This window comes from Streptomyces sp. NPDC001508, from assembly GCF_040298665.1.
Classification (GTDB): domain Bacteria; phylum Actinomycetota; class Actinomycetes; order Streptomycetales; family Streptomycetaceae; genus Streptomyces.
The window spans coordinates 55844-109781 of the sequence record NZ_JBEPAP010000027.1; the positions used below are offsets into that span (position 1 = coordinate 55844).

The 53938-nt window shown below is 71.4% G+C and carries 48 protein-coding genes, 2 pseudogenes and 1 riboswitch (1 of these 51 only partly in view); of the genes and pseudogenes, 35 read left to right on the top strand and 15 right to left on the bottom strand.

Annotated features, from left to right (window positions below; translation table 11 throughout):
• Together ABT245_RS23795 and ABT245_RS23800 are read right to left on the bottom strand one after the other, a co-directional pair.
• On the bottom strand, positions 1-426 hold the 5' portion of the coding sequence (locus ABT245_RS23795) for an alpha/beta hydrolase (protein ID WP_351736698.1). It extends 702 nt beyond the left edge of the window; only the first 426 of its 1128 coding nucleotides appear in the window; it begins with the start codon at positions 424-426; its stop codon lies off the left edge, out of view.
• A gap of 470 nt (positions 427-896) precedes the next feature.
• Positions 897-1637 (bottom strand): class II aldolase/adducin family protein, encoded by a 741-nt coding sequence (locus ABT245_RS23800; protein WP_502982174.1) that lies wholly within the window; start codon positions 1635-1637, stop codon positions 897-899.
• 160 nt (positions 1638-1797) lie between these two features.
• Here ABT245_RS23800 and ABT245_RS23805 point away from each other — a divergent pair, with 160 nt between their 5' ends.
• The 9 genes from ABT245_RS23805 (at position 1798) to cobI (ending at position 14814) form a co-directional block, all read left to right on the top strand.
• Positions 1798-3054, top strand: coding sequence for an inorganic phosphate transporter (locus ABT245_RS23805; protein ID WP_351736700.1), 1257 nt, complete (start codon positions 1798-1800; stop codon positions 3052-3054).
• Positions 3055-3107: 53 nt separating this feature from the next.
• The gene (locus ABT245_RS23810; RefSeq protein ID WP_351736702.1) at positions 3108-3329 is read left to right on the top strand and encodes a hypothetical protein; all 222 of its coding nucleotides are present in this window, start codon (positions 3108-3110) and stop codon (positions 3327-3329) included.
• A 265-nt stretch (positions 3330-3594) separates the two neighbouring features.
• Positions 3595-3734, top strand: a riboswitch (cobalamin riboswitch).
• A gap of 101 nt (positions 3735-3835) precedes the next feature.
• Entirely contained in the window at positions 3836-4777 is a 942-nt protein-coding gene (locus tag ABT245_RS23815; RefSeq protein WP_351736704.1) for a cobalamin biosynthesis protein, read from the top strand.
• The gene (locus ABT245_RS23820) at positions 4774-6285 is read left to right on the top strand and encodes a cobyric acid synthase (RefSeq protein WP_351736706.1); all 1512 of its coding nucleotides are present in this window, start codon (positions 4774-4776) and stop codon (positions 6283-6285) included. The genes ABT245_RS23815 and ABT245_RS23820 overlap by 4 nt, the downstream gene beginning before the upstream one ends.
• Positions 6282-9932, top strand: a complete 3651-nt coding sequence (cobN, locus tag ABT245_RS23825) for a cobaltochelatase subunit CobN (RefSeq protein ID WP_351736708.1) — start codon at positions 6282-6284, stop codon at positions 9930-9932. The genes ABT245_RS23820 and cobN overlap by 4 nt, the downstream gene beginning before the upstream one ends.
• A gap of 169 nt (positions 9933-10101) precedes the next feature.
• A complete protein-coding gene (locus tag ABT245_RS23830; protein ID WP_351736710.1) occupies positions 10102-12102 on the top strand; it encodes a putative cobaltochelatase in 2001 nt (666 codons plus the stop codon).
• On the top strand, positions 12102-12716 hold the full coding sequence (gene cobO / locus ABT245_RS23835; RefSeq protein WP_351736712.1) for a cob(I)yrinic acid a,c-diamide adenosyltransferase: 615 nt from the start codon (positions 12102-12104) through the stop codon (positions 12714-12716). Before ABT245_RS23830 ends, cobO begins: the two co-directional genes overlap by 1 nt.
• Positions 12710-14086: a cobyrinic acid a,c-diamide synthase CobB gene (locus ABT245_RS23840; protein ID WP_351736714.1), complete on the top strand. Its 1377-nt coding sequence runs from the start codon at positions 12710-12712 to the stop codon at positions 14084-14086. The genes cobO and ABT245_RS23840 overlap by 7 nt, the downstream gene beginning before the upstream one ends.
• Positions 14083-14814 (top strand): precorrin-2 C(20)-methyltransferase, encoded by a 732-nt coding sequence (gene cobI / locus ABT245_RS23845; RefSeq protein WP_351736716.1) that lies wholly within the window; start codon positions 14083-14085, stop codon positions 14812-14814. Before ABT245_RS23840 ends, cobI begins: the two co-directional genes overlap by 4 nt.
• Positions 14815-14831: 17 nt before the next feature.
• Here cobI and ABT245_RS23850 read toward each other — a convergent pair whose 3' ends face one another.
• Positions 14832-15959, bottom strand: coding sequence for a ZIP family metal transporter (locus tag ABT245_RS23850; protein WP_351736718.1), 1128 nt, complete (start codon positions 15957-15959; stop codon positions 14832-14834).
• A 95-nt stretch (positions 15960-16054) separates the two neighbouring features.
• Between ABT245_RS23850 and cobM the strand changes: the two genes are divergently transcribed.
• Genes cobM through cobC form a run of 6 tightly spaced genes read left to right on the top strand, consistent with a single transcriptional unit; the run spans position 16055 to position 22390 of the window.
• Positions 16055-16873 carry a precorrin-4 C(11)-methyltransferase gene (cobM, locus tag ABT245_RS23855; protein ID WP_351736720.1) on the top strand — a complete coding sequence of 273 codons (819 nt, stop codon included), beginning with the start codon at positions 16055-16057 and terminating at the stop codon, positions 16871-16873.
• Between the two features lie 5 nt (positions 16874-16878).
• A complete protein-coding gene (gene cbiE / locus ABT245_RS23860) occupies positions 16879-18111 on the top strand; it encodes a precorrin-6y C5,15-methyltransferase (decarboxylating) subunit CbiE (RefSeq protein WP_351736792.1) in 1233 nt (410 codons plus the stop codon).
• On the top strand, positions 18108-19802 hold the full coding sequence (gene cobJ, locus ABT245_RS23865; RefSeq protein WP_351736722.1) for a precorrin-3B C(17)-methyltransferase: 1695 nt from the start codon (positions 18108-18110) through the stop codon (positions 19800-19802). The genes cbiE and cobJ overlap by 4 nt, the downstream gene beginning before the upstream one ends.
• Positions 19799-20389 (top strand): precorrin-8X methylmutase, encoded by a 591-nt coding sequence (locus ABT245_RS23870; protein ID WP_351736724.1) that lies wholly within the window; start codon positions 19799-19801, stop codon positions 20387-20389. The genes cobJ and ABT245_RS23870 overlap by 4 nt, the downstream gene beginning before the upstream one ends.
• On the top strand, positions 20386-21321 hold the full coding sequence (locus ABT245_RS23875) for a sirohydrochlorin chelatase (protein WP_351736726.1): 936 nt from the start codon (positions 20386-20388) through the stop codon (positions 21319-21321). Before ABT245_RS23870 ends, ABT245_RS23875 begins: the two co-directional genes overlap by 4 nt.
• Positions 21311-22390 (top strand): Rv2231c family histidinol phosphate aminotransferase CobC, encoded by a 1080-nt coding sequence (gene cobC / locus ABT245_RS23880; protein WP_351736728.1) that lies wholly within the window; start codon positions 21311-21313, stop codon positions 22388-22390. The genes ABT245_RS23875 and cobC overlap by 11 nt, the downstream gene beginning before the upstream one ends.
• Positions 22391-22615: 225 nt before the next feature.
• On the opposite strand, the gene ABT245_RS23885 is transcribed toward cobC, so the two are convergent.
• The 3 genes and pseudogenes from ABT245_RS23885 to ABT245_RS23895 all read right to left on the bottom strand — a co-directional run.
• Complete coding sequence (locus ABT245_RS23885; protein WP_351736730.1) at positions 22616-23569, bottom strand: SCO1860 family LAETG-anchored protein; 954 nt, start codon at positions 23567-23569, stop codon at positions 22616-22618.
• A 222-nt stretch (positions 23570-23791) separates the two neighbouring features.
• Positions 23792-24883 (bottom strand): amidohydrolase family protein, encoded by a 1092-nt coding sequence (locus tag ABT245_RS23890; protein WP_351736732.1) that lies wholly within the window; start codon positions 24881-24883, stop codon positions 23792-23794.
• Between the two features lie 10 nt (positions 24884-24893).
• Positions 24894-25377, bottom strand: a pseudogene (locus ABT245_RS23895) (ATP-binding cassette domain-containing protein); the annotation flags it as partial.
• Positions 25378-25486: 109 nt separating this feature from the next.
• Between ABT245_RS23895 and ABT245_RS23900 the strand changes: the two are divergent.
• From ABT245_RS23900 to thpD, 5 genes are all read left to right on the top strand, one after another.
• Positions 25487-26587 (top strand): pyridoxal-phosphate-dependent aminotransferase family protein, encoded by a 1101-nt coding sequence (locus tag ABT245_RS23900; protein WP_351736734.1) that lies wholly within the window; start codon positions 25487-25489, stop codon positions 26585-26587.
• Positions 26588-26879: 292 nt separating this feature from the next.
• Entirely contained in the window at positions 26880-27398 is a 519-nt protein-coding gene (gene ectA / locus ABT245_RS23905; protein ID WP_351736736.1) for a diaminobutyrate acetyltransferase, read from the top strand.
• 12 nt (positions 27399-27410) lie between these two features.
• Complete coding sequence (ectB, locus tag ABT245_RS23910; RefSeq protein ID WP_351736738.1) at positions 27411-28682, top strand: diaminobutyrate--2-oxoglutarate transaminase; 1272 nt, start codon at positions 27411-27413, stop codon at positions 28680-28682.
• A 128-nt stretch (positions 28683-28810) separates the two neighbouring features.
• Positions 28811-29215 (top strand): ectoine synthase, encoded by a 405-nt coding sequence (locus ABT245_RS23915; RefSeq protein WP_351736740.1) that lies wholly within the window; start codon positions 28811-28813, stop codon positions 29213-29215.
• Positions 29216-29219: 4 nt separating this feature from the next.
• The gene (gene thpD, locus ABT245_RS23920) at positions 29220-30104 is read left to right on the top strand and encodes an ectoine hydroxylase (protein ID WP_351736742.1); all 885 of its coding nucleotides are present in this window, start codon (positions 29220-29222) and stop codon (positions 30102-30104) included.
• A gap of 132 nt (positions 30105-30236) precedes the next feature.
• Here thpD and ABT245_RS23925 read toward each other — a convergent pair whose 3' ends face one another.
• From ABT245_RS23925 to ABT245_RS23940, 4 genes are all read right to left on the bottom strand, one after another.
• Entirely contained in the window at positions 30237-30662 is a 426-nt protein-coding gene (locus ABT245_RS23925) for an NUDIX domain-containing protein (RefSeq protein WP_351736744.1), read from the bottom strand.
• A gap of 154 nt (positions 30663-30816) precedes the next feature.
• On the bottom strand, positions 30817-31482 hold the full coding sequence (locus ABT245_RS23930; RefSeq protein ID WP_351736746.1) for a dTMP kinase: 666 nt from the start codon (positions 31480-31482) through the stop codon (positions 30817-30819).
• Positions 31479-32498 (bottom strand): radical SAM protein, encoded by a 1020-nt coding sequence (locus ABT245_RS23935; RefSeq protein WP_351736748.1) that lies wholly within the window; start codon positions 32496-32498, stop codon positions 31479-31481. Before ABT245_RS23935 ends, ABT245_RS23930 begins: the two co-directional genes overlap by 4 nt.
• A gap of 779 nt (positions 32499-33277) precedes the next feature.
• Positions 33278-33700, bottom strand: coding sequence for an ATP-binding protein (locus tag ABT245_RS23940; RefSeq protein ID WP_351736794.1), 423 nt, complete (start codon positions 33698-33700; stop codon positions 33278-33280).
• A 354-nt stretch (positions 33701-34054) separates the two neighbouring features.
• Between ABT245_RS23940 and ABT245_RS23945 the strand changes: the two genes are divergently transcribed.
• The gene (locus ABT245_RS23945) at positions 34055-35443 is read left to right on the top strand and encodes an NsdA family TPR-like regulatory protein (RefSeq protein ID WP_351736750.1); all 1389 of its coding nucleotides are present in this window, start codon (positions 34055-34057) and stop codon (positions 35441-35443) included.
• A gap of 31 nt (positions 35444-35474) precedes the next feature.
• Positions 35475-35948 carry an SAM-dependent methyltransferase gene (locus ABT245_RS23950; protein ID WP_351736752.1) on the top strand — a complete coding sequence of 158 codons (474 nt, stop codon included), beginning with the start codon at positions 35475-35477 and terminating at the stop codon, positions 35946-35948.
• A gap of 307 nt (positions 35949-36255) precedes the next feature.
• On the opposite strand, the gene ABT245_RS23955 is transcribed toward ABT245_RS23950, so the two are convergent.
• Both ABT245_RS23955 and ABT245_RS23960 read right to left on the bottom strand, forming a co-directional pair.
• On the bottom strand, positions 36256-37308 hold the full coding sequence (locus ABT245_RS23955) for an aminotransferase class V-fold PLP-dependent enzyme (RefSeq protein WP_351736754.1): 1053 nt from the start codon (positions 37306-37308) through the stop codon (positions 36256-36258).
• Positions 37309-37405: 97 nt separating this feature from the next.
• Complete coding sequence (locus tag ABT245_RS23960) at positions 37406-38104, bottom strand: DsbA family oxidoreductase (protein ID WP_351736756.1); 699 nt, start codon at positions 38102-38104, stop codon at positions 37406-37408.
• A gap of 74 nt (positions 38105-38178) precedes the next feature.
• Here ABT245_RS23960 and ABT245_RS23965 point away from each other — a divergent pair, with 74 nt between their 5' ends.
• From ABT245_RS23965 to ABT245_RS23980, 4 genes are all read left to right on the top strand, one after another.
• A complete protein-coding gene (locus tag ABT245_RS23965) occupies positions 38179-39726 on the top strand; it encodes a recombinase family protein (RefSeq protein WP_351736758.1) in 1548 nt (515 codons plus the stop codon).
• A 408-nt stretch (positions 39727-40134) separates the two neighbouring features.
• Positions 40135-40428, top strand: a complete 294-nt coding sequence (locus ABT245_RS23970) for a hypothetical protein (protein WP_351736760.1) — start codon at positions 40135-40137, stop codon at positions 40426-40428.
• Between the two features lie 103 nt (positions 40429-40531).
• Entirely contained in the window at positions 40532-40882 is a 351-nt protein-coding gene (locus tag ABT245_RS23975) for an HNH endonuclease (RefSeq protein WP_351736762.1), read from the top strand.
• Between the two features lie 153 nt (positions 40883-41035).
• On the top strand, positions 41036-41251 hold the full coding sequence (locus ABT245_RS23980; RefSeq protein ID WP_351736764.1) for a hypothetical protein: 216 nt from the start codon (positions 41036-41038) through the stop codon (positions 41249-41251).
• 72 nt (positions 41252-41323) lie between these two features.
• Here the strand turns inward: ABT245_RS23980 and ABT245_RS23985 are convergent, their stop codons facing one another.
• Entirely contained in the window at positions 41324-42541 is a 1218-nt protein-coding gene (locus ABT245_RS23985; protein ID WP_351736766.1) for a helix-turn-helix transcriptional regulator, read from the bottom strand.
• Positions 42542-43384: 843 nt separating this feature from the next.
• Here ABT245_RS23985 and ABT245_RS23990 point away from each other — a divergent pair.
• Both ABT245_RS23990 and ABT245_RS23995 read left to right on the top strand, forming a co-directional pair.
• Complete coding sequence (locus ABT245_RS23990; protein WP_351736768.1) at positions 43385-43516, top strand: hypothetical protein; 132 nt, start codon at positions 43385-43387, stop codon at positions 43514-43516.
• Entirely contained in the window at positions 43513-44694 is a 1182-nt protein-coding gene (locus ABT245_RS23995) for a methyltransferase domain-containing protein (protein ID WP_351736770.1), read from the top strand. The genes ABT245_RS23990 and ABT245_RS23995 overlap by 4 nt, the downstream gene beginning before the upstream one ends.
• A gap of 411 nt (positions 44695-45105) precedes the next feature.
• Here the strand turns inward: ABT245_RS23995 and ABT245_RS24000 are convergent, their stop codons facing one another.
• On the bottom strand, positions 45106-45714 hold the full coding sequence (locus ABT245_RS24000; RefSeq protein WP_351736772.1) for a DUF1349 domain-containing protein: 609 nt from the start codon (positions 45712-45714) through the stop codon (positions 45106-45108).
• Positions 45715-45984: 270 nt separating this feature from the next.
• On the opposite strand from ABT245_RS24000, the pseudogene ABT245_RS46160 reads away from it, so the two are divergent.
• A pseudogene (locus tag ABT245_RS46160) lies at positions 45985-46167 on the top strand (IS481 family transposase); the annotation flags it as partial.
• Here the strand turns inward: ABT245_RS46160 and ABT245_RS24010 are convergent.
• Positions 46164-47693 (bottom strand): aldehyde dehydrogenase (NADP(+)), encoded by a 1530-nt coding sequence (locus ABT245_RS24010; protein ID WP_351736796.1) that lies wholly within the window; start codon positions 47691-47693, stop codon positions 46164-46166. The pseudogene ABT245_RS46160 and the gene ABT245_RS24010 sit on opposite strands and share 4 nt — an antisense overlap.
• Before the next feature lie 120 nt (positions 47694-47813).
• Here ABT245_RS24010 and ABT245_RS24015 point away from each other — a divergent pair, with 120 nt between their 5' ends.
• The 6 genes from ABT245_RS24015 (at position 47814) to ABT245_RS24040 (ending at position 53788) form a co-directional block, all read left to right on the top strand.
• Positions 47814-48587 (top strand): IclR family transcriptional regulator, encoded by a 774-nt coding sequence (locus ABT245_RS24015; protein WP_351736774.1) that lies wholly within the window; start codon positions 47814-47816, stop codon positions 48585-48587.
• Positions 48588-48675: 88 nt separating this feature from the next.
• Positions 48676-49707 carry a hypothetical protein gene (locus tag ABT245_RS24020; protein ID WP_351736776.1) on the top strand — a complete coding sequence of 344 codons (1032 nt, stop codon included), beginning with the start codon at positions 48676-48678 and terminating at the stop codon, positions 49705-49707.
• A complete protein-coding gene (locus ABT245_RS24025) occupies positions 49704-50984 on the top strand; it encodes a sensor histidine kinase (RefSeq protein WP_351736778.1) in 1281 nt (426 codons plus the stop codon). The genes ABT245_RS24020 and ABT245_RS24025 overlap by 4 nt, the downstream gene beginning before the upstream one ends.
• Complete coding sequence (locus ABT245_RS24030) at positions 50981-51712, top strand: response regulator transcription factor (protein WP_502982175.1); 732 nt, start codon at positions 50981-50983, stop codon at positions 51710-51712. Before ABT245_RS24025 ends, ABT245_RS24030 begins: the two co-directional genes overlap by 4 nt.
• A gap of 54 nt (positions 51713-51766) precedes the next feature.
• Positions 51767-53224: a peptidoglycan D,D-transpeptidase FtsI family protein gene (locus ABT245_RS24035; RefSeq protein WP_351736782.1), complete on the top strand. Its 1458-nt coding sequence runs from the start codon at positions 51767-51769 to the stop codon at positions 53222-53224.
• A 156-nt stretch (positions 53225-53380) separates the two neighbouring features.
• Positions 53381-53788 (top strand): hypothetical protein, encoded by a 408-nt coding sequence (locus ABT245_RS24040; protein ID WP_351736784.1) that lies wholly within the window; start codon positions 53381-53383, stop codon positions 53786-53788.
• The last annotated feature ends 150 nt before the right edge of the window (positions 53789-53938 follow it).

A 53938-nucleotide genomic window follows, 5' to 3' on the forward strand; every position in this document is an offset into this window, starting at 1 on the left:
GAGTTCGCCGGGTACGTCGATGTCGGCGTGGTCGAGGTCGAGGGCGGAGGCCGGGTTGCCGATGTGCACGTTCGGGGTCAGCCAGACCTTGTCGCCGACCCCGAGGGTGCCGTGGGTGACGCCTTGCAGACGGCGTACGACCGTGTCGGCGGTGCTCCGGACGGATTCCAGGACCGGGCCGACGACGGCGTGTGAGCCGTCGCCCGCGAGGCCGTAGGTGCCGGGGCGCAGGGAGGCCAGGTCGCGGGTGAGGGTGATCTGGCCCGCGGCCGTGCCGTGCACGGTGAGCCGGGGTTCGGTGGGCAGGGGCCGGCCGGCGGGCGCCTTGAGCGCGGCGTCGCTCGCCAGGCGTCCGGCGGCCACGCCGGCCGCGCCGGCTGCCAGGGCCGCGGTGAGGGCGGCGGCCGTCGCTGTGACAGTGCGCACGGAATCCAGTGTGCTGGGGGAGGGGGATGGGGGGCCAGTGGAAACGGGGGGTTCTTCGGCCGGGTTGCGCAGTTCCCCGCGCCCCCGGGGGAGGCGGTGCGCGTTGCGTTGCCAGTGCGGGATGTCTGTGGTTTGTTGCCCAGTTCCCCGCGCCCCCGGGGGAGGCGGTGCGCGTTGCGTTGCCAGTGCAGGTTGCCTGTGGTTTGTTGCCCAGTTCCCCGCGCCCCCGGGGGAGGCGGTGCGCGTTGCGTTGCCAGTGCGGGTTGCCTGTGGTTTGTTGCCCAGTTCCCCGCGCCCCCGGGGGAGGCGGTGCGCGTTGCGTTGCCAGTGCGGGTTGCCTGTGGTTTGTTGCGCAGTTCCCCGCGCCCCCGGGGAGGGGGTGCGCGTTGTGGTCTCGGTGCGGGGTGTCTGTGGTTTGTTGCGCCGTTCCCCGCGCCCCTGGGGCGGTTGGCGCGCGGTTTCTCGTGGTCCTAGCTTGCGGCGTTCTGTGTTTCTGGGGGCTGGCCGTAGGTGTGGAGGTGCGTTGCTGCTTCTGTCAGTTGGGTGGGGGTCAGGAGGGTGGGGGTGTGGCCCGGTACCGAGGATGCCGTCAGCCACAGGCGGCACATCCACTCCAGTTGGGCGGTGCGGTCGTAGGCCTGGTCGAGGGTGGTGCCGTAGGTGAGGGTGCCGTGGTTGCGCAGCAGGCAGCCGGAGCGGCCGGCGAGGGCGCGGAGCATGTTCCGGGCCAGTTCCTCGGTGCCGTACGTGGCATACGGCGCGACGCGGACGGGGCCGCCGAGCGCCGCCGTCATGTAGTGGATCGCGGGCAGTTCGGAGACCAGCGTCGAGACGGCCGTGGCGTGCACGGCGTGGGTGTGGACGACGGCTCGCGCGTCCGTGGCGCGGTAGACGGCGAGGTGCATGGGCAGTTCGCTGGTGGGCACCAGCGTGCCGAGCACCTGCCGGCCGTCGAGGCGCACGCCGGTCACGTCGTGCGGCGTGAGCCGGTCGTACGGCACACCCGAGGGCGTGACCAGCACGGTGTCGCCGACGCGCACCGAGACATTCCCCGAGGTGCCGACGACCAGCCCGTCGGACACGGTGCGGCGAGCCGCGCCGACCAGAGCCTCCCAGGCGTGTGCCACCTGTGCCGTCATGCCCTGAGGAACGCCCTGCGGAATGCTCCGATCGGTGCCCTGATCCATGACCTCGTCCATGCCCTCGTCCATGCCCTGATCCTGCCGGGTGACCCAGGTCTCCTCAACGGGTCACGGCGGCCACCGCGGGAGCGCCGTCGGCGACACCATGAATCCCTCCTCAGTTCACCTTCCGTTCATCCAGGTTGCCTACGTTCAACCGGCCAATGACTTCGAACGATTGCCTGGGTAAATGGAAAGCTTCTCGCTGATCCTCGCGATTGTGGTGATCACCGCACTCGCGTTCGATTTCACGAACGGTTTCCACGACACCGCCAACGCGATGGCCACGACCATCTCGACCGGTGCGCTCAAGCCCAAGGTCGCGGTGGCCATGTCGGCCGCACTCAACCTGGTGGGCGCCTTCCTCTCCGTGGAGGTCGCCAACACGATCTCCAAAGGTCTCGTCGACGAGACCGGCATCCGTCCCGAGGTCATCTTCGCCGCCCTGGTGGGCGCGATCCTCTGGAACCTGCTGACCTGGCTGGTGGGCCTGCCCTCCAGTTCCTCGCACGCCCTGATGGGCGGCCTGATCGGCGCCACCGTGGCCTCCGCCGGCGCGGGCGCCGTGCACGGCGACGCGCTCGTCACCAAGGTCCTCATCCCGGCGCTCGCCGCGCCGGTCGTCGCGGGCGTGGCGGCGCTGCTCGCCACCCGCCTGTCGTACCGGCTCGGCGCGAAGGCGGACGGCAGGGCCGCCGAGAAGGGCTACCGGGCCGGCCAGATCGCCTCCGCGGGCCTGGTCTCCCTGGCCCACGGCACGAACGACGCCCAGAAGACGATGGGCATCATCACCCTGGCACTGATCGCCGGCGGCGCCCTCGCCCCCGGCTCCAACCCTCCCACCTGGGTCATACTCTCCGCCGGCCTCGCCATCGCCCTCGGCACCTACCTCGGCGGCTGGCGCATCATCCGCACGATGGGCAAGGGCCTGACCGACCTTCGGCCGCAGCAGGGCTTCGCCGCCCAGACCAGTGCGGCGACCGCCATCCTGGCCTCCTCGCACCTCGGCTTCTCCCTCTCCACCACGCATGTCGTCTCCGGTTCCGTGATGGGCGCGGGTCTGGGCCGCAAGGGCGGCGTGGTCCGCTGGTCCACGGCGACCCGGATGGTCGTCGCCTGGGCGCTGACGCTGCCGGCCGCCGCGCTGGTCGGCGCGCTCGCGGAGACCGTCACGGATCTCGGCGACTGGGGCACCGGGTGTGTGGCCGTCTTCCTGGTCGCAGCCGCCGCCGCGATCTGGAAGGTGTCCCGGCGCGAGGTCGTCGACCACAGCAACGTCAATGACACCGGCGAGCCGGCCGGTGTGGTGACCGCCGCGATCGCCGCCGTGGCACCTCCGGCGGTGGGTACCCCGGCCGAGAATCTGACGGCCACGATCCCGTCTCCGCCGGTGTCCGCGGGCCCGGCCGTCGCCGACCAGGCCGTACCGCCGGCCGCCGCCGTCTGACCGTACGGCCCCCTCCCCCACCCCCTCCCTCCGGTACCCAAGGAAGCATCTGCATGAAGATCGACTGGGCGGCCCTCGGCTCCGTCTTCGGCGTCAGTCTCGCGGTCACCGTGGCGCTGGTGGCCGTCTTCACCCTCGGCGTGGCCGGCCTGTCGCGCCGCGAACGGGCCGCCGCCCGGGGCGGATCCGCCGGCCTCGCGCTGACCGCCGCGTACACCTGCTTCGCGGCGTGCGCCGCCGCGGTGGCCTACGGGATCCACCTGATCACCGCCTAGGAGCATCCTGCAAATCTTGAAATCGCGCCCGGCTTGCTCCGCTTTGGGTCGATTGACATTTACCGGCAATCAGGGGTAAGCCGGGCGGTCAAAGCAAGATCTTCAGCAGTCTCCTAGGCATGGGGCCGCCGCCCGCCGAGGTCGACGAAGGCTTCCGTCCGGACCGGTCCGGGCGGGAGCCTTCCGTGTGCCGCACCGTGCGTGCCACGGTGCCGGTATGAGCCTCGGCACACTCTCCCCTCGCAGGTCAACGGCAAGTTGACGGCCCTTCCAGGGCCGTGGTGGACTGCCGGAGCCATGTACGGCGGCACGAGAGGAAGCCGGTGCGAATCCGGCGCGGTCCCGCCACTGTCACCGGGAAAGAACTTCCCGGGAGCCAGGAACTCTCACCGCCGGTCTCGTCGAACCAGGGCGTGGACACCCTGAGTGAGGACATATCGCCATGCTCGGCTGCGCATTGAGGTACAGCACCAGGTCGCTTCCCGACCCCACGGCCGGCTGAGCCGGTGCGTGCCGAGCGCGTCTTCGCGTACGGCGCCGCCCTCGGCCTCCTCGGTGACCTGCTCGTCGGCGATCCGCGCCGCGGGCATCCGGTCGCCGTGTTCGGGCGTGCGGCCGGCGCGGCGGAGCGGGCGCTGTGGCGGGACCACCGCGGGTGGGGAGCCGTGCACACCGCCGTGTGCGTCGGCGGCGCCGCGGCCCTCGCGGCCGTGGCCCAGCGGACCGTACGCCCCTCCCCCGCCGCCTCCGTAGCGCTCACCGGGGCCGCCACCTGGGCGGTGGTGGGCGCCACTTCGCTCGCCCGGGAGGCCCGGGCGATCGGGCGGGCCCTCGGCACGGGGGACGTCGCGGCGGCCCGGGCACGGCTGCCGCATCTGTGCGGGCGGGACCCGCAGGCCCTGGACGCCGACGGGATCGCCCGTGCGGTCGTGGAGTCCGTGGCCGAGAACACCTCCGACGCGGTCGTCGGGGCCCTGGTGTGGGGGGCGTTGGCCGGGGTGCCCGGGCTCGTCGGGTTCCGGGCCGTGAACACCCTCGACGCGATGGTCGGGCACCGCTCGCCGCGCCACCGCCGGTTCGGCTGGGCCGCGGCGCGGCTCGACGACGTCGCCGGCTGGCCGGGGGCCCGGCTCACCGCCGTGCTCGCCGCCGTCTGCGGGCCCGATGCGCGGGGCGCCGTACGGGCGTGGCGGGCCGACGCCCGCCGGCATCCGAGCCCCAACGCCGGTCCCGTGGAAGCGTCTTTCGCGGGGGCGCTGGGGGTGCGGCTCGGCGGGACCCTCTCGTACGGGGGGCGCGTCGAGCACCGGGCCGTGCTCAACGGCGGCGGCCGTGCCGTCGCCGTCGCGGACATCGAACGTGCCGTACGGCTCTCCCGCCGGGTCGGCCTGCTCGCCCTCGGCGTGGTGGCCGCCGCGCGCCTCACCGCGAAGGGACACGGGTCATGACCGGTGGGGGTCTCCTCGTCGCCGGCACCACCTCCGACGCCGGCAAGAGCGTGGTCACCGCGGGAATCTGCCGGTGGCTGGTGCGGCAGGGGGTCAAGGTCGCGCCGTTCAAGGCGCAGAACATGTCGCTGAACTCGTTCGTCACCCGGGAGGGCGCCGAGATCGGGCGGGCCCAGGCCATGCAGGCCCAGGCGTGCCGGATCGAGCCGACCGCGCTGATGAACCCGGTGCTGCTCAAGCCCGGCGGGGAACAGAGCAGTCAGGTCGTGCTGCTGGGCAGGGCCGTGGGCGAACTGAGCGCGCGCGGCTACCACGGCGGGCGGCAGCAGCGGCTGCTGGGCACCGTCCTCGACTGTCTCGCCACGCTGCGCTCCACGTACGACGCCGTGATCTGCGAGGGCGCGGGCAGCCCGGCGGAGATCAACCTGCGGCGCACCGACATCGTGAACATGGGCATCGCGCGGGGCGCGCGGCTGCCCGTGCTGGTGGTCGGTGACATCGACCGCGGGGGCGTCTTCGCGTCGTTCTTCGGGACCGTGGCGCTGCTGTCACGCGAGGACCAGGAGCTGGTCGCCGGGTTCCTCGTCAACAAGTTCCGCGGGGACGTGGGCCTGTTGGAGCCGGGCCTGGACATGCTGCACGCCCTGACGGGGCGGCGCGCCTACGGCGTCCTGCCGTTCCGGCACGGACTCGGCATCGACGAGGAGGACGGGCTTGCGGTCTCGTTGCGCGGCGCGGTACGGGAGTCGGCCGCCACCGAACCCGTGGGCGAGGATGTGCTGCGGATCGCCGTGTGCGCCGTGCCGCTCATGTCCAACTTCACCGACGTGGACGCGCTGGCCGCCGAACCGGGCGTGGTGGTGCGGTTCGTGGACCGTCCCGAGGAGATGGCCGACGCCGACCTCGTGGTCGTCCCGGGGACCCGGGGCACCGTCCGGGCCCTGGAGTGGCTGCGGGAGCGCGGCCTGGCCCGGGCGCTGCGCCGCCGGGCCGGCGAGGGCCGCCCGGTCCTCGGCATCTGCGGCGGCTTCCAGATCCTCGGCGAGCACATCGAGGACGAGGTCGAGTCGCGGGCCGGACAGGTGCCGGGGCTCGGCCTGCTGCCGGTGCGGGTGCGGTTCGCCCGCGAGAAGACCCTCGCCCGGCCCACCGGCGCGGCCCTCGGCGAGCATGTCGAGGGCTATGAGATCCACCACGGCGTCGCCGACGTCACGGGCGGCGAGCCCTTCCTGGACGGCTGCCGGGTCGGCCGGACCTGGGGCACGCACTGGCACGGCGCGCTGGAGTCGGACGGTTTCCGGCGGGCGTTCCTGCGCGAGGTGGCGGCCGCCGCGGGCCGCCGCTTCGTACCGGCCGCCGACACCTGCTTCGCCGCGCTGCGCGAGCAGCGGCTCGACCGGCTCGGCGATCTGATCGAACAGCACGCGGACACGGACACGCTGTGGCGGCTCATCGAGTCGGGCGCGCCACGAGGACTGCCCTTCATTCCACCGGGAGCGCCCGCATGAGCACAGTGTTGTTGTTGTCGACGGCCGACACCGATCTGCTGGCGGCGCGTGCCGCCGACGCGTCCTATCTGATCGGCAACCCGACCCGGATCGATGTCGCCGAGGAGCTTTTGGCGCTGCTGCGGCGCGCCGACCTCGTCGTCGTCCGGCTGCTGGGCGGCAAGCGGGCCTGGGAGGACGGGCTGGCCGCGGTGCGGGCGTCCGGCGTGCCGGCCGTGCTGCTCGGCGGCGAGGCCGTCCCGGACGCCGAGTTGATGGCCGAGTCGTCCGTGCCCGCGGGTGTCGTGGCGCAGGCGCTGCGCTATCTGGTGGAGGGCGGGCCCGCCAATCTCGGCGAACTCGCCCGGTTCCTGTCCGACACGGTGCTGCTGACCGGCGAGGGCTTCGAGGAACCGCGGAAGATGCCGGAGTACGGCGTCCACGGCGAGCGCGCCCTGGTCGCGGACCGCCCGACCGTCGGTGTGCTCTTCTACCGGGCCCACGAACTGAGCGGCAACACCGCGTTCGTGGACACCCTGTGCGACGCGATCGAGGCGCGCGGCGCCAACGCCCTTCCCGTGTACTGCGGTTCGCTGCGCGGCGCGGACGCCGGGCTGTACCGGGTCCTCGGCCGGGCCGACGCGCTGGTGGCGACCGTGCTGGCCGCGGGCGGCACCCACGCCTCGCAGGCGTCGGCCGGCGGCGACGAGGAGAGCTGGGACGTCGGGGCGCTCGCCGACCTCGACGTCCCCGTGCTGCAAGGGCTGTGCCTCACCTCGTCGCGGGAGGCGTGGGCGGCGTCGGACGCGGCGCTCTCCCCCATGGACGCGGCGATGCAGGTCGCCATCCCGGAGTTCGACGGACGGCTGATCACCGTGCCGTTCTCGTTCAAGGAGCGGGGACCCGACGATGTGCCGGTGTACGTCGCCGACCCGGAGCGGGCCGGGCGGGTCGCCGGAATCGCCGTGCGGCACGCCCGGTTGCGGCACCGGCCGAACGCCGAGAAGAAGATCGGGTTGGTGTTCACGGCGTACCCGACCAAGCACTCCCGGGTCGGCAACGCGGTCGGCCTCGACACGCCCGCTTCGGCGGTCCGGGTGCTGGACGCGCTGCGCGAGGCGGGCTACTCGCTCACCGAATACCCCGCGGGCGGCGATGAGTTGATCCACCGGCTGATCGCGGCCGGCGGGCACGACGTCGAGTGGCTGACGGAGGAGCAACTGGCCGCCGCGCCCGCCCGGGTGCCGCTCGCCGACTACCGGGCGTGGTTCGACACACTCGACCCCGAGCTGCGCGACGCCATGCTGGAGGCGTGGGGCGAGCCGCCGGGCGGCCTGTACGTCGACGGCGAGGACATCGTGCTGGCCTGCCTCCGGTTCGGGAACGTCGTCGTGATGATCCAGCCGCCGCGCGGCTTCGGCGAGAACCCCATCGCGATCTACCACGACCCCGACATGCCGCCGTCCCACCACTATCTGGCGGCCTACCGCTGGCTGGAGCACAGCTTCGGCGCCGACGCGGTCGTGCACATGGGCAAGCACGGCACGATGGAGTGGCTGCCGGGCAAGGGCCTCGGTTTGAGCGCCGGCTGCGCCCCGGACGCCGTCCTCGGCGAGCTGCCCCTCGTCTACCCATTCATCGTCAACGACCCCGGTGAGGGAACCCAGGCCAAGCGGCGCGGCCACGCCACCGTCGTGGACCACCTCGTGCCGCCGATGGCCCGCGCCGACACCTACGGCGACCTGGCCAAGCTGGAGCAGCTGCTGGACGAGTACGCGCTGGTCTCCGACCTGGACCCGGCGAAGGCGCCCGCGGTGCGCAGCCAGATCTGGACGCTGGTGCGGGCAGCGGAACTCCACCGCGATCTGCAGGTCGACGACCAGCCGGACGACGATGAGTTCGACGAGTTCGTCATGCACATCGACGGCTATCTGTGCGAGATCAAGGATGTGCAGATCCGGGACGGCCTGCACATCCTGGGTGGCGGCCCGGTCGGCGAGCCGCGGGTGAACCTGGTGCTGGCCGTCCTGCGGGCGTCCCAGGTGTGGGGCGGGCAGGCCGACGCCCTGCCGGGGCTCAGGGCCTGTCTCGCCGCCCGTTTCGGGCTGGTCGAGAAGGAGTTGCTGGCCGAGCCCGGCGCTGCGGTGAAGGTGCCGGTGGAGCTGACGGACCTGGTGCATGGCCCGTCCCGTACGGCCGCCGACGCGATCGACCTGCTGGAGCAGCTGTGCCGGCGGATCGCGGAGGGCATGGAGGCCCGCGGCTGGGCGACGGCCGAGAGCGCGCCCCTGGTCCGCGAGGTGCTGGGCGGCGAACTCCCCGACGCGGTGGCCGTGCTGGAGTTCGCGTGCACCGAGGTCGTACCGCGACTGGCCCGCACCGGCGACGAGATCGGGCACATCCTCCGCGCGCTGGACGGCGGTTATGTCCCGGCGGGTCCTTCGGGCTCGCCCACCCGCGGACTGGTCAACGTCCTGCCGACCGGCCGGAACTTCTACTCGGTCGACCCCAAGGCCATTCCGTCCCGGCTGAGTTGGGAGGTCGGTCAGTCGCTCGCCGACTCGCTGGTGCAGCGGTATCTGAGCGACACCGGCCAGTACCCGAAGTCCGTCGGTCTGACGGTCTGGGGTACGTCCGCGATGCGTACCCAGGGCGACGACATCGCGGAGATCCTGGCGCTGCTGGGCTGCCGCCCGGTCTGGGACGACGCCTCGCGCCGGGTGACCGGCTTCGAGATCGTGCCGCTCGCCGAACTCGGCAGGCCCCGTATCGATGTCACGGTCCGTATCTCGGGCTTCTTCCGGGACGCCTTCCCGCATGTGGTCGCCTTGATCGATGACGCGGTACGGGCGGTCGCGGAGCGGGACGAGCCCGCCGAGTCCAACTATGTGCGGGCGCATGTGGAGCAGGACGCGGCCGAGCACGGTGACCGGCGGCGCGCGACGGCCCGCGTCTTCGGCTCGAAGCCGGGTGCGTACGGCGCCGGACTGCTGCCGCTGATCGACGCACGCAACTGGCGCTCCGACGCCGACCTGGCCGAGGTGTACGCCGTCTGGGGCGGCTACGCGTACGGACGTGGGCTCGACGGGCGGGCGGCGCGCGGCGACATGGAGACGGCGTTCCGGCGGATCGCGGTAGCGGCGAAGAACGTCGACACGAGAGAGCATGACATCGCCGACGCGGACGACTACTTCCAGTACCACGGCGGCATGGTCGCCATGGTGCGGCACCTCACCGGGGCCTCGCCGGAGGCGTATGTCGGCGACTCGGCCGTACCGGACCAGGTGCGGACGCGGACGCTCGGCGAGGAGACACACCGGGTCTTCCGGGCGCGGGTGGTCAATCCGCGCTGGATGGCGGCGATGCGGCGGCACGGCTACAAGGGTGCCTTCGAGATGGCCGCGACCGTGGACTACCTGTTCGGCTACGACGCGACGGCGGGCGTGGTCGACGACTGGATGTACGAGAAGCTCAGCGCGGAGTACGTCTTCGACGCCGAGAACCGGGACTTCATGAAGAAGTCCAACCCATGGGCGCTGCGCGGGATCACCGAGCGCCTGCTGGAGGCGGCGGACCGCGGCCTCTGGGCGGAGCCGGACCAGGAGACCCTGGACCGGCTCCGGGACACCTACCTCGAACTTGAGGGAGATCTGGAGGGCGGCGAATGAACGCTCTCCGCACCCCCGCGTCGGCGGGGACAACAGCGCGCGGACGGCCGTCGATTTGGCGGTGCCCGGATCACCCCCGCGCCAGCGGGGAACATGCCCACACCCTGTCAGCTGCAACGGCCTGCGACGCACGGTCATCGCACCAGCCACTCAAAGGAGTGATCTCGGCGTGAGTATCCCCTATCCGTTCACTGCCGTCGTCGGGCAGAACGATTTGCGGCTGGCCCTGCTCCTCAACGCAGTGAGCCCTGCCGTGGGCGGAGTGCTGGTCCGAGGGGAGAAAGGGACCGCGAAGAGCACGGCCGTACGCGCCTTGTCCGCGCTGCTGCCGCAGGTGGCGGTCGTCCCCGGATGCCGCTTCTCCTGCGACCCGGCGGCACCGGATCCGGCGTGCCCGGACGGGCCGCACAAACCGGGCCCGGGAGTCGAACGGCCGGCCCGCGTGGTCGAGCTGCCCGTCGGCGCCTCCGAGGACCGGCTGGTCGGCGCGCTGGACATCGAGCAAGCGCTGGCCGAGGGCGTGAAGGCCTTCGAGCCCGGCCTGCTCGCCGACGCGCACCGCGGCATCCTCTACGTGGACGAGGTCAACCTGCTCCACGACCACCTGGTCGACCTGCTGCTGGACGCCGCCGCGATGGGTGCCTCGTACGTCGAGCGCGAAGGGGTCTCCGTGCGGCATGCCGCGCGTTTTCTGCTGGTCGGCACCATGAACCCCGAAGAGGGCGAACTGCGCCCGCAGTTGCTGGACCGGTTCGGGCTGACCGTCGAGGTGGCCGCCTCGCGGGAGCCGGAGCAGCGAGTGGAGGTCGTGCGGCGCAGGCTCGCCTACGACGACGACCCCGTCGGTTTCGCCGCGCGCTGGGCCGGCGAAGAGGCCGCCGTACGGCAACGGGTCCTCGCGGCTCGGGGACTGCTGCCGCGGGTGCTGCTGGGCGATGGCGCGCTGCGGCAGATCGCGGCGGTGTGCAGCGCGTTCGAGGTGGACGGCATGCGCGCCGACATCGTGATGGCGCGCACGGCGACCGCGCTGGCGGCCTGGGCGGGCCGGACCGATGTGCTCGCCGAGGACGTACGGCAGGCGGCGCTGCTCGCGTTGCCGCACCGGCGCCGACGCAATCCGTTCGACGCGCCTGGCTTGGACGAGGACAGGCTGGACGACACGCTGGAGGAGTTCTCCGGGCAGGACGAGGGCGACGACGATCCCGATCCCGATGGGCCCGGCGACGGCGGTGGGCAGCCGGGGCCCGACAGCGGCCCGCAGGGCGACGGGGACACCGCCGCACCGCCCGAGGCCGGTGAGGGCGGCGAGCCGCAGGCGTCCGGCGGGCGGGAGCAGTCGGCCGTACGGGCCGGCGAACCGTTTCGCACCAAGGCGCTGAGCGTGCCCGGGATCGGTGAGGGTGCCGCCGGACGGCGGTCCCGGGCGCGGACCGAGCACGGGCGCACCACCGGCGCCCGCCGGCCCCGGGGTGCGCTGACCAGGCTGCATCTGGCCGCCACCGTGCGGGCCGCCGCCCCGCACCAGCGGGCGCGTGGCCGCACCGGACCCGGGCTTGTGCTGCGCCGTGACGATCTCAGGCAGGCGGTGCGCGAAGGTCACGAAGCCAATCTCGTGCTGTTCGTCGTGGACGCCTCCGGGTCGATGGCGGCGCGGCAGCGGATGGGTGCGGTGAAGGGCGCGGTGCTGTCGCTGCTGCTCGACGCCTACCAGCGGCGGGACAAGGTGGGACTGGTGACGTTCCGGGGCACGGCGGCCGATGTCGCGCTGCCGCCGACCTCGTCGGTGGACACGGCGGCGGCCCGGCTGGAGTCGCTGCCGACCGGCGGGCGGACGCCGCTCGCGGCCGGGCTGCTCAAGGCGCACGAGGTGCTGCGGCTGGAGCGGCTGCGGGATCCGGCGCGCCGGGCGCTGGTCGTGGTGGTGACCGACGGGCGCGCCACCGGCGGCCCCGATCCGGTCGCCCTCGCCGGGCGTGCGGCGCGGCTGTTCGCGGCCGAGCAGGTCGCCTCGGTGGTCGTGGACTGCGAGTCGGGGCCGGTGCGGCTCGGGCTCGCCGGGCGGCTCGCTGACGAGCTGGGAGGTACGGCCGTCACGCTGGACGCATTGCGTGCTGATGCGATCGCCGGTCTGGTCAGGGATGTGCAGGGCGCGCCGAGGAGGGCCGCGTAATGCCGCAGGGACAGCCGAGTGTGGTGCCCGACGACGGGCTGACGACGCGTCAGCGGCGCAACCGTCCGCTCGTCGTGGTCCACACGGGTGTGGGCAAGGGCAAGTCCACGGCCGCTTTCGGGCTTGCGCTGCGCGCCTGGAACCAGGGCTGGCCGATCGGGGTGTTCCAGTTCGTCAAGTCGGCCAAGTGGAGGGTCGGCGAGGAGCGGGCGCTGCGGGTGCTCGGCGATTCCGGCGAGGGCGGGTCCGTCGTCTGGCACAAGATGGGCGAGGGCTGGTCCTGGGTGCAGCGGGACACACTGGACAATCCGAACAACCTGGGTAACGCGGAGAAGGCCCGGGAGGGCTGGGAGCAGGTCAAGCGGGACCTGGCGGCGCAGACGTACGGGCTGTACGTGCTCGACGAGTTCGCGTACCCGTTGCACTGGGGCTGGGTGGACACGGGCGAGGTGATCGAGGTGCTGCGCGACCGGCCCGGCGCCCAGCACGTGGTGATCACCGGGCGGCACGCGCCCGCCGGGCTCGTGGACTTCGCCGACCTCGTCACCGACATGTCGAAGGTCAAGCACCCCATGGACGTGGGCCAGAAGGGCCAGCGGGGCATCGAGTGGTGAGGTCCGTACCCCGTCTGGTCATCGCCGCGCCCGCGTCGGGCAGCGGCAAGACCACGGTCGCCACCGGGTTGATGGCGGCGCTGGCCGGGCGGGGGCTCGCCGTGTCCCCGCACAAGGTCGGCCCCGACTACATCGACCCCGGGTATCACGCGCTGGCCACCGGGCGGGTGGGCCGCAACCTCGACGCGTATCTGTGCGGTCCCGAGCTGGTCGGCCCGCTGTTCCTGCACGCGGCGCACGGCTGTGACATCGCCGTCGTGGAGGGCGTGATGGGGCTGTACGACGGTGCCGCGGGGGAGGGCGAGCTGGGGTCCACGGCGCAGGTGGCGAAGCTGCTGCGGGCGCCGGTCGTGCTGGTGGTGGACGCGTCCGCGCAGTCGCGGTCGGTGGCGGCGCTGGTGCACGGGTTCGTGTCCTGGGATCCGCAGATGCGGATCGGCGGGGTGATCCTGAACAAGGTGGCGTCCGACCGGCACGAGGAGCTGCTGCGGGAGGCGTTGGAGTCGGTGGGGGTGCCGGTGCTGGGGGTGCTGCGGCGGGCGGCCGCCGTGGCGACGCCGTCCCGGCATCTGGGGCTTGTGCCGGTCGCCGAGCGCCGGTCGGCGGCGGTCGACGCGGTGCGGGCGATGGCGGCGCTGGTGTCCGAGGGGTGCGATGTGAGCGCGCTGGCGGCGCTTGCCCGAGCGGCGGGTCCCCTTCCGGAGGGCTCGGCCCCCTGGAACCCCGCCTCGGCCGCGGCGGGTTCACAGCCGCCGGCCGGGCGGGCGGCGCCGACCGTGGCCGTCGCCGGCGGCCCCGCGTTCACGTTCTCCTACGCGGAGCACACCGAACTGCTCACCGCCGCCGGCGCCGACGTCGTGACCTTCGATCCGCTCCGGGACGAGCAACTGCCCGACGACACGGCCGGGTTGGTCATCGGCGGTGGTTTTCCCGAGATGTACGGCGCCGAGCTGTCCGCCAACGAGCCGCTGCGCGAGGCCGTCGCCGGGCTGGCACGGCGAGGTGCGCCGCTCGCCGCGGAATGCGCCGGACTGCTGTATCTGTGCCGGGAGTTGGACGGCCGGCCCATGTGCGGGGTGCTGGACGCCAGCGCGCGGATGACTGAGCGGCTCATCCTCGGCTACCGGGACGCGGTCGCCGTCAGCGACAGCGTGCTGGCCGGGGCGGGCACCCGGATGCGGGGGCACGAGTTCCACCGGACCGTCGTCGCGCCGGGCGCGGGGACGGCCCCGGCGTGGGGCGTGCGGGGCCCGGAGCGGCGCGTCGAGGGTTTTGTGCAGCACGGGGTGCACGCGAGTTATCTGCATACGCACTGGGCCGCCCGGCCCGGCGTGGCCCGTCGGTTCGTGGAGAGGTGCCGGACGTCATGAGCAGCAGGCTGATCGGGGTCGGGGTGGGTCCCGGCGACCCGGAGCTGGTGACCGTGAAGGGCGTGAACGCGCTGCGCGCCGCCGATGTCGTGGTCGTACCGGTGATGGACACCGGGGAGCGCGGGCGCGCGGAGGCGACCGTGTTGCACTACGTGCCCGCGAAGAAGGTGGTCCGGGTGGTGTTCGCGCTCAACGAGCGCACGGACCGGGCCCGGCGGGAGACCGCCTGGGACGCGGCCGGGGAGCGGGTCGCAGGGTTGCTGCGTAAGGCCCGGACCGTCGCCTTCGCGACCATCGGCGACCCGAACGTGTACTCCACGTTCACCTATCTCGCCCAGACGGTCGCTCGGCTGGCACCGGGGACCGTCGTGCAGACCGTGCCCGGGATCACCGCGATGCAGGACCTGGCGGCCCGGTCGGGCGCCGTGCTGACGGAGGGGACCGAGCCGCTGACGCTGGTGCCGGTGACCGCCGGGGCGTCCGCGCTCAAGGACGCGCTGGCCGGGCCCGGCACGGTCGTCGCGTACAAGTTCGGGCGGCAGGCCGGGGAGGTGGCCGAGGCGCTGCGGGTCACCGGGCGGCTCCAGGACGCCGTGTGGGGCTCGGCGCTCGGCCTGCCGGAGGAGTCGGTCCGGCCCGCCGCCGACCTGGACGGGGCGCCGCTGCCGTATCTGTCCACGCTCATCGCGCCGGCCCGGCGCGACGGCTCCCGCGGCGGCAAACTGTGAGCGTCGTCGGGGCGCCCTCAGCCGGCGACGCCCACCACCAGCCAGATGAACGCGGCCCCCGCGATGGTGCACAGCACGGTCGAGCGGGCGGGGTGCCGGTGGTGCGCCTCGGGCAGGATCTCGGCCGCGGCGAGGTACAGGAGCACACCGCCGAAGAGGCCGAGATAGCCGCCGAGAGCCTGCTCGGGGATGGTGAAGAGCGCCGTCGACAGGGCGCCGATCAGCGGGGCGCAGGCGTCGGCGAACAGCATCGCGAGCGCCTTGCGGCGGGCGTTGCCGTACAGGCTGGTGAGGGTGAACGTGTTGAAGCCGTCCGCGAAGTCGTGGGCGATCACCGCGAGCGCGACCGCCACGCCCATGCCGCCGTCGACCTGGAAGGCGGCGCCGATGGCCACGCCGTCCATGGCGCTGTGCCCCACCATCGCACCGGCCGCGGTGAGCCCCACCTCGGGCGAACGGTGGTCGTGGGAGCGCGGCACCCCGGCGGTCTGCGGCACCGCGTCGGACACGGGCGAGCCCGCCGGACCGAGAGGCCGGGCATCGCCACCCGCCCGATCCGCCGTGGACGCGGGGTCGGACACCGCGGAACCCGGCGGGCCGAGGAACTGGACCCCGCCACCCGCCCGGTCCCCCGCCGGCACGGGACCGGACACCGCAGAACCCGAGCGGCCGAGAGGCCGGGCATCGCCACCCGCCCGGTCCGCCGCGGACGTGGGATCGGACACCGGGGAACCCGGCGGGCCGAAGGACTGGACCCCGCCACCCGCCCGATCCGCCCCCGGCGCGGGACCGGACACCGCAGAACCCGAGCGGCCGAGAGGCTGAGCCTCGCCACCCGCCCGGCCCGCCGCCGCGGGCGCCGTGCGTTCTGTGGCGCCGTGGGCCGTGCGGCGGGCCGCCAGGAGGCGTTCCACCAGATGGGCCAGGAGGAAGCCGGCCACGAACAGCAGCAGGGCGGCCGGCACGCCGAACACCTCCCGGCCGGCCACCGCCAGCGCCTCCGGCAGCAGATCGAAACCGACCACGCCCAGCATCAGGCCGCCGGCCAGGCCGAGAACCAGGTGGCGGCGGTCGGTCACCCGCTGTGCCGTCCAGCCGCCGGCCAGCGTCATCAGGAACGCGCCGAGCGCGACGAAGACAGCCATGGGCCCTTGCTATCCGATCAGCCGCCGACCGCGCGCATCCGGCCCGCGCACCCACCGCACCAACCGTGATATTTCGTACGAGAGGACCCCTTCCCATGGCCGATGCCCCCACCGGCAAGGTGACCTTCGTCGGTGCCGGCCCGGGCGCCGCCGATCTGCTGACGTTCCGTGCCGCGCGCGCCATCGCCGAGGCCGATGTGGTGATCTGGGCGGCCAGCCTGGTCCAGGCGGAGGTTCTCGACCACGCCCGCGAGGGCGCGCGGATCCTGGACTCGGCGACCATGGCGCTGGAGGACGTCGTCGCCGTCTACCGGCAGGCGCACGCCGAGGGGCTGCGGGTCGCGCGGGTCCACTCCGGCGACCCGGCCCTGTGGGGCGGCACCCAGGAACAGCTCGACCGGTGCGCGGAGATCGGGCTCGAGACGGAGGTGGTGCCCGGGGTCTCCGCGTTCTCCGCGGTCGCCGCGATCGCCCAGCGGGAGCTGACCGTTCCCGAGGTGGCGCAGTCCGTGGTGCTTACCCGGCTCGGCGGGGGCAAGACGCCGATGCCGGCCGGCGAGGAGGTGCGCGAGTTCGCCCGGCACGGCACGACCATGGCGGTGTTCCTGTCCGCCGCGCGCAGCGGGCAGCTGGTGCGGGAGCTGCTGGAGGGCGGCTATCCGACCGGCACCCCGGTGCTGGTCGCGTACCGGGCGACCTGGCCCGACGAGCTGGTGGTGCGCTGCACGATCGACACGCTGGAGGAGACGGTCAAGCAGCACCGGCTGTGGAAGCACACGCTCTTCCTGGTCGGCCCGGCCCTGGACGCGCACGGCACCCGTTCGCACCTCTACCACCCCGGTCACTTCCATGGCTTCCGCAGGGCCGACCCCGAGGCCCGCAGGGCACTGCGTGAGCGGGGCGCGACCCCGTGAGGCCGTTGATCACCGTCGTCGGCACGGGTACCGGGGCGCCGGTACGGCAGGACGTCCTGGCCGGTGCCGGGCTGGTCGTGGGCGCGCGCCGGCACCTGGACGCCGTACCGCTGCCGGAGGGGGCCGAACGGCTGGTGCTCGGGCCGCTCGGACCCGCCCTCGACACCATCGCGGCCTATGTCGGGGCGGCCCGGCCGGTCGTGGTGCTGGCCTCCGGGGATCCGGGGTTCTTCGGGATCGTGCGGGCGCTGGCCGAGCGGTTCGGGTCCGGGCTGCTCGCTGTGCGGCCCGGTGTCTCGTCGGTCGCGACGGCGTTCGCGCGCATCGGGCTGTCCTGGGACGACGCGGTCGTGGTCAGCGCGCACGGGCGGGCCCTGCGCACCGCCGTCAACGTGTGCCGGGCGCACCCCAAGGTGGCCGTGCTGACCGGTCCTGGCGCGGGCCCCGCCGAGCTGGGGGCCGCGCTCGACGCGGGCCGGGTCCTCGTCGTGGCGAGCGCGCTCGGCGACCCCGCCCGTGAGCGGGTGGAGCGGGTCACGCCCGCCGAGGCCGCAGCCCGCGACTGGGGCACCGCGGTGAACGTGGTCGTCTGCCTGGACGAGGCACGCGCGCCGGGAGCGGTGCGCACGGTGGCCGGGCCGGACGCCCGGCCGTCCCGGTGGGCCCTGGACGAGGCCGAGTTCGTCCACCGCGACTCGATGATCACCAAGTTCGAGGTGCGGGCGCTTGCCCTGGCCCGGCTCGGGCCGCGCCTGGGCGACCTGGTGTGGGACGTCGGCGCGGGCTCCGGTTCGGTGGCCGTGGAGTGCGCGCGGCTCGGTGCCGCCGTCGTGGCCGTCGAGAAGAGCGCGGACGGCGTCGAGCGGATCCGTGCCAACGCGGCGGCGCACGGCGTCGACGTACGGGCGGTGCACGGGACGGCGCCGGCCGTACTGACCGCACTGCCCGACCCCGACGCCGTGTTCGTCGGCGGCGGCGGCCGGGAGCTGCCCGCCGTCGTCACGCAGTGCGCCCGGCGGGCCCGGCGGACGGTGGTGATCGCCGTGGCCGCCCTGGACCGGGTGCCGGCGGCGCGCACGGCGCTCACCGCAGCCGGGTTCTCCTGCGACGGCGTGCTGCTGCAGTCGTCGCGGCTCGCACCGCTGCCCGGGGATGTGACCCGGCTGGCCGCGACCAATCCCGTGTTCCTGCTGTGGGGCGAACGGCCCCACGCGCGTGTCGAAGGAGTTGCTCAGTGATCGGCCTGATTTCCGCCACGGCTGCGGGGGCGGCGGCGCGCGACCGGCTGGCCACGGCCTGGCCGGACCGCACCCGGGTGTACGACGGCCCGGTCAAGGACGCCGTACGGGCCGCGTTCGCGGAGTGCGAGCAGCTGGTGTGCTTCCTGGCGACGGGGGCCGTGGTACGGCTGATCGCGCCGCTGCTCGGCGACAAGACGGCCGACCCGGGCGTGGTGTGCGTGGACGAGGGCGGCCGGTTCGCCGTGTCGCTGGTCGGCGGGCACGGCGGCGGAGCCAACGAACTCGCCCGTGAGGTGGGCGGGTTGCTGGCGGCGACGCCGGTGGTGACGACGGCGACGGACGCGGTGGGCGTGCCCGGCCTCGACACTCTCGGGCTGCCGGCCGAGGGCGCCGTCGCGGCCGTCACCCGGGCGCTGCTGGACGGCGAGCCGGTCGCCCTGGACGCCGAGGTGACCTGGCCGCTGCCGCCGCTGCCGGTCGCCGCCGAGGGCGCGTACACGATCCGGGTGACCGACCGGGACGTCGTACCCGGACCGCGCGAGGTGGTGGTGCGCCCGCCGACGCTGAGGGTCGGTGTCGGCGCTTCCCGCGGCGCCCCGGCCGAGGAGGTGCTGGAGCTGATCGCGGACGCCCTGCGCAACGCCGGTCTTTCGGCCGCGTCCGTCGCCGAACTCGCCACCGTGGACGCCAAGTCCGCGGAGCCGGGCATCGTGGCCGCCGCCGCACGGCTCGGTGTGCCCCTGGAGACCTGCTCCGCCGAGGAGTTGGCGGGCGTCGACGTGCCGAACCCGTCCGCCGCGCCGCTCGCCGCCGTCGGCACCCCGTCCGTCGCGGAGGCCGCCGCTCTGCTGCGCGGCGGCGAACTCCTCGTGCCCAAGCGGAAGTCGGCCGGGCGGCCCGCCACGGCGACCTGCGCGGTGGTCCGGCGGCCCGCGCGCGGACGGCTCGCGGTCGTCGGGCTCGGACCCGGCGCCCGTGATCTGCTCACGCCACGCGCCGGGGCCGAACTGCGGCGCGCCTCGGTGGTCGTCGGTCTGGATCAGTACGTCGAGCAGATCCGTGACCTGCTGCGGCCGGGCACCCGGATCCTGGAGTCGGGCCTCGGCGCCGAGGAGGAGCGGGCCAGGACGGCGATCGCCGAGGCCCGTGCGGGCCATGCGGTCGCGTTGATCGGGAGCGGGGACGCCGGCGTGTACGCGATGGCGTCGCCCGCGCTCGCCGAGGCGTCCGACGACATCGACGTGGTCGGCGTGCCGGGCGTGACGGCGGCGCTGGCCGGCGCGGCGGTCCTGGGCGCGCCGCTGGGCCATGACCATGTGTCGATCAGCCTGTCCGACCTGCACACGCCGTGGGAGGTGATCGAGCGGCGGGTGCGGGCCGCCGCCACGGCGGACCTCGTGGTGACGTTCTACAACCCGCGTTCCCGGGGCCGCGCCTGGCAGCTGCCCAGGGCGCTGGCGATCCTCGCCGAGCACCGCGCGCCGGCCACCCCGGTCGGTGTCGTACGCAACGCCTCGCGGGCCGACGAGTCGAGCAGGCTGTCCACCCTCGGGGCGCTCGATGCGGCGTGGGTGGACATGATGACGGTCGTGACGGTGGGCAACACGGCGACCCGTGAGATCGCGGGACGCATGGTGACGCCGCGCGGCTACCGCTGGCAGGACACCCGGCAGGAGGAGTCCCGGTGAACCGTGTGATCCACCCGATCGAGCAGGAGTCCTACCGGCGGCTGCGCGCCCGTCTTGACACCTCGCGCTTCGCGCCGCTGACCCGGGCCGTGGTGGAGCGGGTCATCCACTCCGCCGCCGATCTGGACTACGCGCACGACCTCGTCATGGCCGAGGACGACCTGGTGCGGGCGCACGCCGCGCTGCACGCCGGGGCGCCGGTCGTCGTGGACGTGGAGATGGTCGCGGCCGGCATCACCCGCCGCAGGACCGTCTGCCGGCTGCGGGACGCCGAGTCCAAGCCGGGGCTGACCCGTTCGGCGCAGGCGGTCCGGCTCGCGTACGAGGACGTCGGACCCGGGGCGCTCTGGGTGATCGGCTGTGCGCCGACCGCCCTGGAGGAGCTGCTGACGCTGGACGCCTCCCCCGCGCTCGTCATCGGTCTGCCCGTCGGCTTCGTCGGCGCGGCCGAGTCCAAGGCCGCGTTGCGCGCGAGCGGGCTGCCCGCCGTCAGCAACGTCTCCGAGAAGGGCGGTTCGGCGGTGGCCGCCGCCGCCCTCAACGCCCTTTTGTACCACCCGACTTCACCGACCGAGGAGATTCAGTGACCACCCCGCCGCCCGCTCTGCTCATCGCCGGCCACGGCACCCGGGACGAGGCCGGAGCCGAGGCGTTCCGGTCCTTCGTGCGGGAGTTGGGCCGTCGTCACCCCGAACTGCCCGTGGCGGGCGGCTTCATCGAGCTGTCCCCGCCGCCGCTGGGCGAGGCCGTGACCGCACTGGTGGAGCGGGGCGTGCGCCGGTTCGCCGCCGTGCCGCTGATGCTGGTGTCCGCGGGCCACGCCAAGGGCGACATACCGGCGGCGCTGGCCCGGGAGAAGGAGCGGCATCCCGGCGTCTCGTACGCCTACGGCCGCCCGCTGGGCCCGCATCCGGCGCTGCTGGACGTGCTGGAGCGGCGGCTCGACGAGGCGCTCGGCGGCGCCGCCCGCACACCCGCCGACCGGGCCGATGTGACGGTGCTGCTGGTCGGCCGGGGCTCCACCGACCCGGACGCCAACGCCGAGGTGTACAAGGCGGCGCGGCTGCTGTGGGAGGGACGCGGGTACGCGGGCGTGGAGACGGCGTTCGTGTCGCTGGCGGCGCCGGACGTGCCGAGCGGCCTCGACCGGTGTGCCCGCCTTGGGGCGCGCCGCATCGTGGTCCTGCCGTACTTCCTGTTCACCGGCGTCCTCCCGGAGCGGGTGCGGCAGCAGGCCGAGGGCTGGGCCGCCGCGCACCCGGAGCTGGACGTGCGCTGCGCCGATGTCATCGGGCCCGAGCCGGAACTGCTCGACCTGGTGATGGAGCGGTACGCGGAGGCCGTCCAGGGCGATGTGCGGATGAACTGCGACGCGTGCGTGTACCGGATCGCGCTGCCGGGTTTTGAGGACAAGGTGGGCCTGCCGCAGCAGCCGCACTTCCACCCGGACGACGACGGCCACCACGACGGCCACCACCTCGGAGGGCACCAGCACGGCGGGCACGCCCATGCCCACTGAGGACGCCGCCGTACCCGATCTGCGCCACCACGGCGACGCGGAGGTCCGCGACGACGGCTCGGCGCTGGTCGACCTCGCGGTCAATGTCCGTAATGGCACCCCGCCTGACTGGCTGCGGGAGCGGATCGCCGAGTCGCTGACCGCTCTCGCGGCCTACCCGGACGGGCGGGCCGCGAGGGCGGCGGTGGCGGCACGGCACGGGGTCGGGGCGGACCGGGTGCTGCTGACCGCGGGCGCGGCGGAGGCGTTCGTGCTGCTCGCCCGCGCCCTGAAGGTGCGCCGGCCGGTGGTGGTGCATCCGCAGTTCACGGAGCCGGAGGCGGCGCTGCGGGACGCGGGGCACACGGTGGACCGGGTGCTGCTGCGTGCCGAGGACGGCTTCCGGCTGGATGCGGCGGATGTCCCCGAGGACGCCGACCTGGTGGTGATCGGCAATCCGACGAACCCCACCTCGGTGCTGCACCCGGCCGCGACGCTTGTCCGGCTCGCCCGCCGCGGGCGGACGCTGGTGGTGGACGAGGCGTTCATGGACGCGGTGCCCGGCGAGCGCGAGGCGCTGGCCGGCCGGACGGATGTGCCCGGCCTGGTCGTCCTGCGCAGCCTGACGAAGACCTGGGGTCTGGCGGGGCTGCGTATCGGCTATCTCCTGGCGGCCGAGGAGACCGTCGCGGAGCTGGCGCGGGCCCAGCCGCTGTGGCCGGTGTCCACGCCGGCCCTGGCGGCGGCGCGGGCGTGTGTGACGCCCCGGGCGCTGGCGGAGGCGGCGCACGCGGCCCATCGGATCGCGGCCGACCGGGCCCACCTGGTGGCGGGCCTGTCCGCGTTCGCCGCGCGCGGGGTGCGGGTGGCGGAGCCGGCCGAGGGACCGTTCGTCCTGGTCCGCGTCGCGGACGCGGCCGGGGTACGGCGGCGGCTGCGCGACCTCGGGTACGCGGTGCGCCGCGGGGACACGTTCCCGGGGCTCGGCGCGGACTGGGTCCGGGTGGCGGTACGCGACCGGACCACGACGGACGGCCTGCTGCGCGCGCTGGACGCGGCGCTGCCCGGTCCGGCAGGCTCCCCGACCTGACCGGCCCCGGACTGCCCTCTCGGGGCCCGCCCCTCCCCCGTGGGACCGCCGAGAGGGCGTCCTCCCGCCCCCATGGGACCGCCGAGCCTCACGACAGCGCGGAACCACCGGGGCTCACGGCTGTCGGGCCCGGCGGCCGGCTCCGGTTCGGCTTCCCGTCCCAGCGGGACCAGCCGTACCGCGTGCGTCCCCCGGGGCGGGCCGGCCCCCGCACGCGTCGGACGGTCAGTTCCGGCGGCGTGCCAGGGCCACCGCGCCGCCGCCCGCCAGGACGAGCGCGAGCGCGCCGCCCACGATGTACGGCGTCGCCGAGTTGCCGCCGGTCTCCGCGAGGTCGGCCTCGGCGGCACCCTGGGGCTTCACGTCCGACGCGGGTTCGGCCGGGTCGGCGGGCTTGGCCGGGTCGGCGGGCTTGGCGGGTGCGCTCGGCTTGGCCGGTTCGCTCGGCTTGGCCGGTGCGTCGGGTGTCTCGCAGGTCGCCTTGGCGAGGGTGACGGTCCCCTCGACCTCGGCCACGTTCAGCTTCAACGGGTTGACGGAGACCTTCAGTTCGAGCGCGGTGGCGGCCGCCGTGCGGGAGGTGGTCTCCCGCTTCGACAGATCGAGGCGGACCTCGCCGACCCCGGGTACCTCGACATGGGTCGGGCCGCCCGCGCTGAGCGTGACCCGCTTGCCGAGCACCGTCACCGCGCCCAGCACATTGGCGGAGGCGGTGGGCTGCTTGCCGGCCTCGCAGGTCGCCTTGGAGGTGACCGCGCCGATCTCGACGAGGGACAGCAGGGGCAGGCCGGGGACATGCAGCTTGGCGTGGGCGAGTTCGACGGAACCCTCGGCACGGCCGTCGGCCACGGTGGCCTTGGCGGCGGCCACGTCCGCGCCGAGCACGGTGAACGGCTTGCCGCCGTCCACGCCGTCGAGCCGGGCGGACAGCGCCGTCTTGTCGGCGCTCTGCGGTGCCTGCACCTCGTTGAGAGAGACCGCGAGCGGGACATTCACGGTCTTGTTGAGCAGGGACACGTCGAGCCCGGTGCGCAGGACGACGGCGCCGGCGCGCCCCTGGTCGGTGGTCGCGTGCGCGGCGCTCGCGCCGGCCAGCGCCGCCGGGCCCGCGGCGAGAGCCGTGGTTGCCGCGACGGCGGCCAGACGGCGTGCGGGCATACGGAAGTCATTGCTGTTCAAGGCGGTGGGACCCCCAGTGGGATGAGCTTGGGACCCGGCCAGAATTACGTACTGTGGGTGAACCGTCAGCGATCCTGAGTTACTTCACCCGTTCGTGGTGTTTCCGCGAAGGTTTTCGAATTCCATGGCACACCAGTTCGTCACAGCGCGGCCGGGCCGTGACCTCACGTGGCGGCCGGGCCGTGACCTCGCGGGCGGTTGGCGCATTCCCCTGGCCCTCACCTAGCCCATGATCCGTCCCCGCAGCACCACCCGCCGCGGGGCCGCCAGCACCCGTACGTCCGCCCGTGGGTCCGCCTCGTACACGACCAGGTCGGCGGGCGCGCCCTCGGCCAGTCCCGGCCGGCCGAGCCAGGCGCGGGCGCCCCAGGTGGTCGCCGACAGCGCGTCGACGGGCGGGATTCCCGCGGCGACCAGTTCGGCGACCTCGGCCGCGACCAGGCCGTGCGCCAGCGAACCGCCGGCGTCCGTGCCGACGTACACCGGGATGCCCGCGTCATGGGCGCCGCGCACCGTGTCGTAGCGCCGCTCGTGGAGCCGCCGCATATGTGCCGACCAGCGCGGGTACTTGCTCTCGCCGCCGGCGGCGAGCTGCGGGAACGTCGCGATGTTGACGAGGGTCGGGACGATCGCCACGCCGCGCTCGGCGAACAGCGGGATCAGGTCCTCGGTCAGCCCCGTGGCGTGCTCGACGCAGTCGATGCCCGACTCGACCAGGTCGCGCAGGGAGCCGGTGGCGAAGCAGTGCGCGGTGACCCGGGCGCCGAGGCGGTGGGCCTCGGCGATCGCCGCCGCGACGGCCTCGCGCGGCCAGCAGGCGGCCAGGTCGCCGAGGTCGCGGTCGATCCAGTCGCCGACCAGCTTGACCCAGCCGTCGCCGCGCCGCGCCTCCTGGGCGACATGAGCGACGAGTTCGTCCGGCTCGATCTCGTGGGCGAAGTCGCGGATGTAGCGGCGGGTGCGGGCGATGTGCCGGCCGGCCCGGATGATCCTCGGGAGGTCCTCGCGGTCGTCGATCCAGCGGGTGTCCGAGGGCGAACCCGCGTCGCGGACCAGCAGGGTGCCCGCCTCCCGGTCGGTCAGCGCCTGCTTCTCGGCGGCGTCCGCGTCGACCGGGCCCCGCGTGCCGAGGCCGACGTGGCAGTGGGCGTCGACCAGACCGGGCAGCGCCCACCCGGTCACGCTCGTCAGATCGCGGGCGCCGGCCGGACGGTCGTAGGAGATCCGCCCGCCTACCACCCACACCTCGTCGCGGACCTCGTCCGGTCCGACGAGAACGCGCCCCTTCACGTGCAGCACCGCACCATCACTCATGTACGGCACCTTATTGAACCGTCAGCCCGCGTGGCTCACCCGGTCGGGGACTCCGGCTCGACGTCCGCCCCGCCGGGTCGCGGGGGCGGGCGGGGAAGTGGCGGCTGCGCTCGTGGCACGGGCGCCGATGGCCTGGTCGGGGGTGCCGTCCCCGGCGATCACCCCGCCGTCCATGAGGGACGACCTGGTCGGCGAACTCGCGGCGAAGGTCATCTCGTGGGTGACGATCATCATGGTCATGTCCTCGTCGGCGAGCATGCGCAGCATGGCGAGGACGTCCCCGACGGGTTCCGGGTCGAGCGCCGAGGCCGGCTCGTCGAACAGCATGACCTCGGGGCCCATGGCGAGCACGCGGGCGACGGCGACGCGCTGCTGCCGGCCGCCCAAGAGGGCCGCGGGGCAGGCGTCCGCCTTCTCCGGCAGGCCACCCGGGCCAGATTCCGGGCGGCGACCGACGCGGTCTGCCCCCCATCCCGGCGCAGCATGCGGTGTTCCCATGGTCGCAGGGGCTTTTGACCTGAGAAGTCACCGGTCGTCGCTGTCGGGAGGGGGCCGGTTACCCTCGTCGGGTCGACCCCCTTTGTGAGCGAAGAGAGCACCGCCGTGACGCACCCCTTCCTCGATCTGCCCCCGCTGACCGCCGCGCAGTTCGCCGCCGTCGAGGACCGGGTGGCCCGGCTGCTCGGCACCCGGCAGAACGTGGTGATCATGCAGGGCGAGGCGCTGCTGCCGCTGGAGGGCGCGATCCGGGGGACGGCGGGTCCCGGCACCACCGCACTGAACGTGATCACCGGACCGTACGGGCAGACCTTCGGGAACTGGCTGCGGGACTGCGGCGCACGGGTGGTCGACCTGTCGGTGCCGTTCCACGCGGCGGCCACCGCGGACCAGGTCCGGGCGGCCCTCGCCGAGCACCCCGAGACCGACTTCGTCTCCCTGGTGCACGCGGAGGCGGCGACCGGGAACACCAACCCGGTCGCCGAGATCGGTGAGGTGGTCCGGGCGCACGGCGCGCTGTTCTACCTGGACGCGGTGGCCTCCGTCGGGGCCGAACCGGTGCTGCCGGACGCCTGGGGCGTGGACCTGTGCGTGATCGGCGCGCAGAAGGCGATGGGCGGCCCGGCGGGGGTGTCGGCGGTGTCGGTGAGCGAGCGGGCCTGGACCCGGATGGCGGCGAACCCGCGTGCCCCGCGCCGCTCCTACCTGTCCCTGCTCGACTGGAAGGAGCGCTGGATCGACGCGGGCCGTACCGCGCTGCCGCACGCGCCGGCGCAGTTGGAGATGCTGGCGCTCAAGGCGTGCCTGGAGCGGATCGAGAGCGTGGGCCCGGACGAGGTGATGGCTCGGCACCGCACCGCCGCGCGGGCCGTGCGGGCGGGGGCGTCGGCGCTGGGCGGGGGCCTGGAGCCGTATGTGTACGAGGCCGCGGACGCGGCGCCGGTGGCCACGACCCTGCGGGTGCCGCCGGGCGTGGACGCCTCGGAACTGGTGGCCCGGGCACTGGCGAGCGACCCCGCGCTGCCGCTGGTGGCGGGCGGCGGCGCGCTGGCCAAGGAGATGATCCGGGTCAACCACTACGGGGCGGACGCGACGGCGGCGGCGGTGCGCGGCTCCCTCGCGGCGCTGGGCGCGGCCCTGGCGGAGCGGGGACTGGCCGTCGACCTGGCGGCCGCCCAGCGCGCCGCGGACTCCGCCCACGGATGACGCGGTCGCGGCGGCGTCCTGCGGGCGTTTGTCGGCGGCATGGCCGGGGGTTGAAATTCTCGACAATTCGGCTTCTTTATTTCGGATAGCTTTCCCGAGTTCTTCTGCCCGCTTTTTCCAAGGCTAAACAAGAAGATTTTCGCCCGGGTTTCATGGATGTGACACACTCCACATCGGTGGGTGATTTGCGCCTTTTGATGCAGGTGAAACCGGTACATATCAAACCGCCTTGCGCATCGATACACATCCGTAACCGTGCATTTCTTAATTCACCTCGCTAAATTCAATACGCATGACTGCCGCACAAGCAGACCTGCTCATCGACCGTCCGAAGGTGACGGACGGAGCCGCTCTCTGGCGTATTGCCAAGGACTCCGGAACCCTCGATCTGAACTCCTCGTACAGCTATCTGCTGTGGTGCCGCGACTTCGCGGGCACCTCCGCGGTGGCCCGCGGAACGGACGGGGCACCCGTCGGCTTCCTCACCGGATACGTACGGCCGGAGCGCCCGCGGACCCTGCTCGTGTGGCAGGTCGCGGTGGACGCGCCCCACCGCGGCCACGGCGTGGCCGCCGCGCTGCTCGACGGGCTGACCGCGCGGCTCGGCGCCGGGCACGGGCTCGCCTCCGTCGAGGCGACCATCACCCCCGGCAACACCGCCTCCGAGCAGCTGTTCACCTCGTACGCCGCACGGCACGGCGCCCGTGTCACCCGCGAAGTGCTGTTCGACTCCGGGCTGTTCCCTGACAGCACTCATCAGCCGGAAGTCCTGTACCGGATCGGCCCGTTGACCCCCCACTCGTCGCACTGAGGAGCGATCACCGTGACCATCACCCAGCCCGACCTGAGCGTCTTCGAGACCCTGGAGTCCGAGGTGCGCAGCTACTGCCGCGGCTGGCCCACCGTCTTCGACCGTGCCCAGGGCAGCCTGATGTACGACGAGGACGGGCACCGGTACCTCGACTTCTTCGCCGGCGCGGGCTCACTCAACTACGGCCACAACAACCCCGTACTCAAACGGGCGTTGATCGACTATCTGATGCGGGACGGCGTCACCCACGGCCTCGACATGTCCACCACGGCCAAACGGTCCTTCCTGCAGACCTTCCAGGACCTGGTGCTGCGCCCGCGCGACCTGCCGTACAAGGTCATGTTCCCGGGTCCGACCGGCACCAACGCGGTCGAGTCCGCGCTGAAGCTGGCGCGGAAGGTGAAGGGACGCGAGGCGATCGTGTCGTTCACCAACGCCTTCCACGGTATGTCCCTCGGCTCGCTGGCCGTCACCGGCAACGCCTTCAAACGGGCCGGGGCCGGTATCCCGCTGGTGCACGGCACGCCGATGCCCTTCGACCACTACCTGGACGGACAGGTCCCCGACTTCCTCTGGTTCGAGCGGCTTCTCGGCGACCAGGGGTCCGGACTCAACCATCCCGCCGCGGTCATCGTCGAGACCGTGCAGGGCGAGGGCGGCATCAACGTCGCCCGGCCCGAATGGCTGCGCGCGCTCGCCGAGTTGTGCGCGCGCCGTGACATGCTGCTGATCGTCGACGACATCCAGATGGGCTGCGGCCGTACCGGCGCCTTCTTCTCCTTCGAGGAGGCCGGCATCGTGCCCGACATCGTCACCGTGTCGAAGTCCATCAGCGGCTACGGGCTGCCCATGGCGCTGTGCCTGTTCAGGCCCGAGCTGGACATCTGGGAGCCGGGCGAGCACAACGGCACGTTCCGCGGCAACAACCCGGCGTTCGTCACCGCGACCGCGGCCCTGGAGACCTACTGGGCCGACGGCTCCGCCATGGAGAAGCAGACCCGGGCCCGGGGCGAGCGGATCGAGCGGGAGCTGGTCGCCGTCACCGAGGAGAACGCCGCCGATGTGAAGGAGCACCGGGGGCGGGGGCTCGTGTGGGGCCTGGAGTTCCACGACAAGGGACGCGCGGACCGGGTGGCCCGGCGCGCCTTCGAACTCGGGCTGCTCATCGAGACGTCCGGCCCGGAGGGCGAGGTCGTCAAGCTGCTGCCCGCGCTCACCGTCACCCCGGACGAGCTGGACGAGGGGCTGAGCATCCTCGCCCGGGCCGTCCGGGAGACCGTCTGACCACGACCGGCATCGGACGGCGCCGTCCGGCACGGGCCGGCGCCGCCCGGCACCGTCGCACGGCGACACCTCCACTCCTCCGCTCCTCCACCCTTCCACCCCTTCCACCAAGGAGGCTGTGCACCACCGTGATCGTCCGTTCGTTCAAGGAGATCGAAGGCACCGACCGGCATGTGAAGTCGGCGTCCGGCACCTGGGAGAGCAAGCGGATCGTGCTCGCCCGGGAGCGGGTCGGCTTCTCCGTCCACGAGACCGTCCTGTACGCGGGCACGGAGACGTCGATGTGGTACGCCAACCACATCGAGGCCGTCGTCTGTGTGCAGGGCGCGGCCGAACTCACCGACCACGAGACCGGGAAGACGTACTCGATCACTCCCGGCACCATGTACCTCCTCGACGGGCACGAGCGGCACACGCTCCGCGTCCAGGAGGACTTCCGCTGCATCTGCGTGTTCAACCCGCCGGTGACCGGGCGGGAGGACCACGACGAGAACGGCGTCTACCCCCTGCTCACCGAGCCCGAGGAGGTCTGAGCACATGACCGTCACCGACCTCTACCCCAGCCGCGGCGCCACCGAGGTGTCCGTACCGCGCCAGGACCCCGTCGTCTGGGGCTCCCCCGACACACCGGGACCCGTCTCGGCCGCCGAGCTGCTGGCGTACGACCGCGACGGCTTCCTCACCGTCGAGCAGCTGATCGAGGACGACGAGGTCGCCCGCTACCGGCAGGAGCTGGACCGGCTGGTCGCCGACCCGGCGGTCCGCGCCGACGAACGCTCCATCGTGGAACCGAAGTCGAAGGAGATCCGCTCCGTCTTCGAGGTCCACCGGATCAGCGAGGTGTTCGCGGGCCTCGTCCGCGACGAGCGGGTGGTCGGACGGGCCCGGCAGATCCTCGGCTCGGACGTGTATGTCCACCAGTCCCGGATCAACGTCAAGCCGGGCTTCGGGGCCAGCGGCTTCTACTGGCACTCGGACTTCGAGACCTGGCACGCGGAGGACGGGCTGCCGCGCATGCGGACGGTGTCCGTGTCGATCGCGCTGACCGAGAACCTCGACACCAACGGCGGGCTCATGATCATGCCGGGCTCGCACCGCACGTTCCTCGGCTGTGCGGGGGCCACGCCCGAGGACAACTACAAGAAGTCACTGCAGATGCAGGACGCGGGCACCCCGTCCGACGAGGCGCTGACCGCCCTGGCCGGCGAGCACGGCATCCGGCTGTTCACGGGCCGGGCGGGCTCCGCGACCTGGTTCGACTGCAACTGCATGCACGGCTCGGGCGACAACATCACCCCCTTCCCGCGCAGCAATGTGTTCATCGTGTTCAACAGCGTGGAGAACACGGCGGTCGACCCCTTCGCGGCCCCCGTACGACGCCCGGACTTCATCGGCGCCCGAGACTTCACCCCGGTCCGCTGAGCCAGTTCCTGAGCTGACCGGGCAAAAAGCCGGCGGACCCGCCTCCTTCGGAAGGGGGGCGGGTCCGCCGACTCACGGCGGTCACCGGCCCGCCGCGGTTGTTCACGGACAGTACACAGCCCGCCGATGGCGTTACCGGCTGTGGTGTGCCAGGAGAAGAGCGAGCGGCCCGGCGGGGAGAAGGAACCGGCCGTCATGCACGGCTTGCAGGGCATCGTCCATGGGCCACCACATCAGCTTGAAGTCCATTTCGGTCTCGGTGAGTTCCTGTGGTCCGAGTGTGAGATCGCTGGCCTCGAACAGGTGAACTCGTGCCGGGGAGCTGAGCGTGATGGCGTAGGTACCCAGGGACCGCCAGGAGGCGGCGGTGAGTCCGGCCTCCTCACGCAGTTCCCGACGGCCGCAGTCCAGAGGGGACTCTCCTGCTTCGAAACGGCCGCCGGGAAGAAACAGATACTCACCTCCGTGGGTGGGGAACTCGGCGCTCAGCAGGGCCACTAGGCCGTTCGCGTCGCGTGCCGCGACCACGGAGGCGTCGCGCATTACCGCATCGCTCATGCTGGCTGAGCCTAGCGGTCAGCCGTGCACCCAGGAGGCAAAGGGCACATTGAACACTGTTGGGTGGGGGCGGCAGGCTCACAGCCACCAGGCCACGCCCTCGTGGATCTGTCCGGGGAACACTCCGACCGCTCCACCGCGCTGGATGACGGCGTCAGCGTCGATGAGGTTCAACACGGTCCTTCTCCAAGTGAGTGACAATCATGTCGGCGAGATCGGCAGCACTCTTGTCATCGGTCTCGATCAAGACGGCACTGGGATCCTCTTTGGCAACCGCGGCGAAGTTCTCCAGCAGTCGGGACAGGCGTCCCTCCACCTCCAGCAAGTCGGCATCGTCACGGGTGCGGTCGCTCTTGCCTGCGATGCGCCTGCGCAGCTCCTGTTCCGAGCACGACATGTAGAACGTGCGGGTGGGCCGAGTCAGGTAGGACCGGTACGGCTCCATGAGCTGACAGACCGTTTTGACCGGCAAGCGGTGCACAGCCGCGTGGCATGCGACGACCGAGGAGGCGTACCGGTCGGCGATGACGGGACCCATGGCGCGCGCCCGCCGGATCGCGTCGGACGCGTGCAGGAGGCCCGAGAGGCAGAACGCGAATTGCGGCAGAGATCGCAGCTTGCTGTTGACGGTTGTGGACCACTGGGTGTGCGGGACGGGCAGGGTGTGGATGCCGGTACCGGCGAGCCGGTCTTCCAGGAGCACGCGCAGCGTGGACTTGCCGACGCCGGAAACGCCCTCCAGGACGACGAGGGGTCCCTGCTCGCCCTCGTAGCGGACGGGCTGGTAGGGCGAGGGCAGGAGAGGGTGGCGGGCGGTCATAGCGTTCCCTCCGTGAAGGCGGTGACATGACTGGCGACGTTGTCGGCCAACCGGCCGTACGCCAGCAGCGGGACGAGGTCGAGACGGAGGTCATCGCGGAGGAGACAGGGCTGCAAGCCACCGTTGTGGTCCAGGCGCAGCGCCCAGAAGCCCTCCACGCAATCGGCGCGGCGTGGGCAGGTACCGCACTGCCCGACGTGGTGGCGTCCCAGGTTGCGGTGGATGACATCGATCTCAACGCCGTCGATCAGGAAGACGCGGCGGCCTTGACCGACGCCGACGACTTCGGTGTGTTCGTCGCGCGTCAGCGTCCGCAGGTAGGTGATCAGGCCCTCGGCGGACACAGCGGAAGCCGCGCGTCCCTCGTTGAAGTCGGTGCCGACCAGTTCGATGAACTGCACGGGCAGGCGGCGGTCGAGCGCGAAGTCGAGGATGTGAGGGACCTCGTCCTGGTTCTCACTCAGCAACAGCGTGTTCAGCTCCACGCGGGGGCAGCTCTCGCGAGCAGCTTCGATGCCGTCGAGGACCAGGTCGATGCCGTATTGAGTACCGGCGATGCTGCGCAGTGTCTCGTCGGAGAAGTAGTGAAGGCTGACCTTGATCTTGTCCAGGCGGGTGCGGGAAAGCCATGCCTTGTGGGTACGCACGCGTGTGCCGTTGGTGATGAGGGTGTAGCTGGCGTCCGGGCCATGCTCGGGGAGCTGCTCCAGGACGGGCCGGGCGAGCGGTGAGACGAGCGGCTCCCCTCCAGTGAAGTAGACGCGTTTCAGCCCCGCGGCCATGACGGAGCCGATGATCGTGAGGTAGTCCTCGGGACCCAGCACTCGGGGGCGGGGCTGCTGGGAGCGGTCGAGGCGCGTGGCCGGGGGCGGGACGTCTCCCTCGTTGTGGCAGAAAAAGCACGCGACGTTGCAGCGAGGAGTGAAGCTGACGCGGAACTGCCCACGGAGGGCGGCGAAGTTCTGTAATGCCGTGAAGTCGACAGCATCCGCCGCCAAGGCACCAAGCTCTTGCATGCTGGCCTCCAGACCAAGTGAGGTCGTGTCTCTGCCGCGGCTGGGTAGGGCGGCGAGGAATGTGCCCGGCGCGGGAAGGCGCCTGGCGGATGGGACGCCTGGTCGTGCTGCCCGGCGCCGGGTGTGCGTCTGCCTGGTGGCCGCAGTCGGCGGCCGGGCCGCCCAGGCACTGATCCATGCGGCGCAGGCCGTCTGACCGGAGCGGGGCTCATTCGTGGTCCTCGAAGGGCTGCGCGCCGAGCGCCTTGAGTCGGCTCATGTCCACTCTCAGCTGTGCCGACCCGGCCCGACCTTCGGGTCGAAGCGGCCCGACTCCCTCTCGCATGCCACGATCAACTGGAGGGCGTTGTCGAACCTGCGGTGCGGTTCTCGCTGGCTCACATGCCGACACCACCAGTCCTCGGCCCGCCGCACCAGGGACCAGCATCGATCCTTAAGCGGTGTCCGGACGGAGTGGGGATGCGCTCGATGTCGCGCAGCCCGTTCAGTTCCGCCTGGAGCATCGGCGGCCGATGCTGACAGCGGGTTCCGCTGCCGAGTCGTCGCATCAGCCCTCACGCCTTCCTGGAACGCCACGGTGGCCAAGTTCATCAGCACACCGCGTAAGCGCTCCGGTATCTGGTCGAGTGTGTCGTCTGCCGGCGGGCGCTCGCCGATCACCGGGTCCAAGTCGTCGAACATCGGTGCCGGGGCTAACGGCTGCCATGCAACCCTCATGCGTCTGGCGAGGGTTTCCAGGTGTTCGGCCTCCAACGGCGGACGCCAGGTCGATACCGCGGTCATCTCGCCGGCACCTCCGGCACCTCCAGTTCGGCCCAGACGACCTTGCCCCACTGCTTGCGGTCGTAGCCGCACTTGGTGCTCAGCTGGTCCACGAGGTTCAGACCACGACCGCTGACGGCGTACTCATCTGGCCCACAGAACTCAGGCACTTCTCGGTTCGTGTCCGAGACGAGGATCTTCACGTTCGTCGCGTCAGGGCGGGCGATCGTGATCTGGAAGTTGCGGCTGTGGGAGTGGACAATCGCGTTGGTGGCGAGTTCGGAGGCGATCAGTTCGGCGTTCGCTGCTGCCTCAGCTATGCCCCACAGCGCCAAGGCTGACGAGACGAGGAGGCGAACCTTTCTCGCCGACTCGGGTTCGCACGGCCAAGTCTCTGTGTAACTGGGGACGTCAGTGCCTGAAGCTCTGGCAGCAGTCATCGTCACGAGGTGGTCCTTCCGGCGTGATGTGCACCCGGTCCTGTCGGGAGAAGCAGAGCCGGTTGGGCTCAGCGCGCGCTTTCGCGCTCCTCCACACGGTCGCTGGCGCATACACAGAGCCAACCGCGGCGACGGTTGCCGGGGTACCAGGCCGAGAGGGGCGAACTGACAAACGTGACACAAGATCTTTTCACGTATGGGTCCGGGCGATACCCCGAGCAGTGGCGTCCCGCCAGTTACGCGACCGAGTCCCGGAGTTGAGCAGTACGTTGGTCCTTCTGACCCTGCGCGGGTATAGACCCGAACGCAGTCGACACACGCAGCTGAAGATCATCGGCAGTGCGGGGGCGCACCATGGCGCGCGAGCGAAACAAGGGGTTCGCAGCCCTACTGGGAGAGGCAGGCTGGTCACGGGCCCAAGCCGCCGCCGCCTTCGTCAAAGTCGCGAGGGAGAACCAACTCACCGCGTACACCAACATTCAGCGACAGCACGTCACGCATTGGGTGGCAGGTCATCAGCCGTCCGGGCGAGCCCCCATAATCATGTGCGAGGCACTGTCCCGCCGTCTGAAACGAGTGGTCACCACAGACGAAGCCGGGTTTACAGTTCCCACCTCACCAGCACAGGGGGCATTGGACTGGCGCGTCGATCCATTGATCGCGCTGAATGATCTGGGGAGAACCGACTTGGATGCGGACCGGCGCAGTCTGCTACGGGGCAGCTTGTACTCTGCTGCGGCGCTCGTGGTGCCGTCAGATGCCTGGTGGGCCGAGATGGCGAAGCAGACACCGCCCGAGGACCGTAAGGGAACCCAACGCGTTGGGCGGGGCGATGTAGAGAGCGTGCGGGAAATGGTCCTGGCCTTCTCCCACATGGACCAACGGCGCGGGGGTGGCCATGGCCGCACGGCACTCGTGGAGTACCTCCGGTCCGATGTAGCCGGTTACTTGGTGGGGAAGTTCCCGAACGACCAAGTGCGCCGCGACATGTACTCGGCTGCTGCCGAAGGCTCCTACCTCTCCGGTTGGATGGCCTTCGACAATGGCGAGCACGGTGTCGCCGAGCGGTACTTCACGCTGGGCGTGAAACTTGCCGCCCGAGTCGGCGACGCCCCGCTGTCAGGCCACATTTTCCGCGCCATGGCACACCAAGCCCTCGACCTCGGGTTCTTCACTGATGCGCTGGCACTGTCGACGGCCTCGATCGCCGGCCAGCGCTATCAGTCGGCGACTCCTCGGGAGCGTGCGCTGCTCGGCGTCGTTCATGCCCGCTGCCTCGCCGCGAATGAACAGAAACAGGCCGCGGCCAAGGTGCTCCTTCGCGCCGAGGACGACTTGCGTCAGGCTCACGATGGCATCGAGGAGCCGTCTCGCACGTTCTTCTTCGCTGAGGCGTCACTGGCTCACGAAACGGCCTGCACCCTTCGCGACCTGGGCGACAGCAAGGGGGCTATCAAACACTTTCGGCGCAGCGTGCGGACACGAGGAGCTTCGTTCAAGAGGACACATGCGGTGACCCTCGGGTACCTCGGCGCCACACAAGTATCCGCAGGCAATGTGGAAGAAGCCTGTGCCACCTGGTCCAGCGCTCTAGACGCCATGGAGGAGGGCATCTACTCCGGCCGCGCCCGCCAGCAGGTTGTCGAGATGCGTCAGTTTCTGTCTCCGTACCGTAGGCGCGGCATCGCTGCTGCTGTTGAGCTGGAATCAAGGGCAGCCGACTACCTGCGCACCGTAGATTGATCACCTCACTTCGAGGTACGAAGGGAAAGCAATGACGCTGCAGATCGAGCCCATCGGCAACGTCGTCGGCGGTCGCAGGGAGGTCGCCGACGACTACTGGGGTGGCGTCGAGTCCATCATCCGTCTGGACCCGAAGTTCCCCCTTGACGTGGTGAAAGGCTTGGAGGAGTTCTCGCATCTGGTCGTGACCTGGCACTTCAGCAAGGCATCCCCGGATGACGTCGCTCTGCATGCGCGCAGCCCTCGCAACGACCCCAGCTGGGAGCCCTCGGGCACCTTCGCGCACCGCAACCATCGGCGGCCGAACCAGCTCGCCACCAGTTTTCCGCGCCTGCTCAAGGTCGATGGCCTGGACCTGAGGGTGACCGACTTCGACGCGGTCGATGGAACCCCTGTCTACGATCTGGCACCGTACTTCACTGAGATGGGGCCCCGTGGCGAGATCCGTGAGCCGGCCTGGCCGGGAGAGATGCTCAAGGATTACTGGGCCGCGACCAAGAACTGATGGAAGGCGCCGGAAAACCGGCGGGTCTTGCCCGGCAGCTCGCTGCGTTCGCGGTACGTAGATGCTCCGCGCACCGCCGCCCGCCAGCAGTTCGGCGGTGCTGGTCGAAGTAGTCGTGGGCAGGTGATGACCGACGGTCTCGGATCGCTTCCGTCGCCGACGATGCGGCAGTCCGTGGAAGGGACCCGCGCGCCAGATCACCCGTAGCGCGATCTCGGGCTGCGGCCATTTGACCAGCCACTTCCCGATCGGAGCCTCCTGCACGAGCTGCGCGCTGTCGGCGTCATCGCTCCGTTCCCGCGCGGGGTCAGTCGGACAGTGTGTTCAGGAGGTGGTCGACGTCCGTGGGGGTGTTGTACAGGTGGAAGGAGGCCCGTAGGTGGCCCGCGCGGGCGGAGACCTCGATGCCCGCGCGGGCCAGTTCGGGACGGCGGTGGCCGAGGCCCGGCACGGAGACGATCGCCGAGCCGGGCGCGGGCAGGGCTTCATGGCCGAGCCCGGCGAGACCGGCGCGGAAGCGGTCGGCGAGGGCCAGGTCGTGGGCGTGCACGGCGGCCACCCCGATCTCCTCGATCAGCGCGAGCGAGGCGCGTAGCCCGGCGTGGCTGAACAGGGCCGGGCTCACGTCGAACCGCCGGGCGGAGCGGGCCAGTTCCTCGATGGGCCCGTAGCAGCTGTCCCAGGGCTTCTCCCCCGCGACCCAGCCGGCCAGCACCGGCCTCAGCGCGCCGAAGTCCTCGGGTACGACGAGGAAGGCCACGCCGTGCGGGCCGAGCAGCCACTTGAACGTGGTGGAGACGGTGAAGTCGGACGCGTCGGCGTCCATCGGCAGCCAGCCGGCCGCCTGCGAGAAGTCGACGTAGGTGCGCGCCCCGTGGGTGGCCGCGGCGGCGCGCAGCGCGGGCAGGTCGGCGATCCGGCCGTCCGCGGACTGTGCGGCGCTCACCGCGACCAGTGCGGTGCCCGGCCGGACGGAGTCGGCGAGCCGCTCCAGCGGGACGGTGCGCACCTTGAGGTCGGCGCGCATGTGGAACGGGTTCACCACGGAGGTGAAGTCGGCCTCGGCGGTGAGGACTTCGGCACCGGCGGGCAGCGAGGCCGCGACGAGGCCGGTGTGCGCGGCGACGGAGGGGCCCGCCGCCACCCGGCCGGCCGGGACCCCGGCCAGCCGGGCGAAGGACGCCCGGGCCCGCTCGACGTCCTCGAACAGGGGGTCCAGCGGGGCGCCCGCGGCCCGGAGCGCCACCGCCTCGTGCAGCGCGGCGACGGACCGGGCCGGCAGCAGTCCGCTGCTCGCGGTGTTCAGGAAGGTGTTCTTCGGGGCGAACTCGGCACGGACAACGCTCTCGAAGGTCTCCATGGGTCCACTGTGCGGCCCTCTGAAGTCACCGTCCATTGCGGATGGTTACGGGGTTCCCCTGAGCGGCGCTTATACGTCCGCCCCGACCTGCGGTTTCTCAGTTCTGCGGCACCGCGCACCCGTCCGGGCCGCAGGCGGTGGCGGCACCCTGGTCGATCAGCTTCAGCGGGGAGCGTTCGCCCCACGCCTGGGTGAGCGCCTGGGTGAAGACCTCGGCGGGCTGGGCACCGGAGACGCCGTACTTGCGATCGAGGACGAAGAAGGGCACCCCGTTCGCGCCGAGCTGCGCGGCCTCGCGTTCATCGGCCCTGACCTCGTCGGCGTAGGCGTCGGGGTCGGCGAGGACCGTGCGGGCGGCGTCGGCGTCGAGTCCGGCCTCGGCGGCCAGCCGCACCAGCCGCTCGTCGCCCTCGCTGAAGACGGAGCGCTCCTCGGCGAAGTTGGCCCGGTACAGGATCTGGATCAGCTCGTCCTGGCGGCCGTGCTCCTTGGCGAAGTGCAGCAGGCGGTGCATGTCGAAGGTGTTGCCGGCGTCGCGGCCCCGGGCGCGGTAGTCCAGGCCCTCGGCGGCGGCCTGCGCGGCGAGGTTGTCCTCGCCGGCCTGGGCCTGCGCCTCGCTCATGCCGTACTTCCGGGTGAGCATCGTCAGCACGGGCTGGATGTCGCCCTTGGCGCGGCCGGGGTCCAGTTCGAAGGAGCGGTGCACGACCTCGACGCCGTCGCGGTGCGGGAAGGCCGCGAGCGCCTTCTCGAAGCGGGCCTTGCCCACGTAGCACCAGGGGCACCCAAGAGCCATGGGAACCAGACCGCCTCTGACCTGCGAAAACGCGGAATCTAAGCATTCCACTCGCTCACAGGGACCTGAGACGGATGACCCACGGCGAATGGACACCAATGGAGCGGGAAGACCTGCCCAACCTGCGCGCACTCGGCTTCGAAGACGAAGAACTCATGGCGCTGGGGCTCTGGGAACCGGTGACGGGCAGCCCGGCTGACTTGGCAGAGATGTACGTCCGACGAAGCAAGAAGAAAGACACCCTCAGCTCACTGCGGGAACAGGTGCGCCGTATGTGCTGGCACGCCAGCCAAGAGGGCAAGCGAATCCGGCACGTCTGGTTTGAGCAAAAGAGCGCAAGCAAGGCGTACGTCCGGCGCGAAGAGTTCGAGAACGCCACAGCCGCAATCGCTGACGCCGGTCTCTCCAAGACGCTCTATGTCTTCAAGACCAGTCGCCTTTCCCGCCGTGGCATGGGTCAGGTTGGCCTCTTGCTGGACAAGTTCGAAGAGCGACAGGCACGTATCTACGTCGTTGCCGAGAACATCGATTCCACCCGAAGCCGCATGGTACTGGCCATTCTCAGCGAGCAAGCGCGAGACCAGGCGTCAGACATCAGCGAATTCACGAAGAACGGAATCAACGGCAACAAGGCTGACGGACGCTGGACCGGAGGAGTAACCCCCTTCGGCCTGTACTCCCCCAAGGGTTCCGGCAAGCTAGCCCGCCACCTGACGGAGTACCCCATTGCGCGTCGGATCGCTGAGTATCTGTTGGACCGGAAGACGCCTAACTGGATCGCAGAGAAGCTGAACAGCGAGGGAATCCCCACGCGCCACGGAAAGAAATGGACCGGCCCCGGAATCATCAGCCTTGCCCATTCCGTCGCATGGGCCGGACTGGTGGTCAAGCGGGAAAAGATGCTGGACGAACACGGCAACGACACTGGGAAGTACCACCGTGGCGGAAGCCCTTTGCTGGACAAGAAGGGACACCCGGTCTCGTGTGGTGAGGGCGTGGTGACCTTCGCTGAACACGTAAAGATCAACGCCATTTTGGCCGAACGTGCACAGCCGGGCACCAGCATTGGTGATCGCACGCGCGGCAAGCGGGAAATCGTCGCTCTTCTCTCTGGCACGCTTCGCTGTGGGCTCTGCAATGGCCCCATGGCAAACGGCGGAGTCAATTACCGCTGCTACGCACGCCAGACGGAGGGGGAATCATCCTGCAAGGGCGTCTCTACTGAGCGCACCCGCGTTGATTCGGCTGTAGAGATCATGTGGCTTAACCACGTTCTCAGTCTCGCCCCGGACTCCCCAACCATCATGGCCATTGCTCGGGACTGGCTGTCCTACCAGGACCCTGAGCGCGACGCGCGGAAAGCTCACGTCAACGCTGCATTGGAATCCGCCGTTGGCCGGGAAATGAAGCTGGAAAAAGAGTTCTTCGTCTTGGGCCGGATGGACGAAGACAAGTACGACCGACTTCGGGAACAGGTAGCCGCTCAGATTGCGGAACTCAAAGCAGAGTTGGCGGAGCTTTCAGAGGAAACCGACCTGACGCCGTTGATGGACCCGGAGTCGCTTCGCTGGCCACTATGGCTGATAGCCCGTTCTGCGAACTGTGCACGGAAGATGGTCTAGGCGTGGCAGCGGACGTGAATTGCTTCTACCCGCTGACGCGAGCACAGCTCATAGCCCGGGGCGTTTCCCGGCCGGATTCTCCGGGATATCGAAAGTCAATGTGCCTGGCTTGCTACCGGGCATGGAAGCGCAACGCTTGAGCACACCAGGGGCCGTGTTGCTGGAATTTACCCACCAGCGGCACGGCCCTTTCGCTGTCCGCACAAACTGTCTAATTGGCCATCAGAGCTTTTTGCCTCCCTGCCGCGCTGCACTGGAAGGGCAAGGGGGTCCCTCCCCGGGTGGCTTTGGCCGTTCGCTGGTGCAAGATCACACCCTCAGCCGGCTGAAATCCCCACCTTTTCCGACCTGCGCCTTTGCTGCGCCGCAACTTCGCTGGCGTGTGTGCTGGCGTGAAGGAGTACGCCCGTGATCGCTGATGAATGCGCACCCTCACACGCTGAGTCGCTGACCCAATCGCTGAGATATGCGCTCAGCTATGCCGACGAATTGCGCGCCATGCTCGCTGACGGCAACCCTGATCCAGAGAAGGCAGCGCGCCTAGTGCAAGCCATTCGGAACATGCTGTGTTCGGCGGAAGATGAGCTAGACCCACTGGACGACGTACAGCAGAACATAGACGCCGTGGCAGCAATCCATGGGCTCAGTGATGCAGAGCTATTCAGGGCCCTTACTGACACCCCCACATCCGGAAATCCGTAGGTGACCCCCTATGCCATATCGCCCCCGGCGTCCCTGCCCCGTCGTACCCAACTGCCCTAACTCCATAGGTGGTAAGGAACGGGCCTGCCCAGATCATGTGCACATGCTGACCGCCCGACGCGCCGAGAAGGGAACCAGCGCATACGGCAAGGATTGGCCGCGCAAGCGTGAGTCATTCCTGTACACGAATGCATGGTGTGCGCTGTGTGGTCAGCCTTCCAAGGTTGCCGACCATCACCCGCTGAGCCGCAAGGAACTGGTTAAGCGTGGTGTTGCTGACCCGAATGCACATGAGCACCTGAGAGCCCTTTGTGTGCGCTGCCATAACCGTGAGACTGGCCGTAACCAGCCTGGTGGTGTTGTCGCTGAGAGACGAAGGCAGTCACAGGCTCAGCGTGAATGGCAGCACTGGGCAGCGAAGCGAGAAGCTGAGGCCGAAGAGCCGCCGTTCTGAGCCCCACCCTGGGGGGTGACCCCCTCCGGGCCTGACAGAAGCGCGGCAGGGAGGAAAAAGCTAGCGCCGCAACTCAGAGCCTTTGCGCGGAGATATCCGAACCCATTTGATGCCCTGGTCACTCGCTGGCCGGGGCTTTCCTATGCCTTGAGAGTGACCATGAGCCCCGATTACAAGGCACGCGTTGCCGCCTTCCTACTCCTCAGCGACGAAGAGCTAAGCCGTCCGCTGTGGGAGATTCAGCCTGCCGACCGAACGGCCTTCCTGTCAGCGCGTTCCCGGCGTCAGTTCGCCCGGCTTTCCGCTGGCGACGATTTCCAGATTCCCGAGCATGACCAGCGCGTGACCGAATGGGCTGAGACTGAATAGCCCGCCGGACACACCACCCGAAGCCCCGTACCCGCTGCCTTTCCTGGTGGCCGGTACGGGGCTTTGTGCGTTCTAGGCTGCCTGGTGCTCAGCCAATATGGCAGCGACTTCCGGAACGTCCGCGTACTCCTGCAACCGGCTGAGGATTACCCGCACCCGCTCAGCCACCCTTTCTGACGGTGTGTCAGATCCCAGGGAAATGACCCGTTCGGTTACGGCTGCCGCCTCTTCTGGTTCGTTGGCGTCCGCCAGCGCCACGGCAAGCCAAGACAGGTACAGGGCCATTTCCCGGGTATGCGTGGCGTCATACTCGCTGAGGACATCCCGGAGCAACGGCACAGCGCGCAATGGGCGGTGAAGCTCTGTGTAGACCCGGGATTCCATGACTCGGAGTTCCCCAGCGTCGACCCAATACAGGTAGGCAGGCGATTCCGTGCCTTCGCTGTCTTCGCTGAGCGCCTGCCCGGCCTCCCCCAGCGCCCGCATTGCCTGTTGCCCGTTCTCTGTTCCCCCGGCTTTCGTGTGAGCCCACGCCACACGGTCCAGATACAGCGCGCGGGCTTTCGGGGGCGCTTCGGCCTCAGAGTCTCGGAACGCAGTCTGAGCCAGCGTGAGCCCTTCGGCTTCCCGCCCTGTGTTGCTCATCTGGTAGGCCAGTGATCCCGCGAGATTTCCAGCAAGGGTGAGGTCTTCCGCCTGCCGTGCGGCGCTGATTCCGAGCCGGTAAATGCTCTCTGCCTCTTCGTACTGTCCGGCATCGCTGGCAATCCATCCGGCAATCTGTGCCAACTCCCCAATTTGTCTGAGGAGTTGCCGCCCTACTTCGCTGGTGTAGGTGTTCTCTCGGTAGAGCTTCACCGCGCGCCGAAGGTCTCGAAGTGCCGGGCGGATTAGGTCACCCCCGGCTAGAACGTCGTCAGCCAGCCTGAGCCCATGCACCCGCTGTTGTAGTTCGTCCACCGTGCCCATTCCGATTCGCCGCCCTGTACGGCCACTCAGGGGCTCTAGCGGGTCCTCTTCGGGCAGGAAGTCAGCCAGGGTCGGCAAAGGGGGCTCAGCGGGCTTCTGGGGCTCCCTGAGCGCTTCCAGGGGGACGCCTAGAGCGGCAGCTAGGAACGGCAGCCATTCGCGGGGGGTGCGCTTGCCAGTCTCCCAACGGCTGATCTCTTGCCGCCCGACTGGTTCGCCGGTCACTTGCGCTGCCCGGCAGACCTCACGCGCTAGTCGTGCCTGACTCCAGCCGCGCTCTTCGCGTAGCCGTCTGATGTTGGCCCCGATGCTGCTGCCCATGTGTCCATTGTGGCCGACAGTTGGCCTACAGGGGGCCGCTAGTTGGGACCCGTACCCGGAGGGATGATCTTTTCTCGACCGGACCGAAGGGGCAGCGATCATGGCGAGTCAGACGATGACGGACACGGACGCGCGGCAGGCGGAATACACGACCTACGCCCCGGCCGGTTCGACGTGCGCGAACTGCAAGAAGCCGATCAAATCCCTTGCCCCGGTCCGCCGAATCGCGCACGACAGAACTTCGGCCGGTCCTGCCGTTCACTACCGGCATGTGGAGTGCCCCCGATGACTGCCCCCGTACGGCGCGTGAGAGCCCGCCTGAGCCCATTACCGGCCCCGGAGTTGGTCAGTCTCGTAGATGACCCCACAGGGCCGTATGCGGACTCTCCTGACGGCTGGTGGACGGAGTACGGCGGGGCTCTGGATATTCGCTCAGGCGTGGTCTACCTGCCCGGCCCGAAATCCCCTCCTTGCTCGCTGGCATGTTGCCGAGATAAGGGGGAGGGTGACGAGTGATTGAGCCGCCGCTGATCTTTTTCGGTGGAGACCTCAGAACCCCGCGCACTGACAGGGCGGACCCTGAAACGTGCCCCGTGTGCGCGAGACTGCGGGAAGGTCTGACAGCGGCAATCGTTACGGGAAGTCCCGTGGTGTCTCGGCTGGTTGTGATCGCCATGCACAGTCACGTGATCTACGGCCATCCGAAAGACCCGCGCAACAAGACTCCGGCACGCTGAGAACGGCGTAAGGCGTACCGGTTGCCCCGGCCTAGCGCTGGGGAATGCACCTGCAAGACCTATCGCGCATAGGCGGGATAGGAAGCCGATTCACGGAGGTAGGCAAATGCGTTCCTGGTGGCTGACCATGGCCGATGGCGGGCAGGACGACAGCGACAGCGGGAACAAGCACGGCGGGGGCGGCTCCGACGAAGGCGGCAACACCAACGACGGTCAGGGCCCGGCGGACGGCAAGTGAGCGAACACAGCGAGAAGGGGGCGGGTCCTGACGGGCTCGCCTCCGCGCTCTTGGAAAAGGGAGCGCTTAAGAGCGATTGGCTGCCAGCGTTCAATGCCGTGCCCCGGCACCTGTTCGTGCCTGACGTGATCTGGCCCGGTCGCGCTGGAATGAACCGGCAGGATGACCGCGTGATCCGCAGTGAGGACCCTGACACGTGGTGGGAGGCCGTTTACCGGGACGCGCCGATCACCACGCAATGGGATGACGGTACGTTCACCGGTCCCGAGAAGGGGAAGATCCCGTCTAGTTCCAATTCCATGCCCACCATGGTCTTTTCGATGCTCGATGCGCTGAGCGTTGAGGGTGGTGAGCGGGTCTTGGAAATCGGGACCGGTACCGGCTGGAATGCCGCCCTGTTGTCTCACCGACTCGGCGCAGAGAACGTCTACACGGTTGAGGTGGACGGGGCCAGCGCGCGTGAAGCCCGTAAGCGTCTGAATGACGCCGGATACGACCCCGTTTCCATCATCGGGGACGGGGCTGACGGATACGCCGAAGGTGCCCCGTACGACCGGCTGATTGCCACGGCCTCTATCGGCAGCGTTCCCCGGCAATGGATTGAGCAGACGAAGCCGGGCGGGATCATCGTTGCCCCATGGGGACCGACTTACGGCGGGGAAGCCGTGGCGCGGCTGGTCGTGTCAGGGGACGGGACGGCATCCGGCTGGTTCATCGGCTCTTCGGCGTTCATGCGGCTTCGGGATCAGCGAGTCAAGCGAACGCACGTGAGGGAATACCTTGGTGGTCAGAAGTGGCCAGCGGACGGGACCCGGAGCGTGACCGCCATTTCCCCTGAATCCGTGGGTGATTGGCCGGTCATGTTCGCCATCGGCGTGCAGGTGCCCGGCGCGTTCCCATGGGCGGAGACATACGACGATGGTTCTTACACGCTGTGGCTCCGGGACACGGCCGTAACGTCGTGGGCTACGGCGGACTACGAGAAGGACCGTGAGGAATTTGAGGTCTACCAGTCCGGCCCCCGGCGGCTCTGGGACGAAGTGGAAACGGCCTACCTCTGGTGGGAAAAGCAGGGGCGTCCCGGCTTCGACCGCTTCGGGCTGACCATGGACGCTGACGGGGAACGGGTCTGGCTCGATTCCCCGGACAACCCGGTACCGGTCCGGTCAGCCGCCTGAGCTACCCCTCTGGCCCCGTTCGTGCGCTGCCCCCATGGCGCATGGGCGGGGCTTCGTGCTGCCTGGTCATAGCCCCTGGTCAGGGGTTCGCGGTAACCTATGGTTCCCGTGGTTCAAGGGCAGGCGATGTCGCTCCAGATCTCGACGCGCATGTTCTCGGCTCTCTCCAGGTCCCGGCGGCGCGGGGGCGGTCCCCACGCTGTGGCTGAACCTTCAAGCAGTCTGTTTCATTCCCCGGTTCTGCGGTCGGGGCCACAGCCCGCCGGACCGGGCGCGGGCGAGTGGGGCGGCGCGGACGGGCGCGGACGGTGCGGGCGAGTGGGACGGCGCGGACGGTGCGGGCGAGTGGGGCGGCGCGGGCGGGCGCGGATGGTGCGGGCGAGTGGGGGCTACGCGGGCGGGCCCGTGCGCTCAGCTGCCGTCCCTCAGGTCGCTCGGCCAGGCGGGCCTGAACTCGATGTGGTCGTAGGTCACGACGCATCCCTCGCCCATCGGCGACTGGGTCAGGAAGCCGACCAGGGCGGCGCCCGTCTCCTTCTCGCCGTCCAGGGTGAACAGCCGTACGAAGGTCCAGCGGGCGCCGTCGCGGGAGGCGTGGAAGGCGAAGGCGCGGCCGGTGCGGCTGATCCGCAGCCAGATGGAACTGCCGTCCACGGTGAAGGAGTTGGCGTCGTCGGAGTGGCCCCGGGTGACCACCGTGCAGACGGTGGGCAGGTCCGGGGAGTACTCCAGGCAGAGCTTGGCCCAGGCCCGGTCGCCGACGTGGACGTAGAGCACACCGGCGTCGAAGGCGGCCCGGAAGCCCACGGTGACCCGGGCGATCAGCTGGAAGTCGCCCTCCGGCGCCCCGAGCAGCCGGGGCGCGTCGGAGGCCGGGTCCAGGGCCTCCCCGGTCGGCGGCACGAAGCGGTCCTGCCGGGGACCGGCCCACCCGGTGAGCACGCCGTCCTCGTAGGACCAGTGGCCGTCGGGTCCGTACGTACGCAGCGGGAAGGGCAGTTCGGGAAGCTCCACGTCCATCGGCCGATTCTCGCAGGCGGCCGGCCGCGGTCACCCCAGGGGCACGGGAAACCACGCGGTCACCCGCCCTGCCCTCCCCGCGCCCCGTCCGGCCAGGTCGTCGCCGGGTACGGGCCGCCTTCGCCGCCGGTGTGCGTCTACGTCCACGTCGACCCACCGTTGACCTGGACACGCCCGGCCGGCGGGGTCAGCTCGGCCAGGAACTCGCCGCCCCGGCCGACGCCCTCCGCCGCCTCGGCGGACAACCGGTGAGGTCGACGGGCGGGCGGGACAACACCGCGGGCACCCGAAGGGCACGGGAAACCGCACCGGACGACCGGACACACCCCCGCCGCCGCACTGCTCGCGTTCCCCCAGTGGCTGCACACCTACAATCACCACCGCGGACACACCGCGCTGAAAGGCCAACCACCCGCCAGCCGCGTCCCCAACCTCGCGGGTCACTACACCTAGCGCTCCAGGATCCCGTTGAACCGGCGGGGCAGCCCCAGGGGGTTGTCGTCCCGCAGTTCCGGCGGGAGCAGGGCCTCGGGGGTGTTCTGGTAGACGACCGGCCGCAGCCAGCGCTCGATCGCCGTGCCGCCCACGGAGGTCGAGGTGGAGGTCGTCGCCGGGTACGGGCCGCCGTGGTGCTGGGCGGGCGCCACCGCGACGCCCGTCGGCCAGCTGTTGACGAGGACGCGGCCGGCCAGCGGGGTCAGCTCGGCCAGGATCTCGGCGCCCCGGCCGGCACCCGCCGCCTCCTCGGCGGACAGCTGCACGGTCGCGCTGAGGTTGCCGGGCAGACGGGACAGCACGGCGCCGGCCTCCGCCTCGTCCTCGTAGCGGGCCACGACCGTCACCGGTCCGAAGCACTCCTCCAGGAGCAGGTCGTACGCGCCCGCTTCGGCCAGCTTCGCGGCCGGCACCGTGAGGAAGCCCGCGCTCACCGTGTGGTCGCCGCCCGCGCCCGGGGTGACCGGGGAGTCCACGCCGTCAAGCCCGGCGCGTTCGGCGACCCCGGCGACGAAGTCGTCCCGCATGCGGTGGTCCAGCAGGACCCCGGCCTCGGTGTCGCTGACCGCGTCGGTCAGGGACTTCACCAGCCGGTCGCCGGCCGCGCCCGACGGCACGAGCACCAGGCCCGGCTTCACGCAGAACTGGCCTACGCCGAGGGTCATGGAACCGGCGAGTCCCGCGCCGATCGCCTCGGCACGCTCGGCGGCGGCGGCCTCGGTGACGACGACGGGGTTCAGGGAGCCCAGCTCGCCGTGGAAGGGGATCGGGACCGGCCGGGCGGCCGCCGCGTCGAACAGGGCACGGCCGCCGCGCACGGAACCGGTGAACCCGGCCGCGGCGATCAGCGGATGCCTGATGAGTTCGATGCCCGCCTCGAAGCCGTGCACCAGCCCGACGGCGCCCGCGGGGATGCCGTGCTCGGCGGCGGCGCGCCGCAGCGTGTCGGCGACCAGCTCGGACAGGGCCGGGTGGTCGGGGTGGGCCTTGACGACCACCGGGTCGCCCGCGGCCAGCGCGCTCGCGGTGTCGCCGCCGGCGACGGAGAAGGCGAAGGGGAAGTTGGACGCCGAGTAGACGGCGACGACGCCGAGCGGGACCTTGATGCGGCGCAGGTCCGGCACGGGCGGGGTGGCGGTGTCGTCGGGGTGGTCGATGATGATGTCGAGGAAGGCGCCCTCGTCGACGAGCTTCGCGAAGGCGCGCAACTGGTAGGTGGTACGGGCGAGTTCGCCGGTCAGCCGGACCGGGCCGAGCGCGGTCTCCGCGTCGGCGGCCTCGATGAGCCGGTCCCGGGCCGCCTCCAGGCCCGCCGCGGCCGAGCGCAGGAAGGCCGCGCGGACCACGCGGTCGGCCAGTGAGCCGCGCGCGGCGTGAGCGGCCCGGACCGTGGCGTCGACCTCCTCGGCTGTGGCCTCCACCGCAACCTGTTCACGCTGCTTCCCGGTACGCGGGTCGACACTCCAGACTGGTGCTGCTGCCACCGCGGGTCCCTCCACAAGGATCTGGGTCATCCACCAGGTCGTTCGATATGTTGAACACCGTCTCAGGTGATGAATATGCTGTTGGAGACTATTTCCCGTCCGACGAAGGGGTCAAGGGCGATGCCGGCAGGCGAGACAGGCGGCGGAGCGCAGGTCAAGTCCGCGGTGCGAACCGTTGAACTGCTCGAGTACTTCGCCGGCCGGCCCGGTATGCACTCCCTCACGTCCGTCCAGGAGGCCGTCGGGTACCCCAAGTCCAGCCTGTACATGTTGCTGCGCACCCTTGTGGAGCTGGGCTGGGTGGAGACGGACGCCACCGGCACGCGCTACGGCATCGGGGTGCGGGCACTGCTCGTGGGGACGTCGTACATCGACGGCGACGAGGTGGTGGCCGCGGCCCGCCCCACGCTTGACCGCCTGTCGGACGACACGACGGAGACCATCCACCTGGCCCGTCTTGACGGCACGAACGTCGTCTATCTGGCCACCCGTCAGTCGCAGCACTATCTGCGCCCCTTCACCCGGGTGGGCCGCCGGCTGCCCGCGCACTCCACGTCCCTCGGCAAGGCGCTGCTCGCCACGCACACCGACGAGCAGGTGCGCAGGCTGCTCCCGGAGACGCTGCCCGCCCTGACCGAACACACCATCACCGACCGGGACAAGCTCATCGAGGAGCTGCACCGGGTCCGGGAGCAGGGCTTCGCCGTCGACCGGGAGGAGAACACGCTCGGGCTGCGCTGCTTCGGCGTCGCCGTCCCCTACCGCACGCCCGCCCGCGACGCGATCAGCTGCTCGGTGCCGGTGGCCCGGCTGACCCCGGCCCACGAACAGATGGTCAAGGACGCCCTGTTCGACGCCCGCGACCGGCTGACGCTGGCCACGCGCAGGCTGTGACGGACGAGGGCCCTCTCCCCCGCGCGGCGGAGGCGGATCGGTACGGCGCAGGAGGTGCCGGAACCGGTGTGCGCGGGAGCGTGGACGCATGACACCGCCCCCGGCGTCCGCCGCCACGCCCGTACCCGCGTCCCGTGCCACCGTGCCCCGGCCCGATCCGCGGCGCCGGCTGCTGCGGTCCGTCGCGATCGTGGCCTGTGTGCCGTACATCGGGCTGAAGGCCGCCTGGCTCGCGGGCAGCCGGGTCGGGATACCGCAGGGCAGCCCGCTGCTGGAGCATCGCGCCACGATGGCCGTCGCCAACGCGCTGAGTGTGCTGCTGGACGCGGCCGTGATCGTGCTCGCGGTGCTGCTGACCCGGCCGAGGGCCCGGACGGCACCCGCCTGGGCCGCGGTGTTCCCCGTCTGGGTCGGCACCGGACTGCTCGCGCCGATCACGGCCGGCTACCCGCTCCAGCTGGTCGCCGACGCGCTCGCCGGGAGTGGCGCCGGGCCCGCGGATCCCGGGCGGCGGCCCTTCCTCGACGCATGGGTCTTCGGGGTGGTCTACACCGGGTTCATCATGCAGGGGCTCGCGCTGGGCGCGCTGTTCGCGCTGTACGCCCGTGACCGGTGGGGCCGGGTGTGGCGGGGCAGGGTGGGCGACCTGCCGGCCGGGGCCACGGGGGCGGCGCGGCGGGCCTGCGCCGGGGGTGCCGCGCTCGCCGCGCTGCTGCCGCTCGGCACCCATCTCGTGTGGGTGCTGGGCGGCACCGCGGGGCTCAGCTCCGGCCGTGCCGCGGACCGCACCAGTGACTTCTATGTGATGGAGGCCGTGGCCATCGGCTTTCTGCTCGCCGCCGTCACCGGCGGCTGGCTGCTCGCTTTCCGGCGCGGCCGGACCCTGCCGGTCGCGGTGCCGCTGACCCTGGCCTGGCTCGGTTCGGGCGGCGCGGCCTGCTGGGGCGGCTGGCTGGCGCTGGCCCCGCTCGGCGGGAACGGCGACCTCGGCGACCTGCCGACCCAGCCGATGAACCTCACCTACGCCGGCCAGCTCGTCACCGGCGTCCTGGTCGCGGCCCTCGGCGCCCACTTCTGCGCCGAGCGGTACGCCGAGGCCCCGAAGCGGCCACCGGCGTGAGGGAGTTCACCCGGTCGGTGCTCGGCCGTACCGCGCGCCGCCGCTGGGTCCATCTGATCCTGGGCGGCGCGCTCGCCATGCCGTACGTCCTCGTCGGCGAGGTGGTCATCGGCCCGCTCAGCGGCTCGCGCCAGGTGTCCTCCGAACTGCCGCTGCAACTGGCCTCCTTCGCCCTCGGGCTGCCGCTCGCCGCGCTCACCGCGCTGCTGTTCCCGCTCGCCCGGCCGCTGGAGGCCGCCGCCGCGCGCGCCCTGTGCGGGCTCGCGCCCGACGCGCTGGACCACGGCCCCGCCCGGACCCCGGCCGCGCGCGGGCGCACGGCGGCCTGGTTCACGCTGCACCTCGGGTTCGGCGGGATCGTCTCGGGGATGTCCCTGGCCGTGCCGCCGCTGGCATTGGTGCTGATCGTGCTGCCCGTCCCCGCGGTGCTGCGCGACTCGCGGCTCGGGCTGCCCGAAGTCCTCGGCGAGCCTTGGGCGTTGCCGCTGTGCCCGCTCGCCGGTGTCGCCCTGCTGCTCGGGCTCGCGGGCTGCGCCGCCGGGTGCGGCACGCTGCTCGCCCGGTGGGCTCCGGCGCTGCTCGGGCCCACGCCCGAGGACCGGCTCGCGGCGGCCGAGGCGCGCGCCGCCGACCTCGCCGTGCGCAACCGGCTCGCGCGCGAACTGCACGACTCCGTCGGGCACGCGCTGAGCGCGGTCACCCTCCAGGCGGGCGCGGCCCGCCGGGTCCTGGACACCGACCCGGAGTTCGTCCGCGAGGCACTCGCCGCCATCGAGGACACCACCCGGCGCACGGTCGGCGAACTCGACGCCGTGCTCGGTGTGCTGCGGGACGGCGACCCGCCCGGCACGGCGCCCGCGCCCACCCTCGCGGCCGACCTCGACGGGCTGGTGCGCCGCACCCGGGCCGGCGGACAGCGGGTGACGGCCACCGTCACCCTCGATCCCGCCGCCCTGCCGCCGCTCGTCTCCCGCGAGGCGTACCGGATCGTGCAGGAGGGACTGAGCAACGCCCTCAGGCATGCGGCGGGGGAACCGGTCGCGCTGTGCATCGGCGGCGCCGACGGACGGCTGGAGATCACCGTGGAGAACCCCGTGGGCGCCGCCGGCGTCTCCCGTCCCGGCGTGTCCCGTCCCGGCGTCCCCCGTTCCGGCGGCGGCCACGGCCTGCGTGGCATCGCCGACCGGGTGCGGCTGCTCGGCGGGGAGTGCCGGGCGGGCGCGTCCGGCGGGACGTGGCGGCTGCACGTACTACTGCCGTGGAAGGGACCCGTATGACACCGCCGCCCGCAGCTGCGCCGACACCGCCGCCGACGCCTGCACCAACGCCTGCGCCAACGCCTGTGCCTGTACCGCCGTCGATCCGTATCGTCGTCGCGGACGACGAGCGCATGGTCCGCACCGCCCTGCGCGCCATCCTCGCCGCCGAACCGGACCTGGTGGTGGTCGGCGAGGCGGCGACCGGCGCCGAGGCCGTGTCGGTCGTGCGGGAGCTGCGGCCCGACGTGGTGCTGATGGACGTGCGCATGCCCGAGATGGACGGGATCCGGGCCACCGAGCGCATCCTGGCCACGCTCGACGCGCCGCCTCGCGTCGTGGTCGTGACCACCTTCGAGAACGACGCGTACGTGTACGACGCGCTGCGCGTCGGGGCCGCCGGTTTCCTGCTGAAGCGGGCCGACGCCGACACCCTCGTCCAGGCGGTGCGGCTCGTCGCGCGCAGCGACAGCCTGCTGTTCCCCTCTGCCGTACGGAGCCTCGCCGCGGAGCACGCGCGCGCGTACCCGGCTCCCCCGGCCTGGGTGGCCCGGCTCACGGGCCGCGAACGCGAGGTGCTGCGGCATCTGGCCGACGGGCTGACCAACGCGGAGATCGCGCGCCGGATGCGGGTGGGGCCCGCCACGGTGAAGACACATGTGGCGGCGGTCCTGGCGAAGACGGGGACCCGCGACCGCACCCAGGCGGTGATCGCCGCGTACGAGGCGGGTTTCCTGAGCGCACGATGAGAAAACGGGTCCAACGGGAACGTTTCCCACCGTTGCCTCGTCCTTGTCACCGGGATGAACAAGACGATCAGGCGGGCGTCCGTCTTCGCGCTGCTGCTCGTGCTCGCCCTGCTGGCGCGGGCGACCTGGGTGCAGTTCTACGACGGCAAGGCCCTCGCGGACGACAAGAACAACCGGCGCAACGCGATCCAGACGTACGCGGCACCGCTCGGGAACATCGTCGTGGCCGGGGAATCGATCACCGGCTCGGCGCGCACGTCGGGGGGCGACCTCGCGTACAAGCGCACCTACAAGGACGGCGCGCTGTACGCCGCGGTGACCGGCTATGCCTCGCAGAGCTATGCGCCCACCCAGCTGGAGGGCATCTACCAGGATCTGCTCAACGGCACGGACACCCGGCTCAGGACCGTCATGGACACGGTCACGGGCAAGCGGGCCGACCCGGGCGACGTGGTCACGACGATCGACCCGGACGTGCAGAAGGCGGCGTACGACGCGCTCGGCGGCAAGAAGGGCGGCGCCGTCGCGATCGACCCCAGGACCGGCCGGATCCTCGCGGTCGTGTCGACGCCGTCGTACGACCCGAGCACGCTCACCGACGCCAACACCGCCGGGTCCGCCTGGAAACGGCTCAACGCCGACCCCGACAAGCCGCTGACCAACCGCGGGCTGCGCCAGCCGCTGCCGCCGGGCTCGACGTTCAAGCTGGTCGTCGCGGCGGCGGCGCTGGAGGACGGACGGTACGCGAACGTGGACGAACCGACCGACAGCCCGGACCCGTACCGGCTGCCCGGCACCACACGGGACCTCGCCAACGAGAACGCCTCCGCGCCCTGCGAGAACGCCTCGATCCGCACCGCCCTGCGGTACTCCTGCAACAACGTCTTCGCGAAGATGGCCGTCGACCTCGGCCAGGACAAGGTGAAGGCCATGGCCGACAAGTTCGGCTTCGACGACGACAGGCTGGACGTGCCGGTACGCGCCTACACCAGCGTCTACCCGTCCGGCATGGACAAGGCGCAGACCGCCCTGTCGGGCATCGGCCAGTTCGATGTGACCGCGACCCCGCTGCAGATGGCGATGGTGTCGGCGGCCATAGCCAACGGCGGTGTACTGGTCTCTCCCCATATGGTGTCGCGGATCACCGACAGCGGCGGCGATGTGCTGCGGAACTACGACGACGGCGGCGACGGCACCCGGATCGTCAGCTCCACGACCGCCGAGCAACTCCGGTCGGCGATGCAAACGGTGGTCGAGCAGGGCACCGGCACCAACGCGCGGATACCGGGCGTCACCGTCGGCGGCAAGACCGGCACCGCGCAGCACGGCGAGAACAACAGCAAGACGCCGTACGCCTGGTTCACCTCCTACGGCACGTCCGACTCCTCGGGCAAGCAGGTCGCCGTCGCGGTGATGGTCGAGCAGTCGGACGCGGCGCGCTCGGAGGTCAGCGGCAACGGGTTGGCCGCGCCGGTCGCGAAGGCCATGATGCGGGCCGCGCTCAAGAACTGAGGATCACGGACGCCGCATGGCCGACCGCGGGTCGCCCGTGGCCGGTGGCGCACACCTTGGACGATTGGCGGCAGCCGACGGCGGACACGCTCACTGGCGGGAGCCGTCGCCGACGGTGACCGTCGAGCCGCCGAGCGGACGGAGGGGGACACTGCGATGGATCTGACGCCGATCGTGGCACCGGGGGCCCAGGCGCTGGTCGCCGCGATCATGACCGACGGGTGGGAGCGGGTGCGCACCTGGCTCGCGGACCGGTGGAGCGGGCGGACCGGCGAGCCGGCGGACGAGATCGAGCGTCGGCTCGACGACGCGCACCGGCAGACGTCCGACCCGGGCCCGGACGACGACCGGGGCCTGGACGACGGCGAGGCGCGGGAGCGGGTCGCCGCCCACTGGACCGCCTTCCTGCTGGCCGCCGTCGCCGAGCGGCCCGAACTCCTCGGCCTCGTCCGCGAACTCGGCGCGCCCGGCGGGTCCGTGCACAACAGCAACAGCGGAACGGTCACCTCGCTCGTCCAGAGCCGTGATGTGCACGGCGGAATCCGGTTCGGCCCGAGTTCCTGAACACGCGTCCGCCGCTTGGCGGTGGCGCTGTCCGGCTGCGGGCGACCGCGACGGGGCTAGGGCGTGTTTCGAAAGTCCCGTCTGGCCCGCGACGCCTGGCACGGCACTCCCCCAGCCTTCGGCCGGGAGGTGCCCCCACGCCGCGTTGTC

Coding starts and splice junctions, on each gene's coding strand:
- ABT245_RS23940 (WP_351736794.1), bottom strand. CDS start 33,700: ATGACTGCTGCCAGAGCTTCAGGCACTGACGTCCCCAGTTACACAGAG.
- cobC (WP_351736728.1), top strand. CDS start 21,311: ATGCCCACTGAGGACGCCGCCGTACCCGATCTGCGCCACCACGGCGAC.
- ABT245_RS24040 (WP_351736784.1), top strand. CDS start 53,381: ATGGATCTGACGCCGATCGTGGCACCGGGGGCCCAGGCGCTGGTCGCC.
- ABT245_RS23890 (WP_351736732.1), bottom strand. CDS start 24,883: ATGAGTGATGGTGCGGTGCTGCACGTGAAGGGGCGCGTTCTCGTCGGA.
- ABT245_RS23990 (WP_351736768.1), top strand. CDS start 43,385: ATGCGTTCCTGGTGGCTGACCATGGCCGATGGCGGGCAGGACGACAGC.
- ABT245_RS23935 (WP_351736748.1), bottom strand. CDS start 32,498: ATGCAAGAGCTTGGTGCCTTGGCGGCGGATGCTGTCGACTTCACGGCA.
- ABT245_RS23960 (WP_351736756.1), bottom strand. CDS start 38,104: ATGGCTCTTGGGTGCCCCTGGTGCTACGTGGGCAAGGCCCGCTTCGAG.
- ABT245_RS23850 (WP_351736718.1), bottom strand. CDS start 15,959: ATGGCTGTCTTCGTCGCGCTCGGCGCGTTCCTGATGACGCTGGCCGGC.
- ABT245_RS23925 (WP_351736744.1), bottom strand. CDS start 30,662: ATGAGCGATGCGGTAATGCGCGACGCCTCCGTGGTCGCGGCACGCGAC.
- ABT245_RS23985 (WP_351736766.1), bottom strand. CDS start 42,541: ATGGGCAGCAGCATCGGGGCCAACATCAGACGGCTACGCGAAGAGCGC.
- ABT245_RS23805 (WP_351736700.1), top strand. CDS start 1,798: ATGGAAAGCTTCTCGCTGATCCTCGCGATTGTGGTGATCACCGCACTC.
- ABT245_RS23965 (WP_351736758.1), top strand. CDS start 38,179: ATGACCCACGGCGAATGGACACCAATGGAGCGGGAAGACCTGCCCAAC.
- thpD (WP_351736742.1), top strand. CDS start 29,220: ATGACCGTCACCGACCTCTACCCCAGCCGCGGCGCCACCGAGGTGTCC.
- cobN (WP_351736708.1), top strand. CDS start 6,282: ATGAGCACAGTGTTGTTGTTGTCGACGGCCGACACCGATCTGCTGGCG.
- ABT245_RS24020 (WP_351736776.1), top strand. CDS start 48,676: ATGACACCGCCCCCGGCGTCCGCCGCCACGCCCGTACCCGCGTCCCGT.
- ABT245_RS24035 (WP_351736782.1), top strand. CDS start 51,767: ATGAACAAGACGATCAGGCGGGCGTCCGTCTTCGCGCTGCTGCTCGTG.
- ABT245_RS23930 (WP_351736746.1), bottom strand. CDS start 31,482: ATGACCGCCCGCCACCCTCTCCTGCCCTCGCCCTACCAGCCCGTCCGC.
- ABT245_RS23810 (WP_351736702.1), top strand. CDS start 3,108: ATGAAGATCGACTGGGCGGCCCTCGGCTCCGTCTTCGGCGTCAGTCTC.
- ABT245_RS23945 (WP_351736750.1), top strand. CDS start 34,055: ATGGCGCGCGAGCGAAACAAGGGGTTCGCAGCCCTACTGGGAGAGGCA.
- ABT245_RS23950 (WP_351736752.1), top strand. CDS start 35,475: ATGACGCTGCAGATCGAGCCCATCGGCAACGTCGTCGGCGGTCGCAGG.
- ABT245_RS23820 (WP_351736706.1), top strand. CDS start 4,774: ATGACCGGTGGGGGTCTCCTCGTCGCCGGCACCACCTCCGACGCCGGC.
- ABT245_RS23800 (WP_502982174.1), bottom strand. CDS start 1,637: ATGGACGAGGGCATGGACGAGGTCATGGATCAGGGCACCGATCGGAGC.
- cobO (WP_351736712.1), top strand. CDS start 12,102: ATGCCGCAGGGACAGCCGAGTGTGGTGCCCGACGACGGGCTGACGACG.
- ABT245_RS23975 (WP_351736762.1), top strand. CDS start 40,532: ATGCTGACCGCCCGACGCGCCGAGAAGGGAACCAGCGCATACGGCAAG.
- ectA (WP_351736736.1), top strand. CDS start 26,880: ATGACTGCCGCACAAGCAGACCTGCTCATCGACCGTCCGAAGGTGACG.
- ABT245_RS24000 (WP_351736772.1), bottom strand. CDS start 45,714: ATGGACGTGGAGCTTCCCGAACTGCCCTTCCCGCTGCGTACGTACGGA.
- cobM (WP_351736720.1), top strand. CDS start 16,055: ATGGCCGATGCCCCCACCGGCAAGGTGACCTTCGTCGGTGCCGGCCCG.
- ABT245_RS23955 (WP_351736754.1), bottom strand. CDS start 37,308: ATGGAGACCTTCGAGAGCGTTGTCCGTGCCGAGTTCGCCCCGAAGAAC.
- ABT245_RS24030 (WP_502982175.1), top strand. CDS start 50,981: ATGACACCGCCGCCCGCAGCTGCGCCGACACCGCCGCCGACGCCTGCA.
- cobI (WP_351736716.1), top strand. CDS start 14,083: ATGAGCAGCAGGCTGATCGGGGTCGGGGTGGGTCCCGGCGACCCGGAG.
- ABT245_RS24015 (WP_351736774.1), top strand. CDS start 47,814: ATGCCGGCAGGCGAGACAGGCGGCGGAGCGCAGGTCAAGTCCGCGGTG.